Here is a 57,671-nt window from a genome sequence, read left to right as displayed (position 1 = left end):
AATGCACGTCCGATGATGAAGTCATTGATTTGGTCAAGGGTGGCCAGGCTGTTTTCGGCATCGCGGTTGGCCGTGTCTGGCGTGAAATCCAGGGTTCGCTTTCAGAACTTCCCACCGAACGTGCTGAAGAAGAAGTGGTTGATGAATTGGCGCAGCGGCGGGCTGCCAAGCGCCGCCGCGGTGCATAACTCACAATTCTTTTACCATCCAGGTCCGTTGCCGAAGTGCAGCGGACCTGTTTCGTTTATTATCAAGTCTCCAGGTAACTCTTGTTCATTTCCTACCCTGGCGAGCAATGCCACTCAGCAGTATAGAAAGCCGGCACCGTTACCACGTAAACGAAACCTCTGGAGGAAGCTTTTATAGCTTCGTTTCCAGAGGCTTCGTTTACATTACTGTTTTCCCGTAACCGTAGTGGCTACTTGCCGTAGTTATTTTCTGTCCCAATGGCGCAACCGAACGAAGGCAAGGCCGGTGGCAAGAAGCAGTACAACTCCTGCAATACCACCAGCTGCTGCCGTTCCTGTATGCGCGAGCTTTTTGGCGGAAGTGGAACTGATTGCATTGTCGGTACCCGAATTGGTGGGATTAGGGCTGGGAGTCCCCGGTTTCGTTCCCGGATCACCACCAGGCTTCGTCCCCGGATCACCACCNGGCTTCGTCCCCGGATCACCACCAGGCTTCGTTGTTATTTTCTCCCATTGACCAGTGAGAGTAATGTCACCCGTAACTGAAGTGGAGAAATCATAAGGCTGACCGTCCTTAAACCAGCCAATGAACTTGTATCCATCCCGAACAGGAGGTGCGATATTTTCGGCCTGTTTGCCATGAAGTACCTGCCGGTTACCATCCGGTGTTACCCCATCGTCATAACGGTAAGTAACGTTGTATAGAATCTGATCCCACTCCGCAGTCAAAGTAATATCAGATTTAACCGGGGTAGCGAAATCATATTGATGACCATCGAGATACCACGCGATGAAGGCATGACCTTCCTTAATCGGATTCTCAGGTTCTTGTGCGGGAGATCCAGCTTTAACCTGCTGGGAAGGAATTACGTTTCCGCCACGAGTATCGAAAGTAACCGTGTACTTAGCGACGGCAGCCCACTGTCCATACACAGTTGTGTCAGCCGTAATCGGGGTGGTGAAATCGAAAGGCTGTGTGAAGCTTTCATCTTTGAACCATCCCTTGAAAACGTGATCCTTTTCTTCCGTGTTAACGGTCGGGAAACCCGGCTGGGAAACCACAGTATTACGACTTACCTTAACTGAAGATTCGGCCTTGGTAGAACCATCGGGAAGGAGCTGCTTGAAATTCACAACAGGCTTCGGAACAACCCGAACCTTTACGGTATCTTCCGCATAGGAACGAAGGCCCATCTCATTGTCCTGCCAAATCCAATCAGCAAAAGGACCTGCTTGTAACGTGAGCTGGTACTCGCCTGGGGTGGACGTATCCACACTACCGGAAGCTACGCGATACATAGGCGCATCGTTTCCGCTAAGGATGGTGGTCCACTGATAATCAGGGTTCTCTTCAGTACCCGAATTCTTCAAATAGCTATACGAATCAACAAGTTTCTTTAGGTTAGTCTGGGCTTTATCGACCTCTTCCTGTTTCCGTTGAGGTCCTGTATAGAAGTCACTGCCCTCCTCAATCTCGTATACGGTATCGATAGCATTGAACTTGACCCGATTTTGCTTTTCTCCCCACAGACCAATATTGAAATTCTGCGTGGAGCCATCCGGATAGATGTAGTGCGCTTTCTCAATGGGAAGGCCCGGTGTCGGATCATAGATTGCCATCAAATGCGGAGAGTACTCAAATTTCTCAACGAGCTGTAGAAATCTCATATGTGCGGCTGGATCATAGCCAGTGAGATAATGCTTGTTGGGCTTATCCGCCTCGGAATAGGCGGCAAGTTCCTCACGAGTCATCGAGAAACTAATCTCACCATTAGCATCAGTGGTGAAGAATTTCCCTTTATTTCCGTTGATAATCTCGCTATTGCGTTCGAACCAGAGATTCAACCCGGCAACGGGTTCTTTCGTCTGATCATCAACATACTTCAGCTTGAATTCATACGGTGTGCTCTGATCGGCGGGGAATGCCACATTTGATTCGGTCGGGGTATTCCCATACTTAGTATCCCGACCGAGGACATTCGCTGACGAATGGGAGCGTTCCAGGTGGCGCTTCGGAACGACTGTTACCGTTCCTGTAGCTTTGGTGGTCTTCCCTCCACTATCAGTGAGGGAGAATTCGATGGTGTAATCCCGAACCTTGTTATACACGGAATACTTCGGTTTATCTTTCCCTTCCGTGAAACCACCCTTATTCGTAACGACAACGTCATCACTTCCGAGCTGAGAATCTTCTGCGTCCCCGGCTTTCACGATCATGCGTTTCAGATCGAAGGGATATGTGCTCGCGATTGTGACGTTTTGTATTTCCAGGGTCGGAGCGGTGTTATCCGGCGCAGCCCAAGCCGTGCCGAGCGTAGCGCCGGTAACCATAATTCCGGAAACCAAACCCGCGGCGATGGTGCGAAGCCGATTCACCCCCTGTCCAATTTTTTCTTCCCGTAGTTTCATCTGCAATCCTTTCAACAGCGCCACCGAGGGCACACTTCGACGCGCACATTCTTGACACTGTGACTTGATATTTTGCACCAGCTATAGTGACAAGATGACAATACCGAGTTTCTTACTGTATTTGTTTAGAGTCATGTGATTTCGAGGAATACGAGAGCACTCAACGCTGCCCTTGCGGAATAAACAGCCCTCTGACCTTGGCAAATGCGAGGTTGTTTCATTTTAGTGATCTTCGAGCTACTAACCAAGAAGATGTTTCTCAGCTTTATCTTTACGCGATGCAACAAAGGACCCCGATGTGTCGTCACCATAAGTAGCGACGCATCGGGGTTCTTTTAATATTTAAAGGTGAAAATACAGGGGGATCTCACTCGTTCTATCGGCGCACGGCCGGGGTATCCGTTCCGTTGCCGTCCCAGTCCCCGAGGAAGACCGTATCAGCGTGGCGCCCATAGGCAAGAGTCGCTTCAGCATCTCCTCCGGTGAGGCGGTTACTGATGTGGAAGGTGTTTCCGCGGCGCACCGCGAAAGTATCCTTACCATCCCCGTCGAAGTCCCCGGCGAAGACCCGGTCATCGGCGCGTCCGTAGGAGAAGACCTGCTCAGCATTCCCACCAACTAGCGAGTTCTGGACATAGAAGGTATTTCCGCGGCGCACCGCAAAGGTATCCTTACCATCCCCATCAAAATCACCCACGAGGACTTCGTCGCCAGCGCGTCCGTAGGAGAAGACCTGCTCAGCATTCCCACCAACTAGCGAGTTCTGGACATAGAAGGTATTTCCGCGGCGCACCGCGAAAGTATCCTTACCATCCCCATCAAAATCACCCACGAGGACTTCGTCGCCAGCGCGTCCGTAGGAGAAGACCTGCTCAGCATTCCCACCGACCAGCGAGTTCTGGACATAGAAGGTATTTCCGCGGCGCACCGCAAAGGTATCCTTACCATCCCCATCGAAATCACCCACGTAGACCTCGTCGCCGGCTCGACCGTAGGAGAAGACCGCGGAGGCAACTGTTGCCGTCCAACTATTGGAGACGAAGAAGGTATTGCCGTGCGAGGCCGGGGGAGTGGCCGGCTTGCTCGGTTCCTCACTGGGTTCCGGTTCCTCAGTCGGGCTCGGCGCAGGCGCGGTCGGCTGCGGATTTTCAGTGGGCGCAGGTGCCGGAGGTTCTTCCGTCGGCTCCGTGCTCGGCGTGGGTTCGGGGGCCGGCGTCGTCGGCTCGACCGAGGGTGTCGGCACCGGGCCTGGCGTGGTCGGATCGACCGTCGGATCGACCGTCGGTTCCACGCTCGGAGTCGGTGCAGGAGCCGGAGTTGTCGGCTCGACGCTCGGGCTTGGCGCGGGCGCGGTCGGTTCCTCGCTCGGGGTAGGTTCCGGCGTGGGAGTAGGCTGCGGCGTCGTGCATTCCTTGACGCAGAAGGGCGCCGTCACGAAGGTTTCTTCGCTGGCACTGCGGGCGAAGCCGGGAAGGGTGTCACCGGTCGGCTCAGTTGTTCCGCCGCCGGTACCTTTGACGACCCGCAACTCGAAGACATAGCGTCCCGGGGCGGCCGCGGTGCGCGTCGTCGCCGAAGCTGATTCGAGGTAGGTACCGTCCCAGGCGAAGCGCCCCAGATCGGTACGCCCCACACCGTCCTCACTATGCACCACGTTATTTTCCGAAACCGGAGCGCCCTTCGAGCCATCCTCGTTCGCGTGGAAGACCCGGATCTCCAGTTTCCGCACCGGGGAATCGATATGGTATTCCACCACCGGAACCGCGCCGTTGGCGTAGTCCATAGCGTAGGCGAACAGTTCGGAATTGGGAGCATTGGAGTACTGCGCACCCTTATCCAGGCACTCACCCTTGTAGATGGTGGCGGGGTTGGGGCAAGCAATGAGCTTCGTCAGAGAAGGCGGATCGTAGGCGAGCAGATTCGCCAGATCCGGACGCTTTTGGGCGATATCCGGGCGGATGTCCTTGACCTTCCACGTGGTGTGCAGGAATTGTAAGGCGTTTTCGTAATCGCCCTTGAGACCCGCAAAGGGCACCTGGTAGGTGGAATTATCATCGCCGTGCACCACCACATAACCGCCGTACATCGTCCCCTCGGGCACGTTCGTCGGATCGGTCACGGAAACCTGTACCTGGGCTTCTGCCCCGGGCTGCACCGTCACCTGCGCTGGGCTAATCGCCACCTGAGCATCGGTCCCGTTGTAGCTGGTGAAACGATCATGCGGCCCGCTGGTGGCACGCACGTGGGTATCCGCCGTGAAGGTGTAGGTGACAGGCGCTGCCGAGGCGTTGTGCACGGTGAGCGTCGTCGTTTCCTGCACGTCAGAATCGCCCAGAGAAATCTTCGCGGGAGTGATAGCGGTGGGAACTCCGCTGGCATTCGCGCCCGGCTCCGTGACGGCGGTCAAGGCCGCGGGAAGGTTGATGAGGCCGGCACCCTGGCGGTGCGTGGCAAGCTTCGGGGCATCCGTGCTGCCATCCACGGTCACCAGATCAGCGGTATTCTGCAAAGCCGTGCGCACCTGCGCCGGCGTGAGCTTCGGATTGGCTTGGAGCAGCAAAGCGACACTTCCGGCCACGTGCGGGGCAGCCATCGAGGTACCTGAAATCGTCTTCCACGAGGGCGTCACCTCATCATCGACCGGCCAAGCTGAATAGATATTGCCACCCGGGGCGACGACATCCGGCTTGAGCTGGAGATCCGCTGCCAGGCCCCACGAGGAGAAATCGGAAATCTTCCCACCGGTGGGGGAGGCGGCCACTCGCTTCGCGTCCGTCCATTCGAGGCTCGCGTTTCCAGCAGCTACGGCCTCTTCGAAGCGCTCGCCCTGTTTTTGGGTAACCGCGATGACCGGGATCGTTACGGGCGGGTTTCCGGCGATGGTTGCGTTAATGGTGCCGGGTTGGTTGTTGTAGATGATAACCGCTGCGGCGCCGTCGTCCTGCGCGGCACGCGCCTTCTGGTAGAAGGTCGAGGTTCCACGGGAGATAAGCACTGCTTTCCCGGTAAACGGTGTTCCGGGCAGGTCAACGGCACCGGTTTTTTGCCCTTCGGGATAGGCGACGACGTCGAGCCTACCCGCAGTGGGTACCGCCGGTGATTCCGTTACATTATCGAATCCCTCGGCCGCGCCGTTGAACATAACAACCGGGCGTAGTACGTGGGTATTGTCCACCGAACCCACCGCGATAACCGAGGGGCCCACCGCCGGAGCACTACCGGAGAAAATGCCCTTCGCACCGGAATTACCCTGCGAAGCCGTCACGACCACGCCGGCGGCAACGAGATTTTCCGATGCCACCGCGGTGGGGTAGTTGGGCCAGGTGGCGAAGGCCGCGCCGATAGACATATTGACAACGTCCATCTTGTCGCGCTGAGCGCGTTCGAGAGCGGAAAGAATGACTTCGGAGCTGGTAGAACCCGTGCACCCGAACACTCGGTAAGCACCGATCACAGCATCGGGAGCCACGCCCTTGAACTTACTCTCCGGATCATTACCTGCGGCGATACCGGCAACATGCGAACCGTGCCCGCCGCCGGCTCCACAATCATCGGGAAGAGCATCCGGGTGGGGGACCGGCTGGAAATTCGGATCACTGCGATCGGTATTAAAGGAATCGCCCACGAAATCGTAGCCGGTCACGATCTTGTCATTGGGGAAAGCACGCTCACCCTTGACACCGTTCCCACCGAAAGCCGGGTGATCAATAGCCACGCCGGAATCGATAATTCCTACGCGCACGCCCTTGCCGGTGACTCCAAATTCTTCATTGGCCACGCTTGCGCCGGTCATCTCCCGCGCAGAATACATATCGGGAGTTTCGCCGGGGCGGTTTATTTCCGCATTCGAGTCCACCTCGGCGGGCCGTTCCACCGTGAGGACCGGGTAAACACCGATGACATTAGCGTCGTTAACGTAGCGCGCCAGTTCCACCGAATCAGCTTCGACGGTCACGCCATTCCAGACGTGCTGGTAGGAGGTGTCTACCTCGCCACCGTCATCTTCGACCGTCTGGGTGAATTCCCGCTGTTCACCCGCGATGCGGGCGGAGGAACCACCGCGAATAAGAGGTTCGCTCTTAAGCTCAATAAACCATTTCCCGGTGAAATTCGGATCACTTTCCGCCGCGGCGACCGTAGCACGGATGTCGAGGGGAGCGTGCCCATCCGATTCCGTGGCCGCCGCGGTTGCGGGAGCGAGAGCGCCGCCCATGAGTGCGGCACACGCACAGGTGACGCCCAATCGGCGCCAGCGTGGATGCTCAGCCATACATTTCCTTCCTGATAACTGGCCGCAGGCCCGAGCGTAGAGATATGTACCCAGGTCAACGGCATGCCAGCAATTTTGCCGAATATCTTAAATAATCAAAATTGATAGTCCAGAGTGTGAACGACCGGCGGAACAGTATGTGAGAGTGGAGGGTAGGAGCAAGCGCGGGACCAAGAGGGGAGCGAGCGGGGCTCAACATATGCTTCGCGCGGCACCGCCCGGCCGTATTTTGACATAATGTACATTATCGGCAAGTAGCGCTAGAGCGCCAGGAATTCTGTCCAGCCCCTCTTTAACGCGTCATCGCACCCGTTTCCGGGACGTAACCACCGGGGCGCGCGGCGCCGTCGTTAATATGGAAACGGAGAAACGTAACGCGAGCAGGTGAGCTCGCGAGGAAGGATCACAATATGGCTGAACGTTCCCTGCGCGGAATGCGCATCGGAGCCAATTCGCTCGAGACCGATGACAATGTGGTGTTCGTGGATCGCCAGCAGGTGAAATACCGCTGCACGAACGGCCACGAATTCGGGGTCGCCATGGCGGTGGACGCCGAAGTTCCTACCGCGTGGACGTGCCGCTGCGGTGTGGAAGCCGAACTTATTGAAGGTGAAGGCGTGGACGACCGCAAGCCGCCCAAGCCGGTGCGTACCCACTGGGATATGCTCATGGAACGCCGTAATGAAGATGAGCTCAAGGTGCTGCTGGAGGAACGCCTCGAGCTACTGCGTGAAGGTAAGCTGCGCTTGCGGAGAAACCGCTAATAGTCAGCTTCGACCACGCGGCACTTAATTTTGCAATATTTAATGCCGCGGCCGACGCAGGTGGGAGGCGGCGCGCTTCGCGAAATCGCGCAGCTGCCTCCCCCTCCGCGTAACGCCCATCACCGTGGTGCGCTTGAGTGATTCGGTAAACACCGAGCCGGAAAGCTTCGACTCCCCCGCCTCGCGCTCCGAAAAAGTGATGGGCATCTCAACAATGTGGCCACCGCTGCGCGCCACGTGATCGGTCATATCCGTCTGGAAGAAGTAGCCGCGTGCTTCTACTGAATCCAGGTTGAGTCGCTCCAAAATATCCGTGCGATAGACGCGATATCCCGCGGTGGCATCACGGACCGGTAGCCCAAGCATCCCTTGAATATAGAGGTTCCCCAGGCGCGAGAGTGCCTCGCGGGGCTTGGACCAACCGTCAATTTTTCCACCCCGCACGTAGCGCGAGCCGATCACCAGATCCGGCCGGTCGGACATCGCAGCGCGCTCCAGCAGCAGGGGAAGCTGTTCGGGATGATGGGAACCATCCGCATCCATCTCCACCACATGGCTATATCCGTGCTCAAGTGCCCAACCGAAAGCCGCAATATAGGCGCGCCCGAGGCCATCTTTTTCGGTGCGGTGCAGCACGTAAATCTGCTCATCGCGCCCGGCTAGATCATCGGCGATGTTCCCGGTACCATCCGGAGAATTATCATCAACAACCAGAATATCCGCCTCGGGCACAGCCCGGCGGGCCCGCTCGATGATCCGCGGAAGATTCTCCGCCTCGTTGTACGTGGGAATCGTGATGAGAACGTGCACGACTAACCTTTCTTCCAGCGCAGCCTTGCGTACCACACCCATGCTATACCGCCGGCCGCGGCCGCCGCAGCCAGAACCCCATTCCGGTAGTGCGGGTAGAAACGTGCCGCCGGGGTGAGACCCTCATGAAGGGTCACGGTGGTGGTATGCGCGGCTTGCGTCCACGCTTCGGTACGTTCGCGTACCGCACCATTTGTTTCGACGACGCCGGAAATTCCCACCGTGGAAACCTGGAGGGCAATGCGCTGGTATTCCACCGCTCGGAAACGGACCATATCGAATTGTTGGGCGGATTCAGCACTATCCCCAAAAGAGGCGTTATTGGTGGCCACCACGTAGAGCTGGGCACCTTGGCGAATCGCCTCGGAGCCCACGTCTCCGAGCGCCACTTCAAAACAAATCGGGGTGGCCAGGCGCACGGCGGTATTCTTCGCGCCCGTGGTGCCGTTTTTGCCACCGGGGCGGCTCTCCCCCGGCGCGCGCTCCTCCACCGGGATGTCAAGAACCGCAGGTGTGGTGCCGGCCCGCATATCAACAGATACCAGATCAACCGCGGAACTAAACTTTCGGAAAAAATCTCGATAGGGCATATATTCCCCGAAAGGAACCGGGTGCTGCTTGCTGTATACAGCGTTTACCTCTCCCCCGGTCTCGGTGGGGAGATAGACAACAAGGTCATTGGTGCGGCTCATGGCTTGCCCGGTAGCATCGCGCTCATAGGATTGGGTCCCCAGGAGCAGCGGGACGCCCAGATAGGTCGAGGCCTCGCTCACGAGGGCCCGGGCGCGCGGATGCTCGCGAATATCGTGATCGGAGGCGGATTCCGGCCACACGACCAGGTCCACCTCCTCGGGATTGATTGCCCGAGTTGCTTGGGTGAGATTCTCGGTGACGGTCAGGGCTTGATCACGCCCTTCCGGAAGGCTGCCCACCCGCGGGACGATCCCCTGCACGTAACCCAGGCGCAGCGTACCTGCGGGTGCGGTGGTGGGAAGAGGAAGCGCCCAGGGCGAAGCGAAGATCAGCGCGCTACTGAGCGCCAGACCGGCCCCGACGAATAGCCGACCGCTGCGCACCCGAATAAAGGCCAGACCGAGGGCTGCCCCGCATAATACAACCGCGGCGGAGACCAGCATGGTGGAGCCCCAGGGAGCCAGCCGCACCAGCGGGCTATCTACCTGGGAAAAAGCGAGGGTGCCCCAGGCAATACCCCCGAAGGGCCACAGGGAACGTGCTAGTTCCGCGCCGGTCCATACCAGAGCTACCGCAGGGAGGAAAAGCAGCGGGCAACGAGTCCAGCGTGCCTGGATCATGGCACTCCAGGTTGCCACCACCACGCCGGTGAACAGTGCTTGCGACAAGGCGAGAGCCAGTTGGGGTATGAGATCCCCGGATGCTTCTCCGGCCCAGGAAAAATGCAAGGAGAAAAATACGAATCCGGCAAGAATGCCGTAGGCGAAACCCGTACTTGGGCGACATGAGAACGCGACGAGGAGAAGTAGCGCAATACTCACTGGTGCAAGGATGCCGTAGCTCAGGGGCGGGAAAGAGGCAAAGAGCCCAAGACCTGCCAGAACAACGCCGCACAGCCGCAAGAGTACACCGCTCACATAAGCTCCGATCGACGCATGAGGTCACGGGCCTGACGCGCGGTATCACCCAACCAGGTGCCCTCAGTTGCCACCGTGACCTGCCCGAGGACATCAATAATGCGGCGAGCTGCAGAAATGAAATCCCCGGCGGTCATCCGGGCTGATTCCAGGCATGCCTCCAAGCCCACTCCCCCGGCCCAAGCGGCGAAAACATCCGCGCAGCCTGGGCTCAGATCCGGGGTGCGGGTAATCCCATGCTGATATTCCAAGGATTGCAGGTACTGTACCTCGGCACGAGCGACCCGCGCCGCTTCAAAGAGTCGGGTATCACGCGGTAAGGCAGTCCCCAAGCGGTCATCGGCCAAAAACATGGAGACCCATCCGGCCAGGGCCCGCGCGTCCAGACCTCCCTCGGGGAGCTGCGCCAAGCACTGGTACATGAGCAGATCAGCCTCCGTATGAAGTTCGCGCAATTGTGCGGCTCCCGGGCCCATGCGGATCTCATCATCTCCACCCTGGAGCACCCCGACCTCTCGTAAGACCGCTGCGGTGGCATCAAATTCCCGCCCTGCCGAATCGGTGAAAGCCGCGATACGCTGATCGATTTCTTCGATGCGGTGGTGGAGCGACATCCACGTTTGGGCCTCATCGAGGTGTGCGTATAGATGCGGGCAGGAAGCCACCGGATGCGCGGCTACTTTCGGGTCGCGCGGGGCAGCGAAACGTGCCCAGGATGCCAGCAGGTCCCGGTCGATTCCCAAATCGGCGCGCCCCCCTACCAGATCGAGAATGTCGTCAGCGATCTGCTCTCGCACCGCAGCCTTTTTGGTGGACATTCCGAAAGGTACCGTGACCGGGCCGATCTCGCGCATTTCCGAGGCGAGGGAATCTTCATACAGCCAAGCCAGGTTCCCGAACCAATCGATAACGCGCACGCGCTCCGGGGCGGCGGAGAGCACCAGTGCGTAGGAAAGCTCCGTACCAATCGCGTAGGCATATACATAACCCTGGCGCACGGCCGCGAAACTATTGGCGATGCGCTCCCGATAGCGCCGTTTCGCGGCTTTACGTTCAGCTTTCGCGGCTCGCCCGGCGTTCCCGCGCAGCCGCAGATAGTCAAGAAGATCACCGTGCGAGCAACTCAGGCCACTTTCCTCAGTCTCCACCCGGCGTTGAATCCGAGCACGCCGTGCCGCCAGGCCACCCAGCTCCGCATTGCGCTGGAATTGCGCGAAAGAACGCCCCATAAGATCCCGAGCCGCCGCGTAACTCATCCGAGCCAGCAGATTCGTTACCGTGTTATACGACGGCTGGAAAGCGGATATCAAGGGCTCGACCCGCCCCGAAGCCAGATCTGCCAGATACTCCGGATCGGTATCCGCATCGGCTACCACCACTCCGTAGCCCACGTTATCGCGGCCGCGCCGCCCGGCCCGCCCGATGAGCTGGGTGTACTCGGTGGCGCTCAGATCCACAAAACCGTGCCCGTCCCAGCGCTGGAGCTCCTCGAGGACCACCGTGCGCACCGGCATATCGATACCGAGGGCCAGAGTACCGGTTGCGTAGACGATACTGAGGAGCCCACGTTCCATGAGACGTTCGGTCAGCTCTTTGATAGCGGGGAAAACCCCGGCGTGATGAGCTCCGTACCCGCGTTCCAGTGCCGCAGCTGCCCGCTCAAAATGCACGGCGCGCCGATCCGATTCCGTCAGTGTTGCGCGTAGCGCCGCGATCTCCTTGGTGATCTCTGCACGCTGCTCACGGGTGGTGAGGACCTCATTATGGCGCAGCAGCGCCTCAACCGCTTTATCGCAGCCTTTGCGGGAAAAAATGAATTCAATCGCCGGGAGCATGCGCCGCTGGCCGAGTTTGTCAATAATGGCACGGCGCTCGCGATCCGAGATGCGTTTCTTGCGTTCCGCACCGCTCCGGCCCAGCGCATTGCCCAGCGCATTGACCAGCGCCGGATCCGGATCCAGGGTACCCGCGCGGTAAAGTGGGAAGAGTTTGCGGCCCACATGGACGTATTGCGCGAGGGGAACGGGCCGTTTTGTTGATACGACGACGTCCGTTGGCCCGCGCACCGACCGCATCCACGCTGCGAGTTCCTCAGTATTGGCCACCGTGGCGGAAAGCGCAGCCAAACGCACATGCTCAGGAAGCGACAAAATTGTTTCTTCCCATACCGGCCCGCGGTCGGGATCAGCCAAAAAATGTACTTCGTCCAGAACTGCGTAGCCGACATCACGAATATCCGGGGAGTCGTGCAGCAGCATATTACGCAACACTTCGGTGGTCACCACCAAAATCTGCGCCTCCCGATTAATACTCTGGTCCCCGGTGAGCAGACCCACCTGCTCCTCGCCAATCTCCCGTGCCAGTTCCGCGTACTTTTGGTTGGAGAGCGCTTTAATCGGCGCGGTATAGATACATTTTTTCGACGACGCTAAAGCCAGATACACCGCGTAGTGGGCCACCACCGTTTTCCCCGAACCGGTGGGAGCACATACCAGCACATCGTGACCGCGTCCGAGAGCCGCGCATGCCTCCAGCTGGAAATCGTCGAGGCGAATACCGCGGCTAGCGTAGCTTTCCCGATAGTCCTCGAGTAGCAGATCGGTCATCGCTCCCCTTCCGGTGTACCTTCATGACAGACGCACGCAGCGGCGTCGTCGCCCTGCTGCGCGCGTAAGCGCGCGCAATAACACGCCACCGCACGTGCAACCTCCGGCGGCTCCAACGCAATCACGTCGTCAATTTGAACGAGAAGTGAAACGAGCCAGGGAAGTGAGCGCGCCCGAACCTCAATGGTCAGCAGTTCCTCGCCGCCACGCGCTTCAGCGATGCCGAGTTCTTCATCTGCCTCGCGCACCCGCGCGCCAGGGAGGGTTTCGGCCACCCAGCGTGAGGCTCCGGTGACCGTGATCCGCACCTCCGTACCGCGCGGTTCCCACGTGGCTTCCCCGCGGGTGCGCTGCGTTTTCTCGTTTTTCTCCACCTCGGCGAGGGCTTTGCGAGCTGCCGCCCGTTCTGATCTGCTGAGCTTAGCCCCGGGACGGGCCGCAGTTATGCGATCCAGACGGAAATGCCGCAGCCCCTGCGCGGTGAGGGCGCGCAGCAGCGGGGCATCGCCGGCCAGGATAACGAGGGGTATAACGTGTTCGAGCCCGGCGCTCGCATGCGGAAACGGCTCGGTCACGGCGCGTTCGTAGTTGAAGTCAAGGTAGAAGCCGCCCTGGAGTGCGGCGTGCACCGCCTCCATGGTGGCCGCGTCCGCCGCCGGGCGGGAGGATGGCCAGAGGGCACCGTCATATCCGGCTTCCCGCACCGCCTCCCCCAGTGCGGCGCGAGTGGCGGCGAGGGTCGTGGCAGCCGGGCCGGGAGCGGTGACATCCCGGGCGGCATCGAGCAGGGCAGCTACCACCATTGCATCGTCCAAAGTGAAGGGAACAACCGGATCATCGGTCATGGAGCGCAGGTAAACGCGGGTATCCGGCCCTGCCGCCGCACCGGGCTCCGAGGCGTTTTCCGGTAGCTCGGCACCGCCCGGCGTTACCTCAGAATCCAACTCCGCCACGCGCACGGCGGGAGCGGCGCGCTCGGGAAGCTCCAATTCGAAGGGGATATCAAAATCGGCGGTTTCCGCAAGATTCGCATCCCAGAGATAGTCGAGGGTGCGCTTCCAGGAAGGGAACTGGAAATGCGCGGTGAGCTCAGCCAAGGTGGCACCCTGGGGGTGTTCATGCAGGTAGAGCAGCATCCCTAGGGTAGTAACAATATCGGTACTCATCGAGTTTCGCCCTCCCCCGGTCCGCCAGCTTCGCCCAGGTTAATGAGATTCTCTACACGGCGATCCCATTCCTCACGCAGTTCACTAGGTGCGGCGAGACGCACGTCCGCCCCGTAAAAAGCAAGATATTCGAAAATACGATTAAGGCCTAGCGTGGTGAATCGGTAGGCAGACCATCCCACCGGGGCCGGTGCCTCCGCGCAGTTGAGTTTTTCCCCGCGGGCGGTAAGCGCCGCGGCAGCGCCGTCACGAATATACAAAATAATATCGACATCAAAATGCGCACCGCTCACCTCCCCGCGCGGGAACTCGCACCGATCACCCACGCTGAGGGTTCCGGAGATCACGCGACCGAGACGGAAAGTTCGCTCATCCCACGGGCCGAAGTCCTCGCCGCTGCTCGCCCGCGAGCGTGCCAGCCCCGAAACATAGAACATCCCGTAGTGTTCGGCGAAATTCCACGGCTCCACCTCATAATGTTTGACCAGGTCAGCACCCCGGCGGTAATCAAAACTGACCCGGCGCCGGTACTGCAAGGCACGCGCAACCATCCGCGCTGCCGCACCGCCCGGAATCCGGACCCGCAGGTGGGTGGGGACTGCGGCGTCGCCGTTTTCCGGAGGTGCACCCGCGAGCAGTTTCGCCACCCCCAGGCGTGCTGATTCGCCTTGGGGATCGCCGGCCTCGATACTGGAGCGCAAGCTGTGGAGCACCCCGGCCCCAATCCCGGTGACCCGCGCGAGCACCGGAGCCGCAGTATCGTATGAATAACGCCACTGGTTATCGAAAATAATGGGATACCCGGCTTCCCGCAGCTCATCAATATCGCGCTGGAAGGTGCGCAGATCGATTCCCGCTTCGGCATAGGCTGGGATGCGCTCCATGAGTTCCGCCGCGGTGAGGAAACTACCGCGGCGAATCGTGTGGAGGAGCGCGAGCTGACGTTCGCGGCGCCGGCGTCTCTCTTTCTGCTTCACGTACCCAGCCTAGCCGACGGTAGAGTTAAAGCCGTGATGATGTGGCGGAGAGGGAAAATTCTTTCCCTGGGCAAAACATGGCGCGGGGCGCGCGAAGCCGCGGTGGAGCTTGAGGACGGTACCCGCGGGCGCGCGCTCGTTTATCCCGAGCTCGTGGGCGAACCGGAAGTTGGTGATACCGTGCTGCTCCAGGCGAGTGCGGCGGCGCGCGGGCTGGGTACCGGCGGATATTTCTTTGTGTGCGCAATTCCCGAGCGTTTGCCCGTTGATTCCCCCACCCCGGGCCATATTGTTAAGGCCCGGTACACGCCCCTCCAGTACCTCACTCTGGGCGTTGATGAACAAAATTCTCCGCACCACGAGCTGCTGCGCGATGCTGATTCCATCGCCGGGATGCCGGTGGTGGTTGCGGATTTACATTCGGCGCTTCCCGCGATTGTTGCGGGGGTGCACGCGCGCGTGCCGGGGGCGCGTATCGCGTATGTGATGGACGACGGCGGAGCTCTGCCAGCGTGGTTCTCCCGCACCGCTGCGCAATTAGAGGACCTCGGCCTTATCCTGGGCACAATTTCGTGCGGGCAGGCCTTCGGGGGCAAGCTTGAAGCTGTCACGATCTACACTGCCTTGCTAGCGGCGCGCCTGGTGTGGCAGGCGGATGTGGCCGTGGTGGCGCAGGGGCCGGGCAATTTGGGAACGGATACCCGGTGGGGATTTTCCGGGACACGTGTCGGGGAGCATCTCAACGCTGCCGATACTCTGGGAGGAATCCCGATTGCGGCTTTGCGAATGTCGAGTGCGGATCAGCGGGACCGCCACCTGGGGCTCTCCCATCACAGCGTGACAGCTTTGAGGCGGGTGGCCCGCTGCCCGGTACGCTGCCCGGTCCCGGTGCCGGGTGAGGATGCACTATGCCGCGCGGTGCCCGCTGAGGTGGGCGCGCGCCTGGCAGGACAGCTGGAGAAGCTTTTCCAGGTGCCGCACCTGGAGCGGGTGGACGTGGAGGCGGATCCGGTGGCGAGCGCCCTCGCGGATTTCCCGGTACGGTTATCCACGATGGGGCGCTCACTCACCGACGATCCCCTCAATTTCTTAGCGGCGGGCGCGGCCGGTTACGCGGCCGGGGAGCTGGTGGTGCGGGCACAGCAGAGTTGAGCTGCGCGCCTGATGGGCCGGTGGCGCGCAGCTGCGTCGTCGTTCTTATTGCGCGGCGCTACCGGTGAGATCAACGAAAGCATCAGCCGCAGCAACCGGTTCACGTAGCAGTTTCCCGGACATAAACGTGGCCATCGCTTCCCAACGCTGCGCATCCTGCACCCCGAGCGGGGTACGCCCGGCGTAAAGCTCAATGGTATTCGCGAGGACTTTTTCGGCCGCGGCGGCGTTATCCGCTTCACGCAGGGCCGGAACATGCTTCGCAGTGATCTCCACGGTTTCCTTCGGGTTGCTGCGCGCGAAGTTCACGGCGCGGTCAAGAGCTGCGAGCATACGGGTGAAATCGTCACGATGGGCCTCCACGGTGGGACGCAGCGAACCGAGTCCCACGCCTACCAGCGGCAGCCCGCCCGGAAGCATCTCAATGGTACGCACCGGCACCCCCTGGCGTTCCACGCTGGGAACATCGGAGTTGCGGAAACCGATAATCGCGTCCACTTCCCCACTGGCCAGGGCTGCGGCCTGGGTGTAGCCGATGTAGTTCACGCTGATATCTGATTCTGTCCAGTTATGTGCGGCCATGAGCGCCTGGAGAGCATAGTAGTTTTCCCCGTACGGACCGGGCAGCCCGATGCGGCGTCCAGCCAGGTCAGCCGCGCTTTGAATCGGGGAATTGGCCGGGACGATGAGGGTCACGGGATAGTCCTGGTACATCGTTGCCCAATTGACGACGTCGATGCCATTGGAGCGGCCTTCCATCATTTCATCGCCGCCGGCGAAGACCACATCCTCGCTGCCGCTAGAAAGCGCACCGAGGAGGGATTCTTGGGCGCCGTGGTGACGCAGTGTGATATCAAGCCCAGCTTCTTGGAAATAGCCCTGGTCTTCGGCCACGTAGAAGGGCGCGAATTGGATATCGGGAACGTAGGTAAGACCGACGGTGAGGGAGGCGGTGGCGCCCGCGGTAGGTTGTTGCACGGCGGCGGAGGGCGAGCTACTTTCACCGGCTTTGGTGCCGGAGCTACCTCCCGCGCATCCGGCAAGGCCGAGGGTAGCGGCTGCGAGCGTGGCGATGAGTCGTTTCATGGGTGTCCTTTCTTGCGTTGCGCTGCTGTTCGCGAGTGTCGTGCTGGGGTGCGAGCCGTGGCTTTGAGTGGCCATAGTTAACGCACCGCCGCTGTGACGTGTTTTTCGACGGTAAAGATGAGGAGATAGATACTGATGGCGGCGGCAGCCATGACGACGATAACGGCGAACATTCCGGTGATATCTCCGGTGGGTTGAGCCCGTGATAATTCGGTGCCCAGGCCCGCTCCTCCGATAATCATTTCGCCGACGACGGCACCGGTGATGGAGAGGGTGAACCCGGTGCGCAGGCCGGCCAGGATGGAGGGCGCGGCCAAGGGCACGATGATGGGGAAAAGGAGGGTGAGGCGGGCTGCGCCGTCGAGCCGAGCGGCGGCGATGACGTCACGGTCGATAGCGTGTACACCCACCGACGTGGAGACGATAATCGGGAAGATCACCATGATGGTGCACAGCACCACGATGGAGGGCATCCCGTAGCCAATCCACACGACGAGGAGGGGGGCGAGGGCGACGGCGGGGACGGCTTGCGAGGCGGCGAGGAAGGGCTGGAGTGCGCTATTGAGGAGACGCCAGCGCGCCAGGGCAATGCCGAGGGGAACACCGAGGAGGGCAGCCCAGGCGCAACCGGTGAGGGCGGCGGCGAGCGTGTTCCCGAGTGCACTGAGGAGGTAGGGCGGGTGATCGCCGATTCCGAGGAGAGCGGTGGCGAGGCGTTGCCCGACCGCACTGGGTGCGGGAAGAAGATGGTCGGGGACCACCTGGGAGCGGGTAACGACCACCCAGAGGAGAAAAACCGCGAGGAGAGATAGGGTGGCGGGTACCCACGCGGTGCGCGGAGACCGCGGGCGCGGGTGAGAGTTGCGGCGCACGTTGTTCACGTTCTGGTTCCTGACCTTCCCGATGGCCGGGAACTTTGAAGCCAGGAGACGCTGACGCAACGGCACGCCGAAATAGCCTAGCCGAAGTGGGGGCTTGGAGCCCCTCGATGCGCCTCCCATCCGGACTGTTACCGTCGGTTGGGGAATTCCACCCCATCGGCCACGTGCGTGGTTCGCGGACTGTTACCGCCGGTTCAGACTTTCACTGACCCCGGTGCATCGTGTTCTATATTAGCTCTTCACGTGGTGGCTTGCACCCGTTGTTAATTTGCCGCGTGCTGGCACGCGATTGTGGCTAATTCGCGAAGCTTTTCTACTTCAGTGTAGGCATCTTCCGCACGGAAAACTGCCGAGCCCGCCACGAAGTTATTAGCTCCGGCAGCCGCTGCTTGTTCGATGGTAGCGCGGGAGATACCGCCGTCCACTTGAATCCACACGTCCAGCCCAGCTGTCTCAATCGCGCGGCGGGTGCGGGTAACTTTCGGCATCATCGATTCGATGAAACTTTGCCCACCGAATCCCGGTTCTACCGTCATAATGAGGACCATGTCGAATTCGCTAAGGATGTCGATATATGGCTCGATGGGCGTAGCCGGTTTGATTGCAAGTCCAGCACGGGCGCCCTGCGCGCGTAGTTCACGAGCGAGACGCAGCGGAGCTTGGCAGGCTTCGGCGTGGAAGGTGACGGAGGCAGCCCCTGCTTCGGCGTAGGCGGGTGCCCACCGGTCGGGGTTCTCGATCATGAGGTGGGCATCGAGCGGGACCGCGGTTGCCTGTGCTGCCGCTTCGAAAATGGGCAGGCCGAGGGCGAGATTGGGAACAAAGTGATTGTCCATAATATCCACGTGCACGAAATCAGCGTTGGAGATTTTCTCCAGTTCATCAGCGAGATGCCCAAAATCGCAGTTGAGAATAGAGGGGGAAATCTTCACGTCCATGGTGATGATCCTTTCAAGAGCGCCGCGACGCTGGCGCGGATTCGGATGCGGGTTTGAGGATGCGTGCCATATACATGGCATCTGTGTGATGGATATCAGGCCACAGCTGCACGGTCATTCCACGAGAGGCAACCGGGCGCAGCGCTCGCCGGTTCGCGGTGACGGTGACGTCTCCCAGTTCCGCGCCCGCGGTGCGTTCCAAGAAGGCGGCGATGACATCGCGGGTTTCCGCGAGCACCGGGGAGCAGGTTGTGTAGAGCAATAGTCCGCCCGGACGCAGGGCGCGGTAGGCGGAGTCGAGGAGCTCGCCTTGGAGTTGCGTGAGTGTGGCCAGGTCGCTTTCTTTTTTGCGCCACCGGGCTTCGGGACGACGGCGCAGCGCACCCAAGCCAGAACACGGGGCATCCACGAGGATCCGGTCATAGCTATCCGGCTCCTGAGCGCCAATATCGCGCCCATCACCTTCGCGCAGTGCAACGGTATCCGCCCAGGGGGCAACGTTTTCTTCAACGAGATCAAGGCGGTGGGCCTGGGGTTCATTCGCGAATACGCGGGCCCCGCGCCGGGCCGCCGTGGCGGCGATAGTTGCGGTTTTCCCCCCGGGACCGGCGCACATATCCAACCAGGATTCATCCTTCCCTGAGATGGAGGCCTCCGTGACAATGTCGGAGATGAGCTGCGACCCCTCATCCTGGACACCTGCGACCCCGTCACGCACGGGCCAGAGCCGGTGCGGGTCACCGGAGTCTAGGAGCACCGCGCTGGGTACCAGGTAGGGATCTTCCCACGTCATCTTGGCCCGCTCAATCCGGGCTTTGAGGTGCTCGGGTGAAATATTGCGACAGGCTAAAGCTACTTTCGCGGGCGTGTTATTCGCTTCGAGAACGGCTTCCACTTCGGTGGAGCGCCCGGCTGCCGCGAGGGAGGATTCCAGCTGGCGCACGATCCAGCGCGGATGCGAATGCCAAACCGCCAGAAACTCTTCCCTCGATGCTGTGCTATTTTCAATAATTCCGCGCCAGGAATCCCGACGCTCGGAGACTCTCCGCAACACGGCGTTGACGAAACCGGCGATTCCTTGACCGAGTTCATTGCGGGCTAGCGCAACTGTTTCGTTAATGGCCGCGTGGGGAGGAGTTTTCAGCTCAATGAGCTGGTAGCAGCCTAGCCGGAGTAGATCGAGGACTCGCGGATCGATATCCGCGAGGGTACGACCTTGGGAACAGCGGGCGATCATGGCATCCCACCGGCCTTGAAGTCGCAAGGTCCCGTACGCCAAGTTGGTGGCGAAAGCCGCGTCGCTTCGGTTGAGATGTGCCCGGCTTACCATGCCGGGAAGGATGAGATTAGCGTAAGCATCCTCAGTATTAACGGCCCGCAATGCATCATAGGCAACGAGACGGGCGTAGTTTGATGACTGGCGGCGCGGCACCCAGCCGGCGGGACGCTCATTCATGGTGCCCCTCCTTCACTTCCGCATCGAAACGGGTGTGCTCGGTAAGGCGGGCACCGTTGAGCCAGGAGGAGGCATCCATATGGGCCTTGCCGGGCGGGGCAACCCGGCACAATTGGACGGTTCCTTCCCCGCAGCCGATAACGCCACCCGGGCCGATTTCGCCAGGTGCCAAGGTTAGGTGCGTGGCAGAAGTGTCAGGCACAACTATGCGCACTGACTCGATCTTGAAACGTTGCCCGTTGAGGGTAGTCCAGGCCCCGGGGGCAGGGTTGGCGGCGCGAACCCGATCCGCGATGCGTTGGGCGGGCCACTCCCAATTGACTCGCGCCCAGGAAGAATCGAATTGGGGTGCGAGGGTAACTTCCCCCATTTGCGGGTGTGCCTGGGCTTTACCGGCGGCAATGGCATGGAGAGTATCGCTCAATTGGCGCGCCCCGGATTGTGCCAGACGGGCCAGCAGTTCTCCAGCGGTTTCTTCCGCCCCGATTTGGGTAGCTGCACTCGCGAACACGGGGCCGGTATCAAGGCCTTGTTCAATTTGGAAAACACTGGTTCCGGTGGTGCCATCACCCGCTGCGATGGCGTAATTGACCGGCGCGGCTCCGCGCCAGCGCGGCAGAAGGGAGAAATGCAGGTTCAGCCAACCGTGGCGCGGGACCGTGAGGAGGGCTGGCGGAATGATGAGCCCATAGGCAACTACCGCCACGGCTTCGGGGGCGAGCTGAGCGATCTGGTCCTGGACCGCGCTGTCCTTTAACGTAGAAGGTGTGAGCACAGGAAGGCCCAGCTCTGTCGCCACGCGATGGACCGGTGAGGGAGTTAGCACGCGTTTGCGCCCTTGGGGCGCGGGAGCGCGGGTGAGTACTCCAGCGATATCGAAACCTTCATGATGTAGGAGCTCTAAGGCCGGAACCGCTGTCTCCGGTGTGCCTGCGAATAATATTCTCACGTATCAATCCTACCTAGTTCTTTTCTTAGCCTATTCGAGCACGGATGGTTATTTCTAACCTTCATTGATTACAGCGGCGGGTTAACCTGTAAGCGCAGTGAGCCACCCAGCCGCTGGGCAGAGTAGGCACCGTAAGTTTTTCGCGTCTGACGGGTGAGAGTAATACCCCGCGCGAGTTCCGCCCGAGCATAGACGGTGATCTCTCCTGGGCGTGCCCCCGGTACCGGGCCGAGCAGCACTATCCCGGAGGCTAGCTCGAAGGCTCCGCCGGCCAGTAGATCTGCTTCTGTTTCTTTCTTATTTTCGAGCCGCGATTCCCGGGGACCAGCCTCACGCGAAAACTGGGTAAAGAGATGGGGATCTTCCTCTCCCACACGACGATAGAGGGCCGCTCGCAACATGGCCAGGTAGGTACGCACATCCTCGCTGGCTCCTGAGATGCCTACCCAGGTGGCGGTGGGAGGCAAATCCAATTCGGCCCGTTGCTCAAGTAACTCAGCGGCATATTCACCCAGTTCCCATTGCGCTAGCCGATTGAGAAGTGCAGGAGGTGCTCCCCCGGCCACCAGCATATGGCCACCTTCTCCGGCTGAACGAACCCGGGCCGCAACTCGCGCAAGCACCCGAATAAAACGCGTTTCAGCGCCGAGACCTTCTCCGAGGAGGTAGCGTGCATCCAACACCAGCGCAGCGGAGAATCCCCTTTCGGCCTCCGGTTCCGCACCCGGTGTTGCCACCACAATGCGTGGGCGCTGGGAGACGCGCCCAATAATTCCCTCCGGAGAGTGCGATCCGGAAAGAATAATGCCAACACCGGGAAAAGCCCGCCCGATTTCCTCCGCGGTACGTGCTGAACCGATTCGGACAGCTCGCAGCTTTCCGTTCTGGCAGTGCGGACACCGCCAGGGCTGCACTCGCACCCCGCAGCGCTGGCAGCGCAGCGCTTCGTGTGCGGTACGCTGAGCCAGGTTCCCTCCGCATATCGAACACAGAGCACGCTCCCCGCAATAGGTGCAGCACAGCACCGGGATATACCCGCTCCGCGGCACGAGGATAAGAACCGGTCCGTCTTCCAGAGCTCGCCGCAGAATAGGGAATGCAGGTTGGGGCAAGCGCAAGTGATCCGCTTCTCCCCCGGGCCACTGGTGCGGGCCTGAAATATGCGGAAGCGCGACGCGGCGTGCGGCCACGGTGCCATCCAACAAGGTGATGCGGTGTTCGGAAAGCAGCTGGGCGCATTCTTCGCTCACATAAGGAGAAAAAACTAGAAAAGCAGCATGTTCACGCCGAGCACGTTCCAGTACCACGTCACGTGTTGCGAGATAAGGTGAGCGAATATCACGCAAGGTTGAGGCTGCATCATCCATGATGACCGCCAGTCCAAGATCCGCGAGCGGCGCCCAGGCCGCCCCGCGGGTGCCTACCACGATGCGGGTTTGCCCCGATAGCACTGCCAAAAAAGCACGGTAGCGTTTTTCATGTGCTTCCTCGGATACCATGAGAGTGGGATTTTCGCCTACCCGGGAGGCGAGTGTAGCCTGCAGTGCTCTGGCAGCCCGGGTAGTGGGAACAACCAGTAGGACGCTGCGCCCGGCGTGCCGCACCGCCTGTACTGCGCGAACCAAAACCTCTACTCCCCCGGCGGGCCCGGGTAGGGCAGCCATGCAAGCCCGCACGGCTTTCCCTTCCCCCAGTGCCGCGAGGAATTCTGGTCCACCCCGATAGGCTTCCCAAGGTCCCGGTTCAGGAGCCGCGTGAGAGCTGGCCAAGGGGATGGTTTCTTGGGTAGAGGCCAAGAATTCTTTAGCGGCCCGCGCATGCCGTTCCGGGATAGCGGTCCGCAATATGTCAGCGACTGTTCCGGCATACTTATCAGCAAGAGTACGGGCAACCGCATACACCGATGCAGTAAGCACGGGGTATTCCGAGACCACCCTGTACAGGGGGCGCAGCCGCCCGCTGCCTTCCGTAATACTATCCCGAGCAACGATAAATCCGCCTACCCGCTGCGCGCCGAGATCTACCACGACCCGGGTTCCCACCCGGGCACTATCCGCGAACTTTTCGGGGACAAGGTAGTCGAATACTCGATCCATATGAGGCTGGGAATGGAGCACCTGAACATGCGCGACGGGATTGGGTACCTTGGAGCGCACGCGGGTGCGTACCGGGCGCGCTTCGAGAAGGGCGCCTTGCTCCCCCACAAGGGGAAGGGCATCGAAATCAAAGAGTGTGCTCTCCATGCAACCTAGGATATCCCGGCCCCACGACAGAAAAATCCGACGTCAAGCCTCGGGCTCTAGATAGCTCTAGATAGCTCGGAGCAGTTCTTCAACCCGGTCCGTTTTCTCCCAGGTGAATTCAGGAAGTTCCCGCCCGAAGTGACCGTAAGACGCCGTCTTAGCGAAAATCGGCCGCTTGAGTTCCAGGGAATCAATAATCGCCGCGGGACGAAAATCGAAAACCTTCTGAACCGCGTTTTCAATACGGCCGAGTTCTTCTGTTTCCGTCCCGAAAGTATCCAGACGCACAGAAACCGGATGCGCCCGCCCAATGGCGTAAGCCAGCTGGAGTTCGCACCTGGTAGCCAGCCCGGCCGCAACCACATTCTTGGCTGCCCAACGCGCCGCGTAGGCCGCGCTGCGATCCACCTTGGAGGCATCTTTTCCAGAGAAAGCCCCACCGCCGTGGCGGGCCATTCCACCGTAAGTGTCCACGATGATCTTCCGCCCGGTTACACCGGCGTCACCCATCGGTCCGCCCACTACGAAACGCCCGGAGGGATTAACGAGAAGCACGAATTTATCGGTATCGATATCGATATTTTCTTCTTCGAGAACGGGCGTCACCACGTGGTCACGCAGCGTTTCCGTCAGCCAGTCGCGTTGTACATTTTCGTCGTGCTGGCTGGAGATAACCACGGTATTGAGGGCCACGGGCCGCGCACCTTCGTAGTCAATAGTGACCTGAGTTTTACCATCGGGGCGCAATCCGGGGACGACGCCTTCACGGCGCACCAGCGCGAGACGTTCGGCGAAGCGGTGGGCGAGCAGAATGGGCGCGGGCATGAGCGTTTTACTCTCATTGCAGGCATAACCGAACATGAGCCCCTGATCTCCGGCTCCCTGCAGGTCGAAATGATCGTATTCTGCCTCGCTGCTTTCCCGCCGTTCCAGCGAGGTATTAACACCGGCGGCAATATCCGGACTTTGTTCATCGATGGAGATCGTTACGCCGCAGGAGTTTCCGTCAAAGCCTACCTGCGAGGAGTTGTACCCGATCCCGGTCACAACATTGCGGATAATATGAGCGATATCCGCGTAAGCATCCGTGGTCACTTCACCGGCCACGTGCACCAGCCCCGTCGTCACCATCGTCTCCACGGCAACGCGCGAATTCTCATCCGACGCAAGCAGCGCGTCAAGGATGGAGTCAGAGATGAGGTCACACACCTTGTCGGGGTGTCCTTCCGTGACCGATTCGGACGTGAACGGTTGCCGGTAATGCATCGTATCCCCTCGCTATAAATTGAAACTACTTAGTCACTATTAGTCACCAGCTCCTGCCAGGTAAGGCAAGCCTTATTCTATACGTGCTCGGTGGTGAAATGATCGGCTATAAGGCCCGCGATGAGAACAGCCATCTGAGCTTTGCTGCCCGCGCCGCTCGCAACGATCTCACCGGCCGGGGTGACCACAGTGATCTCAGTGGGCACCTCACCAAATCCTGTTTTCTCCCCAACTCGATTGATCACAAGTAAATCAGCGCCTTTACGCCGCGCTTTTTCCCGTCCATAATCTAAGACGCTTCCGCCTGCGTCCCCTGTTTCCGCGGCGAAACCCACGATGAGCTGCCCCGGGCGGCGGCGCCGGTGGGAAATATCAGCCAAAATATCCGGATTTTCTACCAGTTCGACGACGCGTTTGCCGCTGCCGTCTTTTTTCTGTTTACTTGCAGCGGGTTCGGCCGGGCGAAAATCAGCAACCGCTGCGCTCATGACCACGCCGTCCGCATTCTTCACCCGCGCGAGAACGGCTTCGTGAAGATCACGAGCCGAACTAACCGGAACAATCTCAGCACCCCGAGCAAGTGCGGTAATATCACGGGCTACATGGGCCGCCAGTACCGTCACCCGCGCCCCGCGCTCGAGCAAAGCCCGAGCGATTTCCAGACCAAAACGCCCCGAAGAGCGGTTGCCGATAAAACGCACCGGGTCAAGGGCTTCGTGGGTACCACCCGCTGTGACAAGGATGTGCCGCCCGCACAGCGAGGCCTGTTCCGCACTGCCCGGTGCCGCACCTACTTTCGGGTGCGCTCCGGTGAGCATCTCCCAGGATTGTACAAAAATCTCTTCCGGTTCCGGCAGTCGGCCCGGACCGGAATCCGCTCCGGTGAGTTGCCCGCTAGCGGGTGGAATAATATGTACCCCGCGAGCCTGCAGCACCGCAATATTTTCTTGAGTAGCCGGATGCTCCCACATTTGGGTATGCATCGCGGGTGCCATCACCACCGGGCATTGGGCCACCAGCAGGGTATTGAGAAGAAGGTTATCAGCTATTCCCGCCCGGGCCTTCGCAATCGTATTCGCAGTTGCCGGGGCGACCACAACCAGGTCGGCTTCTTTTCCGAGCCGAACATGCGCGACTTCATCAGCATGTTCACTGGTCCGAACAAGAACAGGATGATGTGTCAGAGCTTCCCATGTGGTGGCCCCAACCATCTCCAAGGCGGCCGGGGTGGGAATAACGTGCACATCCGCACCGGCTTTTACGAAGAGCCGGACGAGGTAGGCCGCCTTATAGGCGGCGATACCTCCGGTTACACCGATAACGACGCGCGGTGCGTGCTCTACTTTTCGTCCAGCTGCCATTCGAGCTTGTCCTCGGCGATTTCACGCAGCGCGATGGACAGGGGCTTTTCTTCCGGTTCCGCCGAGACAAGCGCACCGTAATGCTCGATATTGCCGTCCCCGCGCGCCATTTCCTGCTTGTAGGAGTTGATCTGACGCGCACGATCCGCTGCAAGCACGCACAGTGCGTACTTTGAGTCAATCTTCGCGAGAAGATCGTCAATAGGCGGATTGGTAATGCCTTCGGGTTCCGGAACAGTTCCGAACATGTAGTTCCCTTCTGGATAAACGCGGTACCGCACATGGGCACCACCGTGAAGCTTCGGCCTTTTATTCTAACGCTTCGGGGCAATAAGGTCGAGAATTTCACCGGTGGCACGTGCCACGGTGTCATTAACGACGACGGCATCAAACTCCCCCTGGGCAGCTAATTCACGCCGCGCGGTCTCCAGACGACGCTCGATAGCCTCCTCCGTTTCGGTACCGCGGCCGCGCAACCGCGCCTCAAGTTCCTGGAACGACGGCGGTGCTAGGAAAATCTGGAAGGCTTCGGGCAGCGACTGGCGAACTTGGCGCGCCCCTGCCAGATCAATTTCAAGAAGCGGAATTTTTCCGGCTGCGTATGCATCCAGCACGGGTTGCCGCGGGGTCCCGTAACGGTGCTTCCCGTGAACGATAGCCCATTCGAGCATCTCCCCACTTTCCACGAGGTGATCGAAGTGCTCATCATCCACAAAGAAGTAGGATTCCCCTTCACGTTCCCCCGGGCGAGGCGCGCGCGTAGTGGCAGAAATAGAGAGCCAAACACGCGGTTCCTGCGCGAGCAGCTGCGCAACTACGGTTCCCTTTCCTACCCCGGAAGGGCCGGCAAGCACGCAAATACGGCGATGTTCCTCAGACGTCATGACATTTATTGTGCCACAGCAATACGACACAAATTTCCGGCGCTAGAGCCCTCATCAGTCGCCAAGAGTCGTTTACTTTGGCCCCTGACGAAGCTATTAACCGAAAAGCGCGATGAGGGCCGCGGTTTGATGTACGCCCAGTCCGCGCACGCGCCGGGAAGGAGCAATCCCAATATCGGCCATGGCCCGCGCGGCCTTGGCTTCACCGATACCCGGAAGTGCCCGCAGCAACACGCTGGCACGGGTACGTGCAATGACCGGATCATCGCGCTGAGCCAAAACCTCCGAAAGGTGCAGCTGCCCTGATTTCAGTTGCTGCAACAGTTCCGCGCGGCGCCGCCGTGTTTCGGCGGCCTTATCCAAAGCTGCGAGACGCTGCTCCGAAGTAAGTGGTGGTACCTCCACAGTGTCCCCTTTCTAGCGCATCAGATATACCCTGGTGCTCATAACAATTCCGTCAACATCAGTCACGGCGACGCTGACGCTACGAAACTTCCTCGTCTTGTTAGTAGCGTAGAGCGAAATAGTCCTAAATAATATAAGGAGCCACGCCCTTGTTTTTTTATAAAACCATCGCGGCAGGTCGGCGCCGCGGCTTGTGACGAAGTTCGCGGCGGGCAGCGGCTTCCGGGTAGGCTACAGCCATGGAAACAGCCCGGATTGACGTATGGCTCTGGAGTGTGCGCCAGTGCAAAACCCGTTCGCTGGCCACGTCTGAATGCAAGGCGGGTCACGTGCGCATCAACGATGAACCGGCCAAGCCCGCCGCGAAGGTCCATGTTGGTGATGTGGTGCGCTACCGGGTGGAAGGTTTTGATCGGATTCTTAAAGTCACCGGGATTATTACCAAGCGGACGAGCGCTCCGCTAGCTCGGGAGAATTACGAGGATCTCACCCCGGTGCGGGAAAAAATTTATCTACCTGTTATGCGGCGCGAGCCTGGCAGCGGCCGGCCCACCAAGAAAGAACGGCGCGAACTCGACCGATTGTTCGGCCGCAATTCCAATTATGGCCGCCGGTAAGCTTCCGGGAGTTCAGGGGTTCATCGTCATCGTTTAACAGCACAAGCCGTATATCAAGCACAAAAATGGCGAGTTTCCGTGACATCAATTCACGGAAACTCGCCATGAGTTACTGGTGGACCGGGAAAACTCTTATTCTTCGGTGCTGACCCGCGCGGCTTCGGGGTCATCCAGCTGACCGGTGCGGATAGCGGCGATCAGACCGGCTTCATCGGATTCCGAAGAGTCGCTTTTTTCGCCAGATTCTACCGCGCTGGCGGCGTCGTCGTTCTGAAGAATAGGTGCGTTCCCGCTTTCCTCGCGTTCGCGGATATCGGCAGCCTTGTTGAGCACGCCCATCACAAAACCGACCGAGCGATCCGTGGAGAATTCACGCACGAGGTTCGTCCATTCCACAATAACGGCGCCGCGGAAGGTCCCCAGGTACATGAGTTCGGCAACCGCACCGCGCAAAGCGCTGCGATCCACCGCGTTCATGCGTTCGAGTGACCAGTCCTCCGAGGAAGCCTCAATGAGGGTATCCACCTGCGACATTTGCTGCGCGTAAGCTGTCACGATCTGCGAACCAAATTCCCCGATGGGAACCTGGGCGGTAGAGATACGCTGGCGCTCGGCAAGAAGCTCGAGGATGCCCGTTTCCGAGGTGATGTTTTTTTCATCAGCTTCGAAAAGCACATCCAAGGCTCGATGACGCTGGGTGGAACGGCCTGTGGACCGGCGTTTCTTCTGTTTAGCCATTAGTCATTCGCCCGGGAAATGTATTCACCGGTGCGCGTATCAACCTTAATCTTGTCCCCAATATTGAGGAAGAGCGGCACCTGGAGTTCGTACCCGGTCTGCACCGTAGCCGGCTTGGTGCCGGCATTAGAACGGTCACCCTGGAGACCCGGTTCGGTTTCCGTCACTTCGAGAATCACCGATGCGGGGAGTTCCACGAACAGTACATTACCTTCGTGGAAAGCGACGATGGCCTTCTGGTTCTCCAGCAGGAAGTTCGCCAGATTACCCATGACCTCAGCGGTAACCGGAACCTGTTCGTAGGTATCCTCATCCATGAAGATGAAATCGGTGCCGTCATGATAGAGGTACTGCATATCGCGGCGGTCCACGGTGGCGGTTTCGACCTTAATGCCCGCGTTGAGGGTGCGATCTACGGTCTTACCGGAGAGGACATTCTTCAGCTTGGTCCGCACGAAAGCGGGGCCCTTGCCCGGCTTCACGTGCTGGAACTCAACAACCTGCCACAGCTGGTTGTCGAATACCAGGACCATGCCATTCTTCAAATCATTGGTTGTTGCCACAAGGTATCCTTTCACAAATAGTCCTCCCCAAGTTTACACGGGGAGTTTCATCTTTGCGACGCGGCCATATTTTCGGCCGTTGCTGCACTTCCACCGGCGGACACGACCCTCATCTTCCGTATCTCGCGCTAGCTTTCCTTAGCGCCCTCGCCGTATGTCTCCAAAGCCGCGCGAATCCGGCGCACCACCCGGTGCGGCGAACCCCCGTCGGAAGTTACCGTCACGCTTGCCACGTCGCGGTAGAGCGGAGTGCGTTCCCGGTCGAGTTCGCGTAGCCGCGCCGCAGGATTATCCTCGAGGAGCGGGCGGCGAGTGCGCGAGCCGGTAATACGCCGCACCAGAATATCCATACGTGCTTCGATCAGGACCACGGGATAGCCCCGGAGTGCTTGCCGGGTGGCACCGCTCAAAATAGCGCCTCCTCCCAGGGAGAGCACACCGTCAAAATTCGCGAGGGTACGCGCGATAACATCGGCTTCTAGCCTGCGGAATCCTTCTTCTCCCACCGTCTGGAAAATCTCCGGGATGCTCTGCCCCGTTTCGCTGACGATAAGAGCATCCGAATCTGCAAAGGGAAGTTGAAGATCTTTGGCCAGCAGCTTTCCCACGGTCGATTTGCCCACTCCAGGCATGCCGACCAAGACTGCCCGCACGCTCATCGGCGTTCCTCCGGGATGCGATCCAGGTAGGCGCGCACCGCCGCCTGGGTATCACCCAGGGTGTCGCCTCCGAATTTATCCTGGATTGCTTCCGCGAGAACCAGCGCCATCATCGCTTCGCAGATGACCGCCCCGGGAACCACAGCACTTGCATCACTGCGCTGGTGCAGCGCGGTAGTGGCTTCCCCGGTTTCAGTATCGATGGTGCGCAGGGCCCGCGGGACGGTGGAAATAGGTTTGAAAGCAACCCGTACCCGAATCGTTTCACCATTGGACATGCCGCCTTCGATTCCACCCGCACGATTGGTCAGGCGTCGCACGCCTTCTGCTGTGCGCACGATCTCATCATGGGCCTGGCTGCCGAGCCGGCCTGCGGTAGCGAATCCATCTCCGATTTCCACGCCTTTAACCGCTTGAATCGACATCATGGCCCGGGCCAGTTCCGCGTCGAGTCGCCCGTAAGGTGTTGCGTAACTACCCAGTCCCTGCGGCACGCCATAGGCGAGAACTTCGACGACGCCGCCCAGGGTGTCCCCCGCATTCTTCGCCCGATCAACTTCCGCCATCATGGCCCGCGCAGTATCCTCATCCAGACAGCGCACCGGCGAGATATCAAGAGCTGCAGCATCGGCTGGCCCAGGAACAATCCCTGAGGTATCACTCACGCTACCGAGCGCCACCACGCGGGAAAGGATAGTGATTCCGGCGCTTTGGTTCGCGTACTCGCGGGCAATAGCACCCAGGGCCACCCGGGCCGCAGTTTCCCGAGCCGAAGCGCGTTCAAGGACGTTTCGAGCATCGTTATGGTCATATTTGTTCATACCGGTGAGATCAGCATGTCCGGGCCGGGGCGCGGTGAGGCGTTTATTCCGGGCAAGTTCTTGGCTATCTCCCCGCCCGGCATTGCGCAGCAGGGCTTCGGGTGGAACCGGATCAACAGACATAACCGCTTCCCATTTGGGCCATTCCGAATTCTCAATGACGAGCGCGATGGGCGAACCGAGGGTGGATCCATGCCGCAATCCGGTGAGAACGTGCAGTTTGTCCTGTTCGAATTTCTGGCGGGCACCGCGCCCATAGCCGAGCCGGCGGCGGGCCAAGTGATCCCGAATGGTATCTGAACTCAGGCTCAAGCCCGCTGGGATTCCCTCAATAAGCGCCACGAGGGCTGCTCCGTGGGATTCCCCCGCTGTTGACCACCGAATCATCCGCGTCCTTCCCCGTTCCCTATGTTCATAGTTCCCGTTACCGATCTCGGCCACCCGTGCTGATACTACAGCGGTAACGGGTTCCAGTTCGCCCGCTACGACCCGGAGGTGCCGGGGAGACGGGCGCCTCCCTATCCTAGCCCGGCCAACCACGCGAGGGCGCCACCGCCCATGAGCCACGGCCCGAGCGGCACCGCATCGGCCAGGGTGAGCCGGGCGCTCAACACCCGTACCGCGGCGAAAATACCCGCGCCCGCAACGCTGAGAAGCAAGACCAGACCGAGCTGTGAGCCCGTCCACCATCCCAGCACGATAAGCATTTTGACATCACCCCACCCGAGCTGCGCGAGGCGATGCGCCACATAGCCGCCCAGGCCGGCCACGGCTCCGATACCGATATTCTCCCACTGCCCGCGCAGCGCTATTCCCGTGAGCGCCGCTCCCCCGGCCGCGGCCAGCAACGGATCGGGAAGGAGCTGCACCCGCGCGTCCACCACCGCGGCAAGCGCCAGGCACGCCCCGCACACGGCCTCGCAAAGAAGCGCAAGCACACCGGTACTCAGGAACGCTCCGGCGCCCAGGTACGCGCCGGCAGAGCTAGCCGCACCCGCTTCCATAACCTGGTTCCCACCGCCAAGCGCACCTACCGAACGCGACCATCCCAAGCCCGCCCAGCAGAGGCTCACACCCAGCATGAGCAACACCGCTACCGGTGGGCTGAGGGTACCGCGCAGAATGCGCTCGCGGGAAAAGAAGGGCATGCCCTCAGGTTACGAATGCCCCAGCATCTGAACCAGCCCCAGCCTGCGCCCTGTGGATAGCACAGCCGTTTGGGCAGCCTGGGGATAAATTCGGGCACCGACACATCGATATGTGTCAGATTGCCACGGCGCCGTCGTACCTATACGCGGCTACGCTAGTGGTCCTTTTTCTCTCCGTCCGGGTGTGCGGCGTACCATTCGCGGAACTCGGCCTGGAAACGCATCTGTTCCTCGTAATCGGCCGTGAATTTCGTTTCTCCGGTTTCCAGATTGACCGTGGTGAAATAGAGCCAATTACCTTCGGCCGGATTAACCGCCGCCTCAATGGCTTCCACACCGGGTGCCCCGATAGCGGTGGGCGGTAGGCCCTTCACCCGGTAGGTGTTATAGGGATTCTCCGCATCCAATTCAGCCCGGGTGGGTACCCCGCCGGATTTGCCAACCCCGTAAAGCACGGTGGAATCCATCTGTAGGCGCCCCGCTACTTCCGGGGCATTATCCCCGAGTCGGTTCTCAATGACACGGGCAACTTTCGGGTAATCTGCCGGATGCCCTTCGCGTTCCACGATGGACGCAGTAGTGAGCACTGCCTGCCACCGACTCCGTTCCGCACCGCTGGCTTCCAGGCGCCCCACCTGAACTTCTACCATCTGCTGGAGTGCCTCGGTCACCGTGGTATTCGGATCAAAATCATAGGTGGCGGGCGCCAGCCAACCTTCCACGTTCCCGCCGGCTTCCGCGGGTAGACCGATAGCTGCGGCGTCGTTCATCGCATCTTCGACCACACCGACATCAATATCCATGAGGTTACCGAGCCGGTCACGCACCTGCCATTTGGTAAATCCTTCGGGAATCGTCACTTTAATCGTGGCGGCATTGGCCGGGTCCAGTAGCGCGGAAAGCGCGGCCGATGCCGACATCTGTTCACGCAGGGTATAAGCCCCAGCCTGGATGCCCGTGGAGCGCGGATCCCGGGAAAATACGTCAATAAATGCGCCTTCGGTGGCCACGATATTTTTCTCGGCGAGTACCGCGGCGATCTGGCGCCCGGTAGCCCCTTCTGGAATCCGCACCACCACCTGGCCGGTTCCTTCTCCGCTGTAGTCACGCACGGTATCAGAGCTGTGCAGCAGGCGCGGGAAGAAAATAACAGCCGCAGCGGTGAGCGCGGTGACAAGCAAAACAGTAATAATTCCGGTGGTGATGCGCTTACGTCGGCGCAAGCGGGCACGCTCAGTACGCCGCGCAGCAGCCCGACGCCTCGCCTCCGCAGCATTGCGGCCTTCTGAATTTCGCCCCGATGGACCACGCCCCGCCGGTACCCGCCCGGAACTTCCGCGCCCCTGCGAGCCGCGTCCGTAGGGATGACTTCCGCGTGCCCCGCCTCGCGGCGCAGTGCCGCGCTGGGAGCCACCTCCGTGAGAGCTGCGCCGCGCACCCGATTGGCGACGGCGCGGGATGTCGGCGTCATCCGCACTCAAGCGGTCAAAAACGTCACTCATTATCGCCTTTCGCTTCGCTTTGCGCTTCGGTCTGTGCCGCCACAAGTTCGCCGGCGGGTGCGCCGGTGAGCCTCTCTGCTTCCAACGCATTATTAAGAATAACGGTCGCCGCAACCTGGTCAACAACGGCACGGTGGCTCCGCGAGCTGCGCCCGGCCTGATGCAATTGAGCATGGGCGGCCACCGTGGAGAGCCGCTCGTCGAATAAGCGTACCGGAACCGGGGCGATACGCCGGGCTAAACGCCGCGCCCACCTGCGCGAATACCGTGCGGAGGCCCCTTCGCTCCCGTCCATATTGCGCGGCAGCCCCACGATGACTTCCATGGCACCGCGCTCGCGCACCTCGCGAGCAACTTCACTCACGTCCGTGCCGTTCGCCGGGAGCGTGGCGACCGGAGTGGCGAGGATGCCGTCACTATCGCAACTGGCCACGCCGGTACGCGCCCGTCCTACGTCCACTCCGATCCGCACGCCTCGCCGCATTAGCCGCGCAGCTCCGCTTCCAGAACCGCGAGGGCATCATCCAGCTTGGTCACATCCGAACCACCGCCCTGCGCGAGATCCGGCTTACCGCCGCCGCCCCCGCCCAGGATCTTGGCCGCGCGGGAAACCAGCGCTCCGGCCTTTATCCCGGCACTGCGCGCCGCTTCGGAAGCCGCCACCACGATGAGGGGCCGCTCATTGCTAATCCCGGTAATAATGACGATGAAATCCTCGGAGGGGGCCAACCGCCCCCGGATCTCCGTCGCGAGTACCCGCAGGTCATCCGCGCTGTCTACCACGCCAAGATGGGCGCGATAGAGGGTGCGGCTACCCAGGTGCACACCCTGGGAAATAACCGTGTCCACCTGCGCCACAATATCTTTTTGACGCAGCGCCGCGATTTGCTTTTCAGCTGCCTTGAGCTTGCCGAGCATGGTATCGATGCGCTCGGGAAGATCCTCCGGGCGCACCCCCATCATCGCGGTGAGCTGGGAAACCAGCGCGCGTTCACGTGCTCCCTGCGCGTAGGCGCTTTCACCCACGAGCGCGTCAATACGGCGCACCCCCGAACCGATGGACGATTCGCCCAGCACGGTAATCATCCCGATTTCACCGGTATTGGCCACGTGGGTGCCGGCGCAGAATTCCCGCGACCAGGCATCATCAATGGACACCACCCGCACGATATCGCCGTATTTCTCTCCGAAGAGCATTTGCGCCCCGAGTTTCTTGGCTTCTTCAATCGGGTATTCCGCCCACGTGACTTCCAGGTTTTCCTGGAGACGTTCATTGGCACGGGCCTCGATTTGCGTCATAACGTCCACCGGGATTTGCGAACCGTGCCGGAAATCGAAACGCAGCCGCGAGGGAGCATCCTCGGACCCGGCCTGGGTGGCCTGCTCCCCGATAAATTCGTGGAGCACCTTGTGGATCATATGGGTTGCGGTATGCGCCTGGGCGATCCGGTGGCGGCGTAGGGTATCGATTTGCGCGTGGACGATGTCACCCACCGCGATGGTCCCTTCGGTAAGCGAACCGCGATGCACATGCAATCCCTTGACGGGCGCCTGGACGTCAACGACGTCGAACATACCGCCCCCGGCGACGCTAATGGTACCGTGATCGGCCAGCTGCCCGCCCATTTCGGCGTAGAAGGGGGTCTTGTCCAAAATAACATCGGCATCGGAAGGCGCCGTAACCGCGGGTACCGGCACCCCGTTTTCAAGGATGGCCACCACGCGTGCTTCCGCAGCCTTTTCGAAGTAGCCGAGGAAGGAGGTGGGCCCGCCCTGCGCATCGAGAATCTCGTGGTAGACATGCGCGTCCACATGCCCGGTCTTCTTCGCCTGCGCATCTGCCCGCGCGCGTTCACGCTGCTCGGTCATGAGGGCCCGGAAGCCCTTTTCGTCCACAGCCACGCCCTTTTCGGCCGCCATTTCCAAGGTGAGGTCGATGGGGAATCCGTAGGTGTCGTGCAGCGTGAAAGCCGCTGAGCCGGGAATAATCACCTTGCCGGTATGCGGCGTGCTCTTTGCCGAATCCACGGCCGCCGCGAAAATCTGTTCGCCGGTGGCCAGGGTACGCCGGAAAGCAGCTTCTTCTTCCACCGCCACCTGGTGAATCTGCCCGAAGTTTTCCTCCAGATCGGGGTAGGACTCCTTCATGGCGTTCTTCGAGGTTTCCACCAGGTCACCGAGGACCGCGGCATCCACCCCGAGCAAACGGACCGAACGGATAGCGCGCCGCATGAGCCGGCGCAGCACGTAGCCGCGTCCGTCATTACCCGGGCGCACGCCGTCGTTGATAAGCATCATGGCCGAGCGCACGTGGTCGGCGATCACGCGCATGCGAACGTCATCTTCTTCATTCGCGCCGTAGGTACGCCCGGTGAGTTCCTGGGTGCGGGCAATAACCGGCCAAACCTCATCGGTTTCGTACATGTTATTTTTGCCCTGGAGCAGGAAGGCGATACGCTCCAGGCCCGCGCCGGTATCGATAGCGGTTTGGTCCAGTTCCCCGAGCAGCGGGTAGTCGCTTCCGGAGCCTTCCCCGCGCCGGTACTGGTCGAAAACAAGGTTCCACACTTCCAGGTAGCGGTCCCCGCCCGGGTCCACGGTCCCACCCACGGCGTCCGGGCCGTATTCGGGGCCGCGGTCGTAATGAATTTCCGCGCAGGGGCCGGCCGGCCCGGGCTGGCCCGTGGACCAGAAAATTTCTTCCCGGGTCAGCTTGACGATATGGGCCGGATTGACGCCCACCTCAACGAGCTTGTTGAAGGAGACCTCATCTTCTTCCCAGATGGTCACCCATATGCGCTCGATGTCCAGGCCGTAGCCGCCTTCTTCCAGCGGCGCGCACAGCAGCCCAAAGGCCAGGTCGATAGCGCCTTCTTTGAAGTAGTCCCCGAAGGAGAAATTGCCGCACATCTGGAAGAAAGTACCGTGCCGCGTGGTTTTACCAACGTTATCGATGTCATTGGTACGGATGCACTTCTGTACCGAGGCTACCCTCGGCCACGGAGCTCGCTGCGTTCCCACGATATAAGGAATGAAGGGAACCATGCCGGCAATCGTGAACAAAATGGAGGGATCGGGCGACACGAGGGGCACGGACGGCTCAATATGATGGTCGTGCTTCGCGAAGTAATCCAGCCAGCGCCGGCGAATCTCAGCGGTGCGCATACGTATTTGTCTCCTTATGGCTTATGTGGCCGTTGCGACCACGCACCTATGGTACAGGCTCTCCCGCCCGGTATTTTCGAGGCGCGGGCGGGAGTGGCTTATTTTTACGACGACGCCGCAGCTACCTGCGTGGGCGCGACAAACAGCGGCGGGCATCGCTTTCACATAGCTAAAAGCTATGAAATAAAGGAAGGGCACACCTTTCCGGGTGCACCCTTCCTCAAGTCCCACATCTTTAGCGGGAGTAGTATTCGACGATCATCTGGACGTCAGCCTGGACCGGAACTTCCACGCGGCGCGGGCGGCGCACCAGAGTGAACTTCAGCTTCTCCAGATCAACATCGAGATATTCAGGAACCGCGGGGAGCACATCGCGGTGCGCACCCTGCGCAGCCACGAGGAACTGCGGGGAAGCCTGCGACTTCGGCTTGACCTGCACCACCTGACCCGGAGTCACGCGGTAGGACGGGAGGTTGACGATCTTGCCGTCCACCATAACGTGGGAGTGGCCCACAACCTGACGAGCCTGCGCGATGGTACGCGCAAAGCCGGCGCGCAGCACCAGGGCATCCAGGCGCATTTCCAGCAGCTCCACGAGGTTTTCACCGGCCAGACCATCCTGGCGGCGCGCTTCTTCCCATACGCGGCGCATCTGCGCTTCGCGGATGCCGTACTGGGCGCGCAGCCGCTGCTTTTCCTTGAGACGAACCGAGTAGTCGGAATCCTTGGTGCGGCCACGGCCGTGCTCACCGGGACGGTAGGGGCGGCGCTGCATATAGCGCTCCGCCTTCGGGGTGAGGGCGATGCCCAGGGCGCGCGACTGACGCACGGCCTTACGAGAACGATTTCCTGCCATTGATAATCTCCTGTAGATGTACGTTCCAGCGCCGGGCGGCGCCGGTTCGGGGCCAACACAATCGGCTAAGACCCCAGGTGTTACTTCTCGCAAAGCAACCGAACTAGTGTATCAGTTCTCCCGGCCGAGCACCTCGCGGTTATGTGCCAGCCTCGGAGTGATATTGGCCTCGTAGCCGCGGGTGGTGGGTTCGTAATAGCGAGTACCTTCCAAGCCCTCCGGCATAAATTGCATAGGAGCGATACCTTCCTCATAGTCGTGGGCGTAACGGTACCCCTCCCCGTAGCCCTGTTCAGCTGCGCCTTTGAAAGAGGCATTGCGCAGCGCGAGGGGTACCGGGGCGCTTTTCCCAGCCCGCACATCGGCAATAGCGGCATTAATAGCGCGGTAGGCCCGGTTTGATTTTGGGGCAGTGGCCAGGTGGACCACGGCTTCCGCCAGGATAATCCGCGCTTCAGGCATGCCCACCAGAGCCACGGCCTGGGCCGCCGCGGTGGCGGTTTGCAGCGCGGACGGATCGGCCATTCCCACATCTTCAGCCGCGGAAATCATGAGGCGGCGCGCGATGAACCGCGGATCCTCCCCCGCTTCCAACATGCGCGCCAGGTAATGCATCGCCGCATCCACATCCGAGCCGCGGATCGATTTAATAAAGGCGGAAATCACCTGGTAGTGCTCATCACCGTCACGGTCGTATCGTACGGTAGCACCGTCGGCCGCCCGGGCAACATCTTCCACACTCACCCGCTGTTCCCCGCGGGCGCGTGCTCCGTCCACCGCGGCTTCCAGGAGGGTGAGACTACGCCGCCCGTCCGCCCCGGCTAGGCGCACCAGGTTATATTCCGCATCCTCGTCGAGGGTATATGCCCCGCCCAGACCGCGCTCACTGGTGAGGGCCCGGTTGATGATGGCGCGGATATCGTCGTCGTTCAAACCTCGTAGCGTGACGAGAAGTGAGCGTGACAGCAGCGGTGCCACTACGGAAAAAGCGGGATTTTCAGTGGTGGCGGCCACCAGGATCACCCACCCATTTTCCACCGCCGGCAGCAGAGCATCCTGCTGTGTTTTCGAGAAGCGGTGCACCTCATCAATAAAAAGCACGGTCTCGGTACCGCTGCTCACCAGTTTGCGCCGGGCGCTATCCACCGCGGCACGCACGTCTTTCACACCGGCGCTCACCGCCGATAACTCAATAAAATCACGGTGGCCTGACCGGGCAATGAGGTACGCGAGGGTTGTTTTTCCCACCCCGGGCGGGCCCCATAAAAATACGGACGACGGCGCAGACCCGGCCTCCGCGTCAATGAGGCGGCGCAAGGGTGCGCCGCGGGTGAGCACCTCATCCTGACCGACCACCTCGGCGGCCGTGCGCGGGCGCATCCGCACCGCCAGCGGGCCGGTATCAGAATCGGGCACCCCGCGAGCATCAACCTGGCTACTTTCAAAGAGATCCACCCTCCCAGTCTACGAGCTCTGTACGTAGGCTCATGCTCCGACTACTGAAGTCACCGCAAAAGATCCAGGTCAAGCGTTCAAAGATGGCTTAAAAACCGCTATTTTTCGGGAAAATGAGCGATAATAGAGGTATGACAGAGTTGTTAGCGCGTGCCTCTATTCGCCACCCGTGGAGAGTCATCATCACCTGGATATTGTGCGCCGTTGTTGCCGGTATCGCCGCACTGTCAGGTTTCGGTCAGGGAGGCCTGTTCTCCCGTATGTCCTCCACCCAGGGCCTCACCACCGGCACCGAATCCGCCCGCGTCCTGGAACTCACCGATTCCCAGGGCGATTACCGCATGGTGGCCGTCATCCACGGAGCTGTGAATCCGCAGGAGCTGAGCTCTGCTGTCGCTGATCTCAGTGAGGAGATCGCGAAAATACCCGGCGTTTCCAGCGCTCTGAGTTCACCCTCCCTCGTGCGGGAAGCCGAAGCGGAAGGCGCAACCAAGGCTGAGGAACAGGCGCGCGCTGAATACCAGAAGGCCGCCGCCGCGGCCCAGCAGCAACTCGCCACCCAAATTGAGGCCGCCACCGCGCAGCTTATGCGCGCCGGAATGCCCCGCGAAGCAGCTCAGGCCCGCGCCACCCAGGAAGCGAGCGCCGCGGCCGCCGCAGCCCAGGCGGGCCAACCCAGCGAGGAAGAAATCGTCACCTCCGCCCGTGAAGAAGGCATGAACACCGCACGCACCCAGGCACGCGAGGAAACAGCCGGTTTGCGTGCCGCGGACGGCTTCGCCCTGGTCATCACCTTCGCCTCGAAGGCGAATACCGAGGCCACCGAAGCCGATGTTGAGAAGGCTCTCCATGCTTTCGCGACCACGAACTCTGTCCAGGTGGATGCCACCTCCGCGAACGCGGCAATGACCGCCATTAACGATGTGGCCCGTCACGATCTGGTGCGCGGGGAAGCCATTGGCCTCCCGGTAGCCCTCATCCTCATGGTGCTGGTCTTCGGCGGTGTCCTCACCGCCCTCATGCCGCTGGCCGGGGCCATTGTTGCCATCATTATTACCCTAGGGGGAGTTTGGCTCCTCACCTTCGTGGCCGATGTGGATTCCTTCGTGCTCAACGTGGTATCCATTATCGGTTTGGCACTCTCCATTGATTACGGCCTGCTGGTAGTCTCCCGCTACCGCGAAGAAATCACCCGCGGTATCGAAAGGCGCTACGGACCGGGTGCCCGCCCGGGGAAAAAGGAACTGGCCACCATTATGGAAGGGGCGCTGGCCACCACGGTTCGCACCGCCGGGCGCACCGTGATCTTCTCCGCCGTTACCATTGCTTTCGCCATTGCCGGGCTGCTGGCCTTCAATTCCCGCATTATTCGGGTGATCGCCATGGGCGGTTTCGTCGTCGTGCTGCTCGCGGTTATTTCCGCGGTGAGTTTGGTACCGGCGCTTTTGCGTATTGCTGGGCCACGGCTGGCCCAGCCTTCCGCGCTCGCGAAGATTCCCGGGCTGGGGCACCTTATGCGCGCGGTGGGTGATACCCATACCGATCACGGGGTATTCTCCCGTATCGCGGGCTGGGTGCAGCGTCGCCCGTGGGTTATTATGACCGTGGTCACGGCCATCCTCGTGGTCATGATTATTCCTATTAAGGACACCGCATTACGCACGGATACCAGTGAATATATTCCGGTGACGTCCTCGCCGGGTACCACTCAGGAGATACTGAAACGTGATTACCCGGATTTGAGCCAGCCGGCCATTACTGTGCTTGTCAAGGGTGATGATGCCGCGCTGCGCGAGCAGTCCGAGTGGATCGCCGGGCTGCCGGCAGTTTCCAAGGTCGGGGAATCCACGAAAATGGATAACGGTTGGCATAACCTCGGGGTATTCGTGAGCGGTGGGGATCCTACCTCCACCCAGGCCAGCAACACCGTTCGTGATATCCGCACGCATGCGGCAAGCGCCGCGAATACGGAGATCCTGGTGGGCGGTAGCGCGGCCATCCAGATTGATTTCAATGAGGTGCTGCGCGAAGGTGCACCCATTGCCTTCGCGGTGGTGCTGCTCGCCGTACTGATTTTGCTCTTCCTCATGACAGGTTCGGTACTCATCCCCCTCAAGGCCATCATTATTAATTCGCTCTCCCTGGTGGCCTCCCTCGGACTCACCGCTTTCCTCTTCGATAACGGTCTGCTGGGTCTGCCGGAAACAAACGGGCTTACCGCGGTGGTGGTGGCTTGCGGCCTGGCCTTCGGATTTGGACTTTCCATGCATTACGAAGTGTTCTTGGTGGCCCGGATGAAGGAGTACTGGGATGCCGGGGAATCCAATGACCGGGCGGTCTCGCTGGGTTTGCAGCGCTCCGGGCGAATTATTACCTCCGCGGCCGCGATTATCGTGGCGGTCTTCGTGGGCTTCTGCTTCGGGCAGATGCTGGCGATCAAGGAAGTGGGCGTGCTATTGGCCATCACCGTCATCGCGGATACCAGCCTCAGCCGTATCCTCCTGGTCCCGGCCACCATGACGGTGCTGGGCAAGTGGAATTGGTGGGCACCGCGCTGGCTCTCGCGTATCTACCAGCGTTTCGGGGTATCCGAAGGCGGGCACCGTACCCTCGAACACCACGAGCCGGCCACCGCCACGGATGATGAGCCGAAGGCCCTTCTCACGGGTGCCACGTCGCTAAGCGCCGGTACCACCGATGCCACCGCAAACGCGAGCACCGTAGCGCCGATGCCACGCGGCCGGCATGCGGCGTCATAATGGAGGCATGTCTGAAATCAATCACCTGAATCTGCCCGAACTCCTGGGCATCACCTGGTTGCAGGCCGGCGCTATCGCGGTATCTACCTGCCTCATCTACCTTTTCCTCGTGGTGATTTTGCGGGCCCTGGGGCAAAACGTGGTGAGCCGGCTCTCCACCTCGGATATGGCGGCCGTCGTCGTTATTGGGGCGATCGCGGGGCGCGTGACACTCGGGCATACTCCCACCCTGGCCGGCGGCGTCGTCGCCCTTCTCACCCTGTTCTTCATGCAAGCGCTGCTGCGCTTCGTCGCGCTCTCGCACCGCGGGGAAGCCTGGGTGCACGCGCGGCCCGTCGTTATCTGGGCGCGCGGGGAACTCACACCCGCCGCGCGGCGGCACTCGACCACCACGGAAGAAATCATGATGGCTTTGCGCTTGCGCGGCGTTGCGTGTGTGGACGACGTCGCAGCTGTCATCCTTGAACCCAATGGGCAGCTATCGGTGCTCACCGGGCCGGCCGCCACGCTTGATCCACGCCTGCTCGCGGGTGTGAAAGACGCCGAGCGCATCTGAGCACGCTCGGCGTCTTCCCTGTATACCGCTAGGCTCGCGACCGCCGCTACGCGGCAGTTGGACCGCTACTTCGCGCTGGCTTCACCAGCCGCTCCTGCCTCCTCCGTGAGGGGCGCACCGGTCGCCGCATCTACCGCGCCAGAGCGGGCCTTCGGGGTGGCATCCACACCGGCTTCCTTACGCTGCTGCGCGGTGATTTCCGCGGGAGCATCCGTGAGGGGATCCCAGCCGTTGCCGATCTTCGGGAAAGCGATAACATCGCGGATCGAGGGCGCCTTAACCAGCAGGGACACAATGCGATCCCAGCCGAAAGCAATCCCGCCGTGCGGGGGCGCACCGAATTTGAAAGCCTCGAGGAGGAAACCGAATTTCTCCTCCGCGGCCTCCTTATCGATACCCATAACTTTGAAGACACGTTCCTGGATATCGCGGCGGTGGATACGGATGGAACCGCCGCCGATCTCATTGCCATTGCAGACGATGTCGTAGGCATTCGTGAGCGCGCCTGCCGGATCGGTATCGAAAGTATCGAGGTGTTCGGGCTTGGGAGCGGTGAAAGCGTGATGGACCGCGGTCCAGCGCGAACCGAGGGCCACATCACCTTCCGCCGCTGCCTGGGAAGCCGGCTTAAACATGGGGGCATCCACCACCCACACAAAAGCCCAGGCATCCTCATCAATAAGGCCCACCCGCTGGCCAATTTCCAAGCGGGCCGCGCCCAGCAGTTCGCGGGAGAAAGTCGGCTCACCCGCGGCGAAGAAAATGCAATCCCCGGGCTTGGCGCCGGTCGCCTCAGCCAGGCCGGCACGTTCCGCATCAGTAATATTTTTGGCCACCGGACCGCCCAGGGTGCCATCCTCCGCGATGGTGACGTAGGCCAGACCGTGTGCACCGCGAGCCTTGGCCCATTCCTGCCACTTATCGAAGGTGCGCCGCGGCTGGGAGGCCCCGCCGGGCATAACCACCGCGCCGACGTAAGGGTTTTGGAAAACCCGGAAAGTGGTGTCTTTGAAGTACTCTGTCAGATCACTAAGTTCCAGCCCGAAGCGCAGGTCCGGCTTATCCGAACCGTACTTTTCCATAGCGTCCTTGAAGGTCATCCGCGGAATCGGGGTGGCCAGGTCATAGCCAATGAGCTTCCAGATCTCGCGCAGCACTTCTTCGGCCACCGCGATAACGTCATCTTGGTCAACGAAGCTCATCTCCACGTCCAGCTGAGTGAACTCCGGCTGCCGGTCCGCGCGGAAATCCTCATCGCGGTAGCAGCGAGCAATCTGGTAGTAGCGTTCCATCCCGCCCACCATGAGCAGCTGTTTAAAGAGCTGTGGGGACTGCGGCAGGGCGTACCAGGTTCCCGGGTTGAGGCGCGCCGGAACAATAAAATCGCGGGCCCCTTCCGGGGTAGAACGGGTGAGGGTCGGCGTTTCAATCTCCACGAAATCATGGCCGTCCAGCACCCGGCGGGCCGCTTGATTGACCTTCGCGCGCAGCCGCAGTGCCTTCTGCTCGTAGGAGCGACGCAAATCCAGGTAGCGGTACTTGAGACGCACATCTTCCGAAACCTTGCCGGATCCTTCGGCGTGATCAGAGACCTGGAAGGGCAGGGCTTCGGCGGGGCTGAGGACCTCAACGTCCGTGGCCTCCACCTCGATCTCACCGGTAGCCAGGGCCGCGTTCGCATTGCCTTCCGGGCGTTCGCGCACAATCCCGGTCACCTTAATGCAAAATTCGTTACGCAACTCGTGCGCAATTTCTTCGCGGACGGTCACCTGCGCGATACCCGAGGCATCGCGCAGATCAATGAAGGCGATACCCCCGTGGTCACGGCGGCGATCCACCCACCCGGTCAGCGTCACTTCGCTGTCAATATCACTTGCTCGCAGCGAGCCTGCATAACGAGTACGTAACACGCTTTTGTCACTCTTTCTTGTCGTGGGAAACGGCTAGACGGGCCGTTCTGAGATGCTTGCGAGACGAGCAAGCACCGGCTCCATGGTAGAACCCGCGGCGCACTCCGGGCAAAAGTTACGCTCCTGCCGCACCTAAGTACATCACGGTGGCACACACCACCGCCTTTCTTGAGCTCCTCCTCTTCCTTTCTTCCCCCTCCCGCTGGTGTAATTGATCTAATGAGCAGGTATCTTTCTCCGGAGCGCGAACGCCTTTTCCGTATCTTTTCCGTTGGCTTTATTTCGCTCGTCGCTTTTGAGAGCATGGCGGTCACCACGGCCATGCCTACCGTCGCGCGCGCTTTTGACGGCCAGAACCTTTACGCCCTCGCGCTCGGTGTGGTACTTGCGGCCCAACTTATGACGACGGCGCTCGCCGGGGAATGGTCCGATTCCAAAGGCCCGCATTCCTGCCTGTACACCGGCGTCGTGCTTCTCACCGTGGGGCTCGCGATCTGTACCGTCTCCCCCAGCATGGAAATTTTCGTGGCCGGGCGCGCCATCCAGGGCCTGGGCGGGGGCCTCATTATCGTGCCCTTCTACACCATCGTGGGCAATAGCGTGCAGCCGCGTCGTCGCCCTGGATTCTTCACCGCTTTCGCCGCTGCCTGGGTCCTCCCCTCGCTTTTCGGCCCCCTGCTCGCCGGCATCATCGTTGAGGCAATGTCCTGGCGGTGGATTTTCGGTTTCGTACCGGCCACTATCCTGTTCATTGGGCCATTCTTCTTTATCGGTATGAACAAAATCCCGGATATTGATCGCGTCAAGAAACCGATGAATATTCGCACCATGGTCATTCCAGCTTTCGGTACCGGCGCCCTGGTAGCCTGCCTGCAAATTATGAGCGGGGCAACCTCGCATAATGCGCACACTTTCGCCATTATCGGGGTGTGCGGAGTTGGCTTGCTCTTCTGCGCTCGCCCGCTCTTCCCGCGCGGGACTTTCCGTGCGCAACGCGGGCTTCCCGCCACTATTACCACCCGTGTATTGCTGGGAACATTCGTGGCAATCGAGATGTTTTTGCCGCTACTGCTCCAGGATGTGCACGGGTGGAGCCCGGTGGAAGCCGGTCTTATTTTATCGGTTGGCTCAATTACCTGGGCGGTGGGCTCGTATTTCTCCGGGCGTATTACCAACGCGGCGCTGCGTCTACGCCTGCCGCTATGGGGCTCGATTGCCGATGCCATCGGTCTTGCCCTGGTGCTGGCCGGCTCGCACCACGCGCTTCCCGGAAGTCTCGTCATTATTGGCTGGGCCATTGCCGGTATCGGTTGCGGTTTCGCTTTCCCGGCGCTGAGCGTGCATGCACTCGCCTGCACCTCTCAGGCGGGTCAGGGGCGCACCTCCTCTGCGCTCCAGGTCGCAGACTCCATGGGAACATCGCTCGTCGCCGCGATTATTGGCATTATCTATTCGGTTCTTACCCCGCCGCAGGATATTGCGCTTATGGCTGGAATCGCGGTATCCATCGCACTGACTATCGCAGGTGCGGTGGTGGCCAGCCGCATTGTGCCGCCCGCGGGCAGCGAGGCCGCGGCCAATCTTGCCGAATCGCAACGCCTGAGCGGCGTCGGCCCGGGTGGAGAACAACTGAGCGGCCCGGATATGCTCAGCGAGGATCCCAGCGCCGCGTGAACAGAGGGCAAGCTCACCGCGCATATCCGCCGTCGGACTTGCGCCCCGGAGTAAACTAGTAGCGGCGCGTTTGCGTCCCCTGTGCCTATGTTAGGAATTCATGTCTGAACATCTCGGCGAACACACGCCGTCTGATTCTTCCTCCACCGCCATTTCGGCGACTTTCGCTGACCTCGGACTTTCCGAGGAAACGCTCACCGCTATTCATGCTCTCGGTTTTGAGCACCCCTCCCCGATCCAGGAGCAGGCCATTCCGCTGCTGCTGAGCGGTCGGGACGTTATCGGTGTTGCCCAAACAGGAACGGGGAAAACTGCGGCATTCGGTTTGCCGCTCCTGGAACGGGTGGATACCAGCAACGCCGTCGTACAGGCACTTGTGCTCGCACCCACGCGCGAACTCGCACTCCAGGGCGCGGATGCCATTGAATCTTTTGCCCACGGCACGGATACCAAGGTGCTGGCTGTCTACGGCGGTTCGCCCTATCCCCCGCAGTTGCGCGCCCTCGAAAACGGCGTGCATGTGGTGGTGGGTACCCCCGGCCGCATTATGGATCTCATTGATCGCGGCGCGCTCGTGCTCGATCACGTTTCCTACTTCGTTTTGGACGAAGCCGACGAAATGCTGCGCATGGGCTTCGCGGAGGACGTGGAAAAGATCGCCTCGGATTTGCCTGAGGAACGGGTTTCGGCACTTTTCTCCGCCACTATGCCCCCGGCGATTCGCCGCGTGGCCGATTCTCATCTCCACGATCCGGAGGAAATTACCGTCACGCCACCGGCGTCCACTGTCGCGAATATTACTCAGGAGTTCGCCGTAGTTCCGGCCCGCCGCAAGGTGGGAGCCCTCGCCCGAGTGCTCGCGGTTTCTGAGGCCGATGCCGCCCTCGTCTTCGTGCGCACCCGCGCCACCGCCGAAGATTTGGCGATTGAGCTGGGTACCCGCGGGGTGGCCACCGCAGCGCTGTCCGGCGACGTCGCCCAGAAAGATCGTGAACGTCTGGTTTCGCGCCTGCGTGACGGCACCCTCGATGTTCTTATCGCCACCGATGTGGCCGCGCGCGGCCTGGACGTGGAACGCATTGGGCTGGTCGTCAATTTTGATGTGCCACGCGAAGCCGATACTTACGTGCATCGTATCGGCCGCACCGGCCGCGCTGGCCGCGAGGGACGCTCACTGACATTCGTGACCCCGAAGGAACTGCCGCGCCTGCGCCGCATCGCGAAAACCACCAAATCAAAGATGGAAGAAATTGATCTTCCCACCCCGGCCGAGGTCTCGAAACTGCGCGCCGCCAAACTCATGGAGCAGGCTCGCACCCGTTTCGATGCCGGGCGGCTCGGGGTCTACCGTGAGGTACTCGAACAATTCTTGGCCGCGCAACAAGAGGTGCAGCAGAATAAGAACGACGACGCCGCAGCCTCTGCCGCCACCCTCCCCTGTGAAGAAAGCGTTCCGGAAACTAGCGCAGCTCCAGCCTGTGATGGCGAGGAAGCTCGCGAGGAAACACCGGGTATTTCCGAAGCGGCAGCAGATATAACCGAGGCGGATGCCTCTTCTTCGGAAGCGCTGCCTTCGGAAGTAACGGAGCCGGGACCCGCGCCGATGAGCCTCGAGGATATTATCGTGGCCCTGCTTGCCTTGGGCGTGCGCGATCCCGGGCCTTCCGCGGATGAGGAGGAAAGCTTCACCGGGGAGGATAACCGCGATTCCTTCAAGAAGAAGCGCCGTGAAGCTCGCGAATTCAAGGGTGGGAAGCGTTACCGCATCGAGGTTGGACATAAGGACCGGGTGCGGCCGGGAGCGATCGTTGGCGCGCTCACCCACGAAGGCGGGCTGCGCGGCTCGGACCTGGGCCACATCGATATCTACCCCACGTTCTCCCTGGTGGAAATTGGGGTGCCACTTTCTCCGGAAGCCCGCAGGCGCATTTCCGAAGCGCAGGTTTCCGGGCGTGCTCTGCGGATCTCTGAAGACAGCGGAGCTCCCGCCGCGCGCCGCTCAGGCCACAGCCGTTCGGACCGTGCTGGGCGTTCTGATCGGGGTGCACGCGGGGATCGGCGCGGGCGTGGCCGTAGTTCTTTCAACCGTGGCGATGATGGTGACTACGGTTCGGACTACCGGTCTGAGCGGCGCTCAGACCGGCGTCATGATCGGCATGATCGCGGGGAACGCCGCGGTGGGCGCGGGTGGCGGCGCTCATAGATTTTGCTATTCAGTGTTCACGCGCTGGTAACCATGCCCCGGTAGAGTGGTGACGGGTGGATAAACTTTCATCCATCACCGCTCTTCCGAGGAGAATTCCATGCGTAAACTTGTTGCCGGTCTTGCAGCTATCTGCACCGCATTCACTCTGACGGCGTGCTCGAACGGTTCCGGAAAGGATGCCGCTCCTCCTCGTGATGAGATCGTGGCCGGACTGAACGAGGGATTCGCTACCGCTATGAAGGAAACGGGTACGTCTGCCCCGGTCGGACTTCAAGAAGCCATGGTTTCTAGCTTTGTTGGGTGCATAGCAGATGGGGCTATCGAACAGGGTGTTTCGGTGGAGAGCCTCAAGATTATTGCCACGGGTGACGCTGATAAATTCAATGACCTTCCGGAGAAAGATGATGCGCTGCTCCAAAAGATCACTGAGGGCTGCGTAACGAAGCTCATCGGCCAGCCCCAGGGCTAATACTCTTCACGAAGAGCCACCGGGTAATACCGCACCCCAATGGACATACGACCCGGTGTTTGACGCAACGTCACTCAAGCACCCGCCGGGCAGCGCGGCGGCGGATCTCACGCGGGCACCCCGCGAGCGAAAGCCGCGTAGCTGATAGCATCTACTTGTTTTATTCCGCATGGAAATGAGTGAAAATGCGTAAACTTTTAGGTGCAGCAGCCGTGGTATCTCTCGCGGTGAGCCTGGCTGCATGCTCGGGTAATAGCACTAAGTCCGAATCGGCTTCGCCGGTTCCGGAAACTTCGGCCGCTTCGGCGCCGGCGGCTCCCTCGGCTACCAATACGAACACCGCTGAGCCTTCCGCTCCGATCACCGATAAGGGGCCAGCGGCTATTGCAACGGAAGGCCCTGCTCCTACCCGCGATGAGGTGAGTGCCGGCATGCTCGCCGCTACCTCCGAGCTGCTCAAGAACACCCAGGGTGTTCCCGAAGCTCAGAAGGCAATGCTCCCCCAGCTGGTGGAATGCACGGTCGATGAAGCTTTAACCCGTGGCCTGTCCGAGCAGGGCCAGCGTAATATCGCCGCGAAGATCCTTTTGATCTCCCAGGAAGACCAGGTAATTATGGGCGAAGCAGCCAAGGTCTGCGGAGAGAAATTCGGGGCGAACTAACCGATATCCGAATCTGCCCGCACGGGATGCGATTTTCGATACTTAATTAATTGCAGGCTATGTTCCTGACGCGCACTTTGTGCCGCTCGGGTAAGTCGCAGATGCCTAAGGGCGGGAGCCTCCACTGAAGGAGACTCCCGCCCTTAGTCCGCTTTGCTTATGGGCGCTGGGTTTTAGGCATCCCATCCGGTGAGGCGCAGGCGACGCGCCCGCCCAGATACCCCGCGCGCGGAAAGTTCGCGGAGCCTCTCGAGGGAGTCAGTACCGGCCCGCACCTGGGTGCCGGAAAGCCCATCGAGCTCGCCTGCCGCAAATGCCTGGGCGATAGCTACCGATTCCCCGAGCGGTACCCATTCGGTGCGGTCGCGATAGCGTTTCATGGAGGCCGTCATATCGGTTTTGACCGCTCCCGGATTGAGGGACAGTACCCGCAAGCCGTGCTTGTATCCGGCTAGATGCAGAGAAGCCGCCAGCCGCAAGAGCGCTGTTTTCGAGGTGTAATAGGACACCGCATCCGCCGAATCGTGGGAGGCCGCGGTGGCGGAAAGATCAAGAATTCTCCCCCCGCCACGTTCTAGCATAATCGGCACCAAAGTTTTCGCTAGCTGGAACGGCGCCTCCACGTTAATGGCGATGGTGCGCTGGAAATCCTCCAGACTGGTATCCCAGGGAAGTTCTTCTTCCCCGTAGACCCCGGCGGAATTGAGCACCATATCGGGTGCGCCTTCCTCCAGGAGGATGCGCAGCATCTCCCGAATAGAGGATTCCTTGGCTAGATCACACCCGAGGGTAATAATCTGGGCGCCCCGGATCTCGCATTCGGTAGCGGTACCATCCAAATTGGAAAGCTTGGTCGCCAGCAAAACGAGGGTGCGCCCGGGCGCCGCTAAGCCAATAGCAAGCTCCTTACCCACGCCCCGCGAGGCTCCGGTGATGAGAATCCGGCGGGCCGGCGCCAGTCCTTCCGATTCTTGCCGCGTCATTACGCCCTCAACTCCGCACCGAAATCTTTGCGCATCCGGCGTGCTACCCGGTGGCGTACCTGGGCAGTTTCCTCAGCGGTCAGGGTGTGATCGGTGCGGAAACGCAGCGAGAATGCCAGTGACTTCTTACCTTCCGGTACAGGATCGCCCGTGAACACATCGAAGAGTTCAACATCTTCAAGAATTTCCCCGGCAGCCGCTACGATAGCTGCGCGGACCTCGCCGGCAATCACGTCGGCATCAACAATAAAGGCGAGGTCTTCCTTGGCGACCGGGCTGGTCCATACCGGTTTCACCGCGGCAGGTTCCATCGTCTCGGGAAGCGCGGCATCCGTATTGACCTCGAAAGCAACCGAACGCATCGGAATGTCCAAGGCCTTGCATACTGCCGGCGCAAGTTCCCCGGCATAGCCAACTACCTGATCGCCACTCAGGATGGCCGCGCAGCGCCCCGGATGCCAGGGCGCCTGGCTCGCAGCCCTCACCGAAACGTCGGCGAGCATACCGGCAGCCCGCCGCCCGGCTTCCACCGCGTCACGCCAATCCCAGGTTTCTACCGAGTAACCGGCCCGCGCCGGCGTGCGCGGCCCGCAGGCCACCCCGGCCACGTGATGAGGCTGGGCAGGAATCGCCGCGTGGAGCGCAGTGATCTCATCCTCGGAGGGGCGCTGGCCCGCTGCGGGAATCGGAGCCGGGCTAATCCCAGCTGGCCGGCTCACCGTGCCCATCTCAAACACTGCCACGGCTGGATTACCCCGCTTCACATTGAGCGAAGCCACCGGAATGAGAGTATCAAGCAAGGAAGTGCGTAGCAGATTGGCATCGTCTTGCAGCGGGTTAGCCAAGGCGATAGCGGTACGCCGCTCATCATCCGCAGCGTACCCGAGTTCATCGAAACGCGCAGCCGGAATAAAGGGATAGGTGAGCACCTGCACCCACCCGGTTTCCGCCAGGGTGCGCGCAATATCGCGACGCTGACGCTGCGCGGGGCTCAGGCCGCGCCCCGCCGGAGCGGTGGGAACAGCAGTCGGAATCGCATCGTAGCCTTCTAGGCGTGCAATTTCCTCCACCAGGTGAGCCGAACCCACCAGATCTGGGCGCCAGGTGGGAGGCTGCACGCTCCACACTTCACCGCCGCGTTCCACCGTGCAGCCAATATCCGTGAGGATCTCATCAATACGATCCGCACTCAGCTGCAAAGAGGTCAGGCGTTCCACATCCGCAATCGGGAAGGACAGCGCGGGCAACTGGCGTACCTGCCCGTACACAAAGACTTCATCTGTTGCTTCTCCCCCGCCGTATTCCACCAAAAGGTCGACGACGCGCTGCGCGGCCACCGCCGCCACCGCGGGATCCACCCCGCGTTCGAACCGCTTGGATGCTTCGGTGGGAAGCTTGTGCCGCCGGGCGCTACGCGCCACCGATACCGCGTCAAAATGAGCGGCTTCTACCAGCACATTGCTGGTTTCTGCGGTGATCTCCGTATCCGCACCGCCCATAACGCCGGCCAGGCCGAGAACTCGGGCTCCATCGTTATCCGTGATAAGAAGATCTTCCGGATCGAGCGTGCGTTCCACATCATCGAGGGTGGTAAGTTTTTCACCCGCGGTGGCGCGCCGCACCACCAACCCGCCGCCGCGAATCTTATCCAGATCGTAGGCGTGTAGGGGTTGGCCCAGGTCCAGCATCACGTAATTCGTGGCATCAACCGCCAAGGAAATGGAGCGCTGCCCCGCTTGCTGAAGACGGCGTGCCATCCAGGCTGGGGAAGGCGCAGCCGGATCCACCCCGCGCACCACTCGAGTAACGAAGAGGTCGCAGCCGGGTTTGCCGTGAATCGGCGCAGTATCTTCCACCTGCACCGGGAAACCTGTGGGCGTGGCCTGCGGGAGTGGGTGCTCAGGGATACCAGGATCGGTGAAACGGGCGCCGGTGGAGTGGTGGTATTCGCGGGCCACTCCGCGCATGGAGAAGCAGTAACCGCGATCTGGCGTCACGTTAATTTCCAGGGTCTCCCCGGGCAGCCCGAGGAATTGCCGCGCGTCACTTCCGAGTTCCACACTGGCGGCGGTCGCGGCGTCGAGCACAATAATGCCCGCACTCTCATCGGAAAGCCCTAGCTCACGTTCCGAACACATCATGCCGTCAGAAATATGGCCGTAAGTTTTGCGGGCCGCGATCTCAAAACCTCCGGGAAGAACCGCTCCGGGCAGGGAGACAACCACGGTATCACCGGCCTCAAAATTATGGGCCCCGCAAATAATGCCACGCGAGGGCAACTCGGAGGGCTCTCGGCCGGTACCCGGCTCGTCATTGTACTGGCCCACGTCCACGCGGCAGTAGTTAATGATTTTGCCGTTGCTTTGTTTCTTCGGTTCGCGGGTGAGAACCCGGCCGAAAACCAGCGGGCCGGTAACTGCACCGGGATAGATTGTTTCTTCTTCCAAGCCGACTTTTACCAGCGCTGCTGCTAACTGCGCCGGGGTGAGATCCTCGGGCAGCTCCACATGCGAACCTAACCATTCCTGCGGAATAAGTGGCATTAGTTTCCCCTCCCGGTGGTTCCGAATTGCATGGAGAAGCGCACATCGCCTTCCACCATGTCACGCATATCAGCAATGGAATTGCGCAGCATCAGGGTGCGCTCCAGGCCCATCCCGAAAGCAAATCCGGTGTAAATATCCGGGTCGATACCGTTATTGCGCAGCACTTCCGGATTGACCATGCCGCAGCCGCCCCATTCAATCCAGCCCGGGCCGCCTTTCTTTTGCGGGAACCACAGGTCCATTTCAGCACTCGGTTCGGTGAAGGGGAAGAAGGATGGGCGCAGGCGAGCCTTGGCCTCGGGCCCGAACATATGGCGGGCGAAGTGATCGAGGGTGCCTTTAAGGTGGGCCATTGTCAGACCCTTATCAACCGCCAGGCCCTCCACCTGGTGGAAAACCGGAGTGTGGGTGGCATCTAGCGCATCGGTGCGGAATACCTTGCCCGGGCAGGCGATGTAAAGCGGAGCCCCGCGGCGCAGCAGCGCGTGAGATTGCACGGGCGAGGTGTGGGTGCGCAGCACCAGGTTGCGTTCCTCGGTAACCTCACCATCAGCGCCGACAATGCCCGATACGTAGAAGGTATCTTGCATCTGGCGTGCCGGGTGGTCAGGTCCGAAATTCAGGGAGTCGAAGTTGAACCACTCGTGTTCCACTTCCGGGCCTTCAGCGATCTCCCAACCCATGGCAATAAAGAAGTCGGCAATATCCTCACTGAGAACCGTGAGCGGATGGCGCGCACCGCGCGGGGAGCGATTGGTCGGCACGGTCACATCCACCGTTTCGGTGGCGAGAGCCGCGGCCGCTTCCGCCTCCTCAATGCGGGCGGTGGCACTGGCGAGAGCCGCCTGGATTTCCTTGCGGGCCGCGCCCAGAAGTTTTCCGGCAATGGGCTTTTCTGCTTTGGCGAGGTTACGGATCTGCATATTCGCGTGAGTGATCGGAGCATTATCACCGCTGTGCGCCAGCCGCGCGGCTTTCAACTCCTCGAGAGTGGTGGCCGCCGCGAAAGCACTACACGCCTGCGCAACGGCTGCCTGCACTCCCGCTTCGTCCAGGGGACTGAGCTGTGAGGACATAGCTGCCTTTCTTGTTGTTAACCATGTCAATTCTAGTCAAAGTCGCCGAGAGTGCGTAACAGCGGGGCCGAGATGGACTCGGCCCCGCTGTGAGGTTACTGGTAGCACGCTCGCGCCGCGGTACGCGGCGCCGGCGTCGTTCCTAAATTTAGCGCTGGCTCAGGGGAACCTCAGGCCAGAGCTTGTCCCAGGAATGCCCGGTGAGGTCTTCAGCAACCTTGCGGGCTTCGGGAGTGGCGTCGTCCTTCGCCCCGCCTGCTTCCAGACGGTGGATCTCATCCATGAGAATGGCGTGGGTTTGCTTATCCAGCTTGACGAAGCGGGAAACAAGCAGCGCCACCCCGATGAGGATCGCGGGAAGAATAACCGTCACGAAGGCGATCATATGGGAAGCGCCGGCGGACTGAACCACCTGGCAGGAGCTTTCCAGCGCGCCGGAGGCATCCACCTTGCAGGCACCTTCGTGCAGCGGGGTGTAGCCGGAGGCCGCGAGGTTCGTACCCTTTTCCAGCGGGTTGACGAAACCACCCAGATCCATGAACCAGCCCACGAGGAAGGTTCCCAGCGCACCGGTGGACTTACGCCCGAAGGTCATAACGGCGGCGTAGATACCGGCGCGATCTTCGCGGGTCATGATGTAGTCCACGTCCGGGATGAAGGGGTACACATTCCACGGGGTGTATTCCAGCAGCGCGCGCCCGCACTGGTAGATAACCGCGGTGGCCAGCAGGTAGATGAAGGCATTGCTTTCCGGCCCGATGAGGTAGATCGCACCCACGCCCGCCAGCGAGGCGAGGATCAGGGTGAAGGAGAAGGCCCACAGGAAACGCGGCCCGTGCGAGAGCATGAGGAACATGGCCCAGATCGTCATGGGGATACCCACGATGGATACGGCCTGCAGCCAGAAGCCCTGGGATTCGCTCATCCCCACCGCGTAGACCGCGAAGAAGGTCAGCGCCGAAGCGTACACGTCCTTGCCGGTAAAGGAGAAGAGGTAGACCGTCAGGTGCTTATTGTAGGAAGAGTTACGGAACACCGAGGTGAATTCCACCGCGGTGTGCTTGAGCATCTGGAAACCGTTCATCTTCGGCATGGCATCGAGTTCGGCCACGAATTCCGGAGTGAGCGGACGCTCCCAGGTGGTCGCATAGGTGGTGAATACACCGATGGCGAAGAGCACCGCGAAGGCACCGCCAATTCCGAGGTAGGCCCAGGGGTTCGAGACGTTACCGCGCACCAGCGCCGGGATGAAGAACACCACGAAGGTACCCGTGGCCGAGCAGAACATGCGCATGGACGAGAGTGTGGTGCGTTCTTCGTACTTGCGCGTCATTTCAGTGGGTAAGGTCTCCCACGGAATGAGGATGATCGCGATAATAACTTCGATCAGCAGGTAGATAACAAGGTAGTACCAGAACCCGCCGAAGGGAATCCACAGCAGCGGGAAGATGAGAAGCAGCAGCGGTCCACCGATCATGAGGAAGAAGTGGCGCCGGCCGAAACGCTGCCCCAGCTTTGTACGGTAGAAACCGTCCGTGAGTGGGCCGATAAACACCGAGATAACGGCGTCCACGATACGAGCTACACCGAGGATCAGACCACCCTGGGTAGCCGTGACCCCGCCGTAGTTCGTGAAGAAGTACAGCAGCAGACCCGAAATGATGGTATTCCACCCACCACCCATGAGGTCCACCAGCCCGAAACAAATACCGCGACCAATGGTGATCGGCTTGGCGGTGTACACGCGCAGCTTGGAGAGTTTCTCCAGCTCACCACGCTTATCGGCGTCTAATGCGCCGCTATTGTGTGTTCCCATTTTCTTTTGTCTTTCTGTGAAAGGAGGAACGGTTGTGGTTCGCCATCGACTCTTACCGCGCTCACGCCCGGCTTCCGTGCCCGCGCGAGCTGTTACCGCGCTACACTGCCGCGAAGCTATCACTACCGCTCTTTCGCATCAAAAGCTTATAAGTTTCCAAGGCTTTCCAGCAGTTACCTAGATCCCCGTTCATATCGTGGAGGAGTGACGTGCCGCCGGCGAGATTCTCTGAAAACGGCGGATTATCGCGGTTTTTTGCACGACGACGGCGCTTGCGCGCACCTATCCAGCCCTATCGTGATATTTTTCACATTTAGAAATTCCCGTTTCGTGCTTTCAAATACTCTCCCGAAAACCGCATGTTTTCGCGTAAAGTGAGGGTACGGGCCGCGGCGTCGTCGCCGATGGTCACGCCCCCGGTCTCTGTGCCCGCGTGCCACCTGGCGCGGTGGAGTACCTTAAAAGAAGAAAGCCGAGGCGAGGGAAAGCCCCGCGCCCGGCTCAAAAATAGGAGGATTCAATGTCGACGCCCCTCACTCTCAATCCGGATCGGCTTTTCCCGGCCGATCCGACGCAGCGGAAACTGGCGCGCGAAATTTTCGAGGTCACCAAGAAGCATCCCATCATTTCCCCGCACGGCCACGTTCCCCCCGAATGGCTCGCTCTCAATACCCCCTTCACCGATCCCACGAGCATGCTCCTGACCCCGGATCACTACACCAACCGCCTCTTGCACGCGGTGGGCCGGGTGGATCTGGCCGATCTGGGCGTACCGGTAGGAAGCCCGCTTTCCCCCGAAAAGTCCCGCGCGGCCTGGCGCCTGTTCTGCAAGAACTGGTGGACCTTGCGCGGTACCGCGGTGCAGGGCTGGTTTGAATCCGAATTTGTGGATGTCTTCGATGTGCATGTGCGCCCCTCCGAAGAAACTGCCGACCAGATCTACGATCACATCAACGCATTGCTCAAGACGGAGGAGTTCCTCCCCCGCTCGCTGTACAAGCGTTTCAACCTGGCGATGATGGCCACCACCGATGATCCGGTTTCCGATCTGCGCTACCACAAGCAGCTCCTCGAGGATCCCACCTGGGAAGGCTATATTCCGCCCACCTTCCGCCCCGATAAGTACCTCGAGCCGGCCACCCCGGACTTCAAGGCAAATGTGGAGGCGCTCGGTCAGGCGGCCGATCAGGATGTGTCCACCTATGCGGGCTACGTGGAGGCCATGCGCAAGCGCCGCCTCTTCTTCAAGGAAATGGGTGCGGTCTCCTCCGATCATTCGCATCGCGATCCGGGCACGGCACGCCTACCCGAGGCGCGGGCGGCCGAACTTTACAAGCTCGCCCTGGACGGCAAGATTTCGCCGGAAGACGGCGCTGCGCTGCGCCGGCATATGCTCAACGACCAGGCTCGCCTGGCCTGCGAGGACGGCCTGGTGATGACCTTCCACCCGGCCGTGTACCGCAACCACCACCAGGCGGCCTTTGAGCGCCTGGGCGCGGATGTCGGGGGCGATGTGCCCATGGCTGTGGAGTTCACGAATAACGTGCGTCCCATGCTTTCCGAGTACGGGGACAATCCGAACTTCCAGGTTGTTTTCTTCACCATCGATCAAGATGTCTACCAGCGCGAACTGGCTCCGCTGGCCGGCTACTACCCGAGCGTCTACGTGGGCGCACCGTGGTGGTTCATCGATGAGCCGGATGCGATTTTGCGTTACCGCGAGCAGGTCACCCCCTACGGTACTTTCTACAAGACCTCCGGGATGATTGACGATACCCGCGCCTTCGCTTCCATTCCCGCGCGGCACGACGTCGCACGCCGGATGGACGCCGTGTACCTGGCCCGTATGGTTGCCGAACATCGCCTGGAGCTTGATGAGGCTCTCGAGGTATCCGAAGCACTCGTCACCACGATTCCGGCTCGGGCTTTCCGGGTGGACACCTCCAAGCTGAGCGGAACCACCGCTCAGTAAGGCAGCCACCGCTCAGCCGCGGCACTTACGGCTCGGTAAGCGGAGCGTGGCTCCACACCGAGCCGCCAGCGCCCCAACGAGCTGTCCGGCATTGCAG

The 57,671-nt window shown here is 60.7% G+C and carries 43 protein-coding genes, 1 pseudogene and 1 riboswitch (1 of these 45 running past the window's edge); of the genes and pseudogenes, 11 read left to right on the top strand and 33 right to left on the bottom strand.

What is annotated here, in order from left to right:
- A protein-coding gene (locus tag AC5RK6_RS03555) for a MerR family transcriptional regulator (protein ID WP_320758282.1) crosses the window boundary here: on the top strand, positions 1–188 show its final stretch. The gene continues 376 nt to the left of window position 1, outside the view; the window shows 188 of its 564 coding nt (coding positions 377–564); the start codon falls outside the window, past its left edge; its stop codon occupies positions 186–188.
- Between the two features lie 243 nt (positions 189–431).
- Here AC5RK6_RS03555 and AC5RK6_RS03550 read toward each other — a convergent pair whose 3' ends face one another.
- Positions 432–1,382, bottom strand: a complete 951-nt coding sequence (locus AC5RK6_RS03550; RefSeq protein ID WP_493926364.1) for an InlB B-repeat-containing protein — start codon at positions 1,380–1,382, stop codon at positions 432–434.
- A 1,591-nt stretch (positions 1,383–2,973) separates the two neighbouring features.
- Positions 2,974–6,867, bottom strand: a complete 3,894-nt coding sequence (locus tag AC5RK6_RS03545) for a S8 family serine peptidase (protein WP_320757653.1) — start codon at positions 6,865–6,867, stop codon at positions 2,974–2,976.
- Between the two features lie 410 nt (positions 6,868–7,277).
- On the opposite strand from AC5RK6_RS03545, the gene AC5RK6_RS03540 reads away from it, so the two are divergent.
- Positions 7,278–7,631: an RNA polymerase-binding protein RbpA gene (locus AC5RK6_RS03540; RefSeq protein WP_126134462.1), complete on the top strand. Its 354-nt coding sequence runs from the start codon at positions 7,278–7,280 to the stop codon at positions 7,629–7,631.
- A 39-nt stretch (positions 7,632–7,670) separates the two neighbouring features.
- On the opposite strand, the gene AC5RK6_RS03535 is transcribed toward AC5RK6_RS03540, so the two are convergent.
- From AC5RK6_RS03535 to AC5RK6_RS03515, 5 genes are read right to left on the bottom strand one after another with little or no spacing between them, the layout of a single operon-like run.
- Positions 7,671–8,441, bottom strand: coding sequence for a polyprenol monophosphomannose synthase (locus AC5RK6_RS03535; RefSeq protein WP_320757652.1), 771 nt, complete (start codon positions 8,439–8,441; stop codon positions 7,671–7,673).
- Between the two features lie 2 nt (positions 8,442–8,443).
- Positions 8,444–10,051: an apolipoprotein N-acyltransferase gene (lnt, locus tag AC5RK6_RS03530; protein WP_320757651.1), complete on the bottom strand. Its 1,608-nt coding sequence runs from the start codon at positions 10,049–10,051 to the stop codon at positions 8,444–8,446.
- Positions 10,048–12,657 (bottom strand): DEAD/DEAH box helicase, encoded by a 2,610-nt coding sequence (locus AC5RK6_RS03525; RefSeq protein ID WP_320757650.1) that lies wholly within the window; start codon positions 12,655–12,657, stop codon positions 10,048–10,050. Before AC5RK6_RS03525 ends, lnt begins: the two co-directional genes overlap by 4 nt.
- Complete coding sequence (locus tag AC5RK6_RS03520) at positions 12,654–13,823, bottom strand: helix-turn-helix transcriptional regulator (protein WP_320757649.1); 1,170 nt, start codon at positions 13,821–13,823, stop codon at positions 12,654–12,656. Before AC5RK6_RS03520 ends, AC5RK6_RS03525 begins: the two co-directional genes overlap by 4 nt.
- Positions 13,820–14,800, bottom strand: coding sequence for a helix-turn-helix transcriptional regulator (locus tag AC5RK6_RS03515; protein WP_320757648.1), 981 nt, complete (start codon positions 14,798–14,800; stop codon positions 13,820–13,822). Before AC5RK6_RS03515 ends, AC5RK6_RS03520 begins: the two co-directional genes overlap by 4 nt.
- A gap of 36 nt (positions 14,801–14,836) precedes the next feature.
- Between AC5RK6_RS03515 and AC5RK6_RS03510 the strand changes: the two genes are divergently transcribed.
- Positions 14,837–15,952: a DUF3866 family protein gene (locus AC5RK6_RS03510; protein ID WP_320757647.1), complete on the top strand. Its 1,116-nt coding sequence runs from the start codon at positions 14,837–14,839 to the stop codon at positions 15,950–15,952.
- A 45-nt stretch (positions 15,953–15,997) separates the two neighbouring features.
- Here the strand turns inward: AC5RK6_RS03510 and AC5RK6_RS03505 are convergent, their stop codons facing one another.
- The 11 genes and pseudogenes from AC5RK6_RS03505 to mihF all read right to left on the bottom strand — a co-directional run bounded on the left by AC5RK6_RS03505 (position 15,998) and on the right by mihF (position 27,421).
- Positions 15,998–17,038, bottom strand: a complete 1,041-nt coding sequence (locus tag AC5RK6_RS03505) for an ABC transporter substrate-binding protein (RefSeq protein ID WP_320757646.1) — start codon at positions 17,036–17,038, stop codon at positions 15,998–16,000.
- A gap of 77 nt (positions 17,039–17,115) precedes the next feature.
- Positions 17,116–17,985, bottom strand: coding sequence for an ABC transporter permease (locus AC5RK6_RS03500; protein WP_435730827.1), 870 nt, complete (start codon positions 17,983–17,985; stop codon positions 17,116–17,118).
- Positions 17,986–18,023: 38 nt separating this feature from the next.
- Positions 18,024–18,142, bottom strand: a riboswitch (FMN riboswitch).
- A gap of 40 nt (positions 18,143–18,182) precedes the next feature.
- Positions 18,183–18,857, bottom strand: a complete 675-nt coding sequence (rpe, locus tag AC5RK6_RS03495) for a ribulose-phosphate 3-epimerase (protein ID WP_320757644.1) — start codon at positions 18,855–18,857, stop codon at positions 18,183–18,185.
- A gap of 13 nt (positions 18,858–18,870) precedes the next feature.
- Positions 18,871–20,313, bottom strand: a complete 1,443-nt coding sequence (locus AC5RK6_RS03490) for an RsmB/NOP family class I SAM-dependent RNA methyltransferase (protein ID WP_320757643.1) — start codon at positions 20,311–20,313, stop codon at positions 18,871–18,873.
- Positions 20,306–21,262 carry a methionyl-tRNA formyltransferase gene (gene fmt, locus AC5RK6_RS03485; RefSeq protein ID WP_320757642.1) on the bottom strand — a complete coding sequence of 319 codons (957 nt, stop codon included), beginning with the start codon at positions 21,260–21,262 and terminating at the stop codon, positions 20,306–20,308. The genes AC5RK6_RS03490 and fmt overlap by 8 nt, the downstream gene beginning before the upstream one ends.
- Before the next feature lie 68 nt (positions 21,263–21,330).
- Complete coding sequence (locus AC5RK6_RS03480; protein ID WP_435730826.1) at positions 21,331–23,505, bottom strand: primosomal protein N' family DNA-binding protein; 2,175 nt, start codon at positions 23,503–23,505, stop codon at positions 21,331–21,333.
- 66 nt (positions 23,506–23,571) lie between these two features.
- On the bottom strand, positions 23,572–24,771 hold the full coding sequence (gene metK, locus AC5RK6_RS03475; protein WP_320757640.1) for a methionine adenosyltransferase: 1,200 nt from the start codon (positions 24,769–24,771) through the stop codon (positions 23,572–23,574).
- 77 nt (positions 24,772–24,848) lie between these two features.
- Positions 24,849–26,132, bottom strand: coding sequence for a bifunctional phosphopantothenoylcysteine decarboxylase/phosphopantothenate--cysteine ligase CoaBC (gene coaBC / locus AC5RK6_RS03470; protein WP_435730825.1), 1,284 nt, complete (start codon positions 26,130–26,132; stop codon positions 24,849–24,851).
- Positions 26,132–26,380 (bottom strand): annotated as a pseudogene (gene rpoZ / locus AC5RK6_RS03465) (DNA-directed RNA polymerase subunit omega); the annotation flags it as partial. The gene coaBC and the pseudogene rpoZ, both read right to left, overlap by 1 nt.
- A 66-nt stretch (positions 26,381–26,446) precedes the next feature.
- Positions 26,447–27,016, bottom strand: a complete 570-nt coding sequence (gmk, locus tag AC5RK6_RS03460; RefSeq protein ID WP_320757638.1) for a guanylate kinase — start codon at positions 27,014–27,016, stop codon at positions 26,447–26,449.
- Between the two features lie 96 nt (positions 27,017–27,112).
- Entirely contained in the window at positions 27,113–27,421 is a 309-nt protein-coding gene (gene mihF / locus AC5RK6_RS03455; RefSeq protein WP_320757637.1) for an integration host factor, actinobacterial type, read from the bottom strand.
- 239 nt (positions 27,422–27,660) lie between these two features.
- Between mihF and AC5RK6_RS03450 the strand changes: the two genes are divergently transcribed.
- Positions 27,661–28,038 carry an RNA-binding S4 domain-containing protein gene (locus AC5RK6_RS03450; RefSeq protein ID WP_320757636.1) on the top strand — a complete coding sequence of 126 codons (378 nt, stop codon included), beginning with the start codon at positions 27,661–27,663 and terminating at the stop codon, positions 28,036–28,038.
- A gap of 132 nt (positions 28,039–28,170) precedes the next feature.
- Here the strand turns inward: AC5RK6_RS03450 and AC5RK6_RS03445 are convergent, their stop codons facing one another.
- The 10 genes from AC5RK6_RS03445 to AC5RK6_RS03400 all read right to left on the bottom strand — a co-directional run bounded on the left by AC5RK6_RS03445 (position 28,171) and on the right by AC5RK6_RS03400 (position 38,945).
- On the bottom strand, positions 28,171–28,776 hold the full coding sequence (locus AC5RK6_RS03445; protein WP_320757635.1) for a transcription antitermination protein NusB: 606 nt from the start codon (positions 28,774–28,776) through the stop codon (positions 28,171–28,173).
- A complete protein-coding gene (efp, locus tag AC5RK6_RS03440; protein WP_016442826.1) occupies positions 28,776–29,339 on the bottom strand; it encodes an elongation factor P in 564 nt (187 codons plus the stop codon). Before efp ends, AC5RK6_RS03445 begins: the two co-directional genes overlap by 1 nt.
- A 128-nt stretch (positions 29,340–29,467) precedes the next feature.
- A complete protein-coding gene (locus AC5RK6_RS03435) occupies positions 29,468–29,998 on the bottom strand; it encodes a shikimate kinase (protein ID WP_320757634.1) in 531 nt (176 codons plus the stop codon).
- Positions 29,995–31,206: a chorismate synthase gene (aroC, locus tag AC5RK6_RS03430; protein ID WP_320757633.1), complete on the bottom strand. Its 1,212-nt coding sequence runs from the start codon at positions 31,204–31,206 to the stop codon at positions 29,995–29,997. Before aroC ends, AC5RK6_RS03435 begins: the two co-directional genes overlap by 4 nt.
- 131 nt (positions 31,207–31,337) lie before the next feature.
- On the bottom strand, positions 31,338–31,967 hold the full coding sequence (locus tag AC5RK6_RS03425; protein ID WP_320757632.1) for an A24 family peptidase: 630 nt from the start codon (positions 31,965–31,967) through the stop codon (positions 31,338–31,340).
- Positions 31,968–32,122: 155 nt separating this feature from the next.
- Positions 32,123–33,469, bottom strand: coding sequence for an endolytic transglycosylase MltG (mltG, locus tag AC5RK6_RS03420; RefSeq protein WP_435730824.1), 1,347 nt, complete (start codon positions 33,467–33,469; stop codon positions 32,123–32,125).
- Positions 33,462–33,953, bottom strand: a complete 492-nt coding sequence (gene ruvX, locus AC5RK6_RS03415; RefSeq protein ID WP_016442831.1) for a Holliday junction resolvase RuvX — start codon at positions 33,951–33,953, stop codon at positions 33,462–33,464. The genes mltG and ruvX overlap by 8 nt, the downstream gene beginning before the upstream one ends.
- Positions 33,953–36,634, bottom strand: a complete 2,682-nt coding sequence (gene alaS, locus AC5RK6_RS03410) for an alanine--tRNA ligase (RefSeq protein ID WP_435730823.1) — start codon at positions 36,632–36,634, stop codon at positions 33,953–33,955. The genes ruvX and alaS overlap by 1 nt, the downstream gene beginning before the upstream one ends.
- A gap of 235 nt (positions 36,635–36,869) precedes the next feature.
- Entirely contained in the window at positions 36,870–37,490 is a 621-nt protein-coding gene (gene rpsD, locus AC5RK6_RS03405) for a 30S ribosomal protein S4 (protein WP_016442833.1), read from the bottom strand.
- Positions 37,491–37,601: 111 nt separating this feature from the next.
- Positions 37,602–38,945 (bottom strand): replication-associated recombination protein A, encoded by a 1,344-nt coding sequence (locus tag AC5RK6_RS03400; RefSeq protein WP_320757629.1) that lies wholly within the window; start codon positions 38,943–38,945, stop codon positions 37,602–37,604.
- A 131-nt stretch (positions 38,946–39,076) separates the two neighbouring features.
- Between AC5RK6_RS03400 and AC5RK6_RS03395 the strand changes: the two genes are divergently transcribed.
- Together AC5RK6_RS03395 and AC5RK6_RS03390 are read left to right on the top strand one after the other, a co-directional pair.
- Positions 39,077–41,704 carry an MMPL family transporter gene (locus AC5RK6_RS03395; protein ID WP_435730822.1) on the top strand — a complete coding sequence of 876 codons (2,628 nt, stop codon included), beginning with the start codon at positions 39,077–39,079 and terminating at the stop codon, positions 41,702–41,704.
- 7 nt (positions 41,705–41,711) lie between these two features.
- On the top strand, positions 41,712–42,260 hold the full coding sequence (locus AC5RK6_RS03390) for a DUF421 domain-containing protein (RefSeq protein ID WP_320757627.1): 549 nt from the start codon (positions 41,712–41,714) through the stop codon (positions 42,258–42,260).
- A gap of 65 nt (positions 42,261–42,325) precedes the next feature.
- Here AC5RK6_RS03390 and aspS read toward each other — a convergent pair whose 3' ends face one another.
- Positions 42,326–44,170: an aspartate--tRNA ligase gene (aspS, locus tag AC5RK6_RS03385; RefSeq protein ID WP_320757626.1), complete on the bottom strand. Its 1,845-nt coding sequence runs from the start codon at positions 44,168–44,170 to the stop codon at positions 42,326–42,328.
- Between the two features lie 219 nt (positions 44,171–44,389).
- On the opposite strand from aspS, the gene AC5RK6_RS03380 reads away from it, so the two are divergent.
- The 4 genes from AC5RK6_RS03380 to AC5RK6_RS03365 all read left to right on the top strand — a co-directional run bounded on the left by AC5RK6_RS03380 (position 44,390) and on the right by AC5RK6_RS03365 (position 49,181).
- A complete protein-coding gene (locus AC5RK6_RS03380) occupies positions 44,390–45,844 on the top strand; it encodes an MFS transporter (protein ID WP_320757625.1) in 1,455 nt (484 codons plus the stop codon).
- A gap of 100 nt (positions 45,845–45,944) precedes the next feature.
- The gene (locus tag AC5RK6_RS03375; protein WP_435730821.1) at positions 45,945–48,047 is read left to right on the top strand and encodes a DEAD/DEAH box helicase; all 2,103 of its coding nucleotides are present in this window, start codon (positions 45,945–45,947) and stop codon (positions 48,045–48,047) included.
- Between the two features lie 100 nt (positions 48,048–48,147).
- Entirely contained in the window at positions 48,148–48,519 is a 372-nt protein-coding gene (locus AC5RK6_RS03370; RefSeq protein ID WP_320757623.1) for a hypothetical protein, read from the top strand.
- Positions 48,520–48,704: 185 nt separating this feature from the next.
- Positions 48,705–49,181, top strand: a complete 477-nt coding sequence (locus AC5RK6_RS03365; RefSeq protein WP_320757622.1) for a hypothetical protein — start codon at positions 48,705–48,707, stop codon at positions 49,179–49,181.
- A gap of 173 nt (positions 49,182–49,354) precedes the next feature.
- Here the strand turns inward: AC5RK6_RS03365 and AC5RK6_RS03360 are convergent, their stop codons facing one another.
- The 4 genes from AC5RK6_RS03360 to AC5RK6_RS03345 form a co-directional block, all read right to left on the bottom strand.
- Positions 49,355–50,164 carry an SDR family NAD(P)-dependent oxidoreductase gene (locus AC5RK6_RS03360; RefSeq protein ID WP_320757621.1) on the bottom strand — a complete coding sequence of 270 codons (810 nt, stop codon included), beginning with the start codon at positions 50,162–50,164 and terminating at the stop codon, positions 49,355–49,357.
- Positions 50,164–52,707 carry a phenylalanine--tRNA ligase subunit beta gene (gene pheT / locus AC5RK6_RS03355; RefSeq protein ID WP_320757620.1) on the bottom strand — a complete coding sequence of 848 codons (2,544 nt, stop codon included), beginning with the start codon at positions 52,705–52,707 and terminating at the stop codon, positions 50,164–50,166. Before pheT ends, AC5RK6_RS03360 begins: the two co-directional genes overlap by 1 nt.
- On the bottom strand, positions 52,707–53,786 hold the full coding sequence (gene pheS, locus AC5RK6_RS03350) for a phenylalanine--tRNA ligase subunit alpha (RefSeq protein WP_320757619.1): 1,080 nt from the start codon (positions 53,784–53,786) through the stop codon (positions 52,707–52,709). Before pheS ends, pheT begins: the two co-directional genes overlap by 1 nt.
- Positions 53,787–53,934: 148 nt before the next feature.
- Complete coding sequence (locus tag AC5RK6_RS03345) at positions 53,935–55,602, bottom strand: MFS transporter (protein ID WP_320757618.1); 1,668 nt, start codon at positions 55,600–55,602, stop codon at positions 53,935–53,937.
- A 520-nt stretch (positions 55,603–56,122) separates the two neighbouring features.
- On the opposite strand from AC5RK6_RS03345, the gene uxaC reads away from it, so the two are divergent.
- Positions 56,123–57,574, top strand: a complete 1,452-nt coding sequence (uxaC, locus tag AC5RK6_RS03340; protein ID WP_274733062.1) for a glucuronate isomerase — start codon at positions 56,123–56,125, stop codon at positions 57,572–57,574.
- The last annotated feature ends 97 nt before the right edge of the window (positions 57,575–57,671 follow it).

It is taken from the genome of Actinotignum sp. usb-actsch-213, assembly GCF_059085665.1.
The sequence above is the reverse complement of the archived record's forward strand: the minus strand, read 5'-3'. Positions and strand labels throughout refer to the sequence as shown.

Bases quoted from the DNA above. Each gene is read 5' to 3' on its own strand.
- AC5RK6_RS03545 (WP_320757653.1), bottom strand. From the start codon at position 6,867: ATGGCTGAGCATCCACGCTGGCGCCGATTGGGCGTCACCTGTGCGTGT.
- AC5RK6_RS03540 (WP_126134462.1), top strand. From the start codon at position 7,278: ATGGCTGAACGTTCCCTGCGCGGAATGCGCATCGGAGCCAATTCGCTC.
- AC5RK6_RS03525 (WP_320757650.1), bottom strand. From the start codon at position 12,657: ATGACCGATCTGCTACTCGAGGACTATCGGGAAAGCTACGCTAGCCGC.
- AC5RK6_RS03520 (WP_320757649.1), bottom strand. From the start codon at position 13,823: ATGAGTACCGATATTGTTACTACCCTAGGGATGCTGCTCTACCTGCAT.
- AC5RK6_RS03510 (WP_320757647.1), top strand. From the start codon at position 14,837: ATGATGTGGCGGAGAGGGAAAATTCTTTCCCTGGGCAAAACATGGCGC.
- AC5RK6_RS03505 (WP_320757646.1), bottom strand. From the start codon at position 17,038: ATGAAACGACTCATCGCCACGCTCGCAGCCGCTACCCTCGGCCTTGCC.
- rpe (WP_320757644.1), bottom strand. From the start codon at position 18,857: ATGGACGTGAAGATTTCCCCCTCTATTCTCAACTGCGATTTTGGGCAT.
- AC5RK6_RS03490 (WP_320757643.1), bottom strand. From the start codon at position 20,313: ATGAATGAGCGTCCCGCCGGCTGGGTGCCGCGCCGCCAGTCATCAAAC.
- AC5RK6_RS03480 (WP_435730826.1), bottom strand. From the start codon at position 23,505: ATGGAGAGCACACTCTTTGATTTCGATGCCCTTCCCCTTGTGGGGGAG.
- metK (WP_320757640.1), bottom strand. From the start codon at position 24,771: ATGCATTACCGGCAACCGTTCACGTCCGAATCGGTCACGGAAGGACAC.
- coaBC (WP_435730825.1), bottom strand. From the start codon at position 26,132: ATGGCAGCTGGACGAAAAGTAGAGCACGCACCGCGCGTCGTTATCGGT.
- gmk (WP_320757638.1), bottom strand. From the start codon at position 27,016: ATGACGTCTGAGGAACATCGCCGTATTTGCGTGCTTGCCGGCCCTTCC.
- AC5RK6_RS03450 (WP_320757636.1), top strand. From the start codon at position 27,661: ATGGAAACAGCCCGGATTGACGTATGGCTCTGGAGTGTGCGCCAGTGC.
- AC5RK6_RS03445 (WP_320757635.1), bottom strand. From the start codon at position 28,776: ATGGCTAAACAGAAGAAACGCCGGTCCACAGGCCGTTCCACCCAGCGT.
- AC5RK6_RS03435 (WP_320757634.1), bottom strand. From the start codon at position 29,998: ATGAGCGTGCGGGCAGTCTTGGTCGGCATGCCTGGAGTGGGCAAATCG.
- aroC (WP_320757633.1), bottom strand. From the start codon at position 31,206: ATGATTCGGTGGTCAACAGCGGGGGAATCCCACGGAGCAGCCCTCGTG.
- AC5RK6_RS03425 (WP_320757632.1), bottom strand. From the start codon at position 31,967: ATGCCCTTCTTTTCCCGCGAGCGCATTCTGCGCGGTACCCTCAGCCCA.
- mltG (WP_435730824.1), bottom strand. From the start codon at position 33,469: ATGAGTGACGTTTTTGACCGCTTGAGTGCGGATGACGCCGACATCCCG.
- ruvX (WP_016442831.1), bottom strand. From the start codon at position 33,953: ATGCGGCGAGGCGTGCGGATCGGAGTGGACGTAGGACGGGCGCGTACC.
- alaS (WP_435730823.1), bottom strand. From the start codon at position 36,634: ATGCGCACCGCTGAGATTCGCCGGCGCTGGCTGGATTACTTCGCGAAG.
- rpsD (WP_016442833.1), bottom strand. From the start codon at position 37,490: ATGGCAGGAAATCGTTCTCGTAAGGCCGTGCGTCAGTCGCGCGCCCTG.
- AC5RK6_RS03395 (WP_435730822.1), top strand. From the start codon at position 39,077: ATGACAGAGTTGTTAGCGCGTGCCTCTATTCGCCACCCGTGGAGAGTC.
- AC5RK6_RS03390 (WP_320757627.1), top strand. From the start codon at position 41,712: ATGTCTGAAATCAATCACCTGAATCTGCCCGAACTCCTGGGCATCACC.
- AC5RK6_RS03380 (WP_320757625.1), top strand. From the start codon at position 44,390: ATGAGCAGGTATCTTTCTCCGGAGCGCGAACGCCTTTTCCGTATCTTT.
- AC5RK6_RS03375 (WP_435730821.1), top strand. From the start codon at position 45,945: ATGTCTGAACATCTCGGCGAACACACGCCGTCTGATTCTTCCTCCACC.
- AC5RK6_RS03370 (WP_320757623.1), top strand. From the start codon at position 48,148: ATGCGTAAACTTGTTGCCGGTCTTGCAGCTATCTGCACCGCATTCACT.
- AC5RK6_RS03365 (WP_320757622.1), top strand. From the start codon at position 48,705: ATGCGTAAACTTTTAGGTGCAGCAGCCGTGGTATCTCTCGCGGTGAGC.
- AC5RK6_RS03360 (WP_320757621.1), bottom strand. From the start codon at position 50,164: ATGACGCGGCAAGAATCGGAAGGACTGGCGCCGGCCCGCCGGATTCTC.
- pheT (WP_320757620.1), bottom strand. From the start codon at position 52,707: ATGCCACTTATTCCGCAGGAATGGTTAGGTTCGCATGTGGAGCTGCCC.
- pheS (WP_320757619.1), bottom strand. From the start codon at position 53,786: ATGTCCTCACAGCTCAGTCCCCTGGACGAAGCGGGAGTGCAGGCAGCC.
- AC5RK6_RS03345 (WP_320757618.1), bottom strand. From the start codon at position 55,602: ATGGGAACACACAATAGCGGCGCATTAGACGCCGATAAGCGTGGTGAG.
- uxaC (WP_274733062.1), top strand. From the start codon at position 56,123: ATGTCGACGCCCCTCACTCTCAATCCGGATCGGCTTTTCCCGGCCGAT.